Genomic DNA, 55,366 nt, shown 5'->3' on the forward strand with positions numbered 1-55,366 from the left:
GGCGCCCGTCCCCGGCTCGCCGGAGTCGAGCTTCCCGGATTCCCCGAGGCCGGCGGTCGTGGCGCCCGCTGTGTGCTCGGGCTGCGGCTCGGCGCTGTCGTCGATCGCGGTGTACACGAGCTCGGGCTCGGGCTGGCCGGCGTTGTAAGCGGCCGCGCCGAGCGCGACGACGGCTGCCCCGCCGAGCACCACGCCCGTGATCGCGGCGATCGCGGCGATGCGTTGCAGGTTCACGCGATGGTTCCTTCCGTGGGGAGTTCGAGGCGGGGCGAGTCGTCCGCTCGTCGGTGCCGCACGGCCCAGAGACCGCGGTCGGACGGCAGCCACCAGGCGGCCATCGCGACGAAGAAGAGCACGCCCGCCGCGGCCAGCACGCGATTGATGAGGATCGCCTGGCTGAGCGCCGACAGGTAGAAGTCGGTGAGCGTGATGCTCGTGGCGATGAGCGCGTACATGCCGAAGCGGAGCAATACGTAGCTCGCCGCGGCGAGCCAGAGCGCGCCGAGCCAGCGCGACCGGGGCAGCATCGTCAGTACCGCGCCGATGAGCGCGAGGCCGAGGCCGACGACACCGGACGCGACGAGGTCCCATGCCCCGACCCACGAGCCGTCGATGAGGCCGGTGCCGACGCGCACGACGATGAGCGCGCCCCACGCGAGCAGCATCATCGTCGCGAGGTGCGCGAGCGCGGGCATCGCGAGCGGGAACGTGCCCCTCGGCGCGGTGAGCGAAGCGCCCCGCAGTCGGGCGAACCGCCAGGTGAGATCGGCCGGCACGCCGCGGATCGCACGCCAGACGATCGAGCCTCCGACGCCCGCATCGCCGGTCGCCGCTGCGCGCTCCTCGAAGACGTCGGACTCGAGTTCGGCGAGGCGGTCGGCGGCGACGTCCTCGGGCAGGTCGCTGGTGTACCAGCGACCCCAGGCGAGCACGGCGCGGTCGCTGCGGTGCACGGATGCCGCGGTCTCGCGCTCCTCGAGCACCTCGCCGAGGCGCTCGGCGGTCATGCGAACGCCGCCTTGCCGTGCACGACGACGACCCGGCGCGCGTCGAGTTCGGTGCGATAGGCGAGCTCACCGGCGCCGGTGACGCGGTACAGGCGGCGCCGCGGGCGCCCTTCGCCGGCCCCGATCGCGGCGTCCTCCCACGTGGACTCGAGGAGGCCCCGTTCGCTCAGCCGGGCGAGGGCCTTGTAGAGCGTGCCGTGCGCGGTGAGCGCAGCGGCATCCGATCGCTCTGCGATGCGCTTCGCGAGCGCGAAGCCGTAGAACTCGCCGTCGTCACCCTGGAGCTCCATGCCTGCGGCGAGGATGTCGACCTCGAGGTCGAAGAGCCGTCCTTCACGTCTGCGCGCCATGGAAGAAGAATAGGAAGATATCTTCCCGTGAGCAACCCCGCAGCTTCAACCTCGGCGTCGAACGGCACGTCGTGTGGGACTACCCCGACGGCGGCGTGCCCGAGGCCGACGAGGACGAGCTCGTCGCACGCGTCGTCGCGGAGATGGAGCGGGTGCGCCCCGACGTCGTCGTCGGCTTCTGGCCGGAGAGCGGAGCGACCGGGCACGCGGACCACATGCAGATGGGCCGGGTGACCGAGCTCGCGATCGCGGAGCTCGAGGCATCCGGCGGCTCGTATACCGGGCCGGAACACCTCGTCTACACGATCAGCCCGTCGGGTGCACTCTCGGTCTTCGGCGGCGAGGCCGGCGCGTTCGTCGTCGCGAACCAGCCGAAGCCCGAGTACGCGATGAGCGCCGAGGTCGCGAAGAAGCACGAGGGGTGGACGATCCACTCCTCGCAGGCGAACTACATGCAGGAGTCGTACATCCTGCCGACCTGGCTCATCCATGCACTGTGGGACCAGGAGTTCTATCATGTGCGCGATCTCGAGGCCGATCCGCTCGGCTGATTCGGGCGCTTCGGCTCGGCTCGCTTCAGCTCGGCTCGGCGCGACTCGGCTCAGCTCAGCTCAGCTCAGCGCGGCTCGACTCAGGCGAGCACGAGCGCCTTCACCGCCCCGGCCAGCCAGGTCTCGAATTTGGGCTGACTCCAGCCCGCCGTTTCGACGAGCTGTTCGTACGCCTCGGGCGAGGCGAGGAACGAGAGCACGTCGGCGAGCCGATCGCGCTCGGCGTCGCCCGGCGCCTCACCGCGGAGCATCCCCCGCTCGACGAACAGATCGATCGCGGCGCGGAAGTCCGCGTGCCGCCGAACCTGCTGCGCCTCGAGCGCCTCGCGCACGAGCGGGTCGGAGGTGCCGGCGCTCACGACGCTGCGCCAGAGCCGTCCGGCCCGCGCATTCGCCTCGGCGACGAATCGCACCCATGCGGCGAGCATCTCGTCGGGGTCGCGAATCTCCATGATGCGCCGCCCGACCTCGCGCTCACTGACGCCCTCGTGCCCCTCATCGCCGGCGAAGAGCTGCTCGAACGATGCCAGCAGCAGCTCGCGCTTCGGACCGTTGAGCTTCACGGTCTCGACCGAGACGGATGCCTCGCGGGCGATGTCGGCGAGCGAGGTGCCGGCGTATCCGGCCGATGCGAAGCTCGCGCCCGCCGCGGCGAGGATGCGCCGTCGGGTCGCTGCGGCCTGCTCGGCGCGAAGGGTCGAGCGGTAGCTGCGCGATGGCGCGTTCGGCGTGGACATATTGACTATCCTATCGGTGTAGTGAATACTCTGGAAGGCACATCAAGTCTATTGGAGCCCAATGTCTTCCATTCTCATCGCCAGCACGCCCGTGCACGGCCACGTGACGCCGCTGCTCGCCGTCGCCCGCCACCTCGTGATCGGCGACCACCGGGTGCGCTTCCTCACCGGGTCCCGCTTCCGGTCGGCTGTGCGCGAGACCGGCGCCGAGTTCCTGGCGCTGCCGGCCGATGCCGACTACGACGACCGCGACCTCGAGACCGCCTTCCCGGGACGCGCGGGCCGCACCGGCCCCGACGGCATCCGCTACGACATGTCGACGATCTTCCTCGGGCCCGCCGCGAGCCAGTTGCGCGCGGTCGACGACGCCCTCCTCGCGGCCACCACCGACGTCGTGCTCTTCGAAGGCCTGTTCCTCGGCATGCTCGGGCTGCTCTCCCGCCCGGACTACGCGCGCCCGAAGACCGTGAACCTCGGCATCTTCCCGCTCGGGCTCGAGAGCGTCGACACCGCCCCCTTCGGCCTCGGCGTGCTGCCGAAGCCCGGCGTCGCCGGTCGCATCCGCAACGCCGCCCTCGGCTTCGTCGCAAAGCGCGTCATCTTCGGGGGCGTGCAGCGCACGGCCGAGCACTTCGTGCTCGAGTCCACCGGCGAGCGGCTCGAGGAGTTCTTCCTCAACTCTGCGGCCCTCGCCGACGCGGTCGTGCAGTTCACCGTGCCCGGGTTCGAGTACCCGCGGCGCGAGCTCGCGGCATCCGTTCGCTTCGTCGGACCGGTCTCGCGCACGGTCGCATCCGATCACCCGCTGCCCGAGTGGTGGCACGAGCTCGACGGCTCGCGGCCCGTCGTGCACGTCACCCAGGGCACGATCGCCAACACCGACTACGACGAGCTCATCGCCCCGACGATCACCGGACTCGCGGGCTCCGACGCCCTCGTCGTGGTCAGCACGGGCGGTCGGGACGTCGCGAGCCTGCCGCATCCCCTGCCCGCCAATGTGCGCGCAGCCGAGTTCCTTCCATATGACCGGATGCTGCCGCTGACCGACGTGTTCGTGTCGAACGGCGGCTACGGCGGCGTGCACTACGCGCTCGAGCACGGGGTGCCGCTCGTCGTCGCGGGCACCACCGAGGACAAGATCGAGGTCACCGCACGCGTGCAGTGGTCGGGCGCCGGGGTGAACCTGCGCACGAACCGTCCCACGGCCGAACGGATGCGGGAGGCGGTCGATCGCGTGCTGCGCGAGCCCGGGTACCGCGCGGCCAGCGAGCGGCTCGCCGCGGAGATCGCCGCGTCGGACGGGCTCGCAGGCCTCGATCGTGCGATCGGGGAGGTCATCGGGGTTGCGGTGGCGAGCGAGGTCTGAGCGCAGGGCGCGTCGGACAGCACTTGCCCTGTGGAGAACATCCACGCGACCGCCCCTGTGGAGGACAAGTCGGGTGAAAATGGCTGTTCAACTCATATTTCCCGACCCCGGGAATGTCGGTGGGTGGTGGCAATGTGGTGGACATGGCAGGCATCCCCGACGCACTCGAGCAGATCCGCTCGGTGCTCGATGCCGCGCTCGGCTTCGATGCACCGCGTGGCCTGGGTGACGATGAGTTGCTCCTCGCGATGGGCGCACTCGAGGGCGTCGGGCGACTGCTCGACGCGCACCGCGCCGTGTTCGCCGGTGAAGTCGCCGAACGCAGTCGGGTCGAGCTCGACGGTCAACGACTGTCGGCGCGCAAGGGGTGCCGGTCCGCGGCCGAGTTGATCGAGCGCGTCACGCAGGTCTCGGGGGCCGAGGCGCGTCGCCGCATCACCGTCGGGGTGACGACCCGGGGCGGCACCGGCCTGACCGGTCAGACCGTGCCGCCGCAGCATCCACACCTCGCAGCCGCGCTTGCAGACGGGGTTCTGGGCCTCGATGTCGCGCACACCATCATCCGCGAGCTCGGCCGCACCCGCACGGTCGCCGACCCGGCACGACTCGACGCCGCAGAGCATGCCCTCGTCGAGCAGGCGACGGGTAACGGGGAGAGCGCGCCGGTTCGGTGCACGGCCGACGAGGTGGCCGTGCAGGCGCGCGCCTGGGCGGCCTTCCTCGATCAAGACGGCCCCGAACCCGACGACGAGCGGGCGATGCGCCGACGGGGCTTCCGTGTCGGGCGGGCACGAGATGGACTCATCGCCGTGTCGGGCGAACTGCTGCCCGAGGTCGCCGCGAAACTGACCCGCCTCTTCGACGCCCACCTGTCGCCCCGCAGCGGCGGCGGGTTCCTCACCGAATCAGAGCGCGCCGACCTCGCCGTGCAGGCCGAGACCCGCACCACCGAGCAGCAACGACACGACGTCCTCGCCGCGATCATCGACACCGCCGCACGCTCCGGCGAACACCCCAGCATCGGCGGCGCGTCACCCACGGTCCTCGTCAGCGTCCGGGCCGCCGACCTNCTCGCCGCGATCATCGACACCGCCGCACGCTCCGGCGAACACCCCAGCATCGGCGGCGCGTCACCCACGGTCCTCGTCAGCGTCCGGGCCGCCGACCTCGAAGCCGGCCACGGCACGGCACACGCCGACGGCATCGAGCTGCCCATCTCGCTCCGCGCCGCACGGCACATGATCTGCACCGGCGGCATCCAGACCGTCGTCCACGACGACGCGGGCCGCATCCTCAGCCTGGGCTCGCCCGAGCGCTGCTTCACCCCGCACCAACGCCGCGCCATCACCCTCCGCGACGGCGGATGCCTCATCCCCGGCTGCACCGTGCCCGCCGCGTGGTGCGAGATCCACCACGTCACCCCCGACAGACCAACGCCGCGCCATCACCCTCCGCGACGGCGGATGCCTCATCCCCGGCTGCACCGTGCCCGCCGCGTGGTGCGAGATCCACCACGTCACCCCCGACGCGCACGGCGGCCCCACCCACACCGACAACGGCGTGCTGCTCTGCTGGTACCACCACCGCTCGATCGACACCTCAGGATGGGCGATCCGCATGCGCCACGGGGTGCCCGAAATCCGGCCACCATCCTGGCTCGACCCCGGCGGCCGATGGCGCACCACCACCACCTCACCCACCCGACTCGCCGACCGACTCGACCGCCGCTACGCGCCNATCCGGCCACCATCCTGGCTCGACCCCGGCGGCCGATGGCGCACCACCACCACCTCACCCACCCGACTCGCCGACCGACTCGACCGCCGCTACGCGCCACCCGAACGTGCGTCGGCGTGAGCGTTCGCGCCATCGCGGGATCACGCGAACGGCGGGATGACCGGAGAGACGGCACTGCGGGGCATCCGCTCACTCAGGATGATTCGGCACCGCGAGGCATCCGCTCACTCTGGAGAATGCGGCACCGAGAGGCATCCGCTCGCTCAGAACCGCCTCGTGAACGGCTCGGGCCTCCGCATGCGCACGAGCAGCACGATCGGGATCAGCACGTACGGCAGGTTGAACGCCAGGAACTTCACCGGATTCGTCGTCTGCCACTCGGGCTCGCCGAAGAACTCGACGCCGAACACGATGATGCCCGTGATCGTCGAGATCATCGTCGCGTAGATCACGCTCGGCAGCTGGATCCAGTTCCAGCCGCGGATGAGCGAGAGGACGAGCGCGATGTAGAACGGCATGTAGACGAACGCCGAGAGCCCGGTGACGATGCGCATCCACACTGGTGGCTCCATGAAGAGCGGGTCGGTGTCGTGTGCGTACCAGTAGTTCGAGTTCACGAAGAAGTTCGACGATGGCTGCGAGATGTCGACGCCGAGGGTCGGCAGCATGTCGCTGATCAGGCTCGTGATCGTGAACAACGAGAACACCACGATGAAGAACCAGTCGAACGGGCGCTCGCGCAGCGGCAGGTTCGGCACGGGCACGGGCACCGGTTCGGCGGTCATGGGTCGAGAGCGTAGCGCCGAGCCCGGCGTCCGCGCAGCGGCATTCGCGTGACATGATGGTTTCATCAATCCGCAAACCCATGGAGGCGCCGATGCTCTCGGACCCCAACCGCCCGCTGTACGAGATGAAGGCGGGCCTCTTCAAGGGCCTCGCCCATCCGATCCGCATACGCATCCTCGAGGTGCTCTCGGCCGCGCCCGAGGCATCCGTCTCGGAGCTCATCACGGCGACCTCGCTCGAGGCCTCGCACCTGTCGCAGCACCTCGCGGTGCTCCGTCGCAATCGGCTCGTCCTGGCCGATCGACGTGGCAGCCTCGTCTACTACCGGCTGGCGTATCCGCAGGTCGCCGACCTGCTGCGCGTCGCCCGCGCGCTGCTCGGTGAGATCCTCGAGACCACCCAGCGCCAGCTCGTCGACCAGGGCGGGCTGCCCGAGATCCCGCCGGTGAGCGTGTCGTCATGAGCTCGACGCCGTCGGGTCCACCCACGGCCGGGTCGGCCACGGCCGGGTCGGCCACGGCCTCCGTGAGCCCGTGGCGACGGGCCGCGCGCCACCTGCGCAGCCTCGCGCCCGCGGCATCCGACTACCGCGACGTCCGCCGCACGTGGCGGGGCGACCTGGCCGCCGGCGTCACCGTGGGCATCGTCGCGTTGCCGCTCGCGCTCGCGTTCGGCGTGAGCTCCGGCGCGGGCGCCGAGAGCGGGCTCGTGACGGCGATCGTCGCCGGGTTCGTCGCCGCGGTGTTCGGTGGCTCGAACGTGCAGGTGTCCGGTCCGACCGGCGCCATGGTCGTCGTGCTCGGCCCGATCATCGCCGCGCACGGCGCAGGTGTGCTCGCGGTGGTCTGCCTGTTCGCCGGGCTCATCGTGCTCGCCGCCGGCGTCCTGCGCCTCGGTCGGGCGGTGACCTACATCCCGTGGCCGGTGATCGAGGGGTTCACGCTCGGCATCGCGGTGATCATCTTCCTGCAGCAGGTGCCCGCGGCGCTCGGCGTCGCCCCCGGCCCCAGCCCGAACGCCGCGATCGCCGCCGCCGAGGCGATCCCAACGGCCGCGTGGCCGGAACTCGGATGGAGCCTCGGCATCGTCGCCGTGGTGGCGGCGATCATGCTCGTGGCACCGCGCATCCATCCCCGCTTCCCCGGCTCGATCGTCGCGATCGTCGCCGTCAGTGCGATCGCGGCCGGCTTCGGCCTGCCGGTCGACACGATCGGGGAGCTGCCGGCCGGCCTGCCCGCACCGACGCTGCCGAACGCCGACTGGGCGACGCTCGCAGGCCTCGCCGGCCCGGCGTTCGCGGTCGCAGCCCTCGCCGCGATCGAGTCGCTGCTGTCGGCGCGCGTCGCCGCCTCGATCTCCGACACCGGGCCCTACGACGCCGATCGCGAACTCGTCGGTCAGGGCCTCGCGTCGGTCGCTGCCGGCTTCTTCGGCGGCATGCCGGCGACCGGGGCGATCGCCCGCACCGCGGTGAACGTGCGCTCGGGCGGTCGCACCCGGCTCGCGGCGATCACCCACGCGGTGCTGCTGCTCCTCGTCGTCTCGTTCGGCGCGGCGGTCGTCGCCGAGATCCCGTTGGCCGCACTCGCGGGTGTGCTGATGGTCACGGCGTTCCGCATGATCTCGATCGCGACGGTGCGCACCGTCGTCGGATCGACGCGAGCCGACGCGATCGTCTTCGGCGTCACCGCGATCATCACCGTGAGCTTCGACCTCATCTACGCCGTGCTCATCGGCATCGCCGCCGCCGCGTTCTTCGCCCTCCGCTCACTCGCCCGCTCAAGCGGCGTGCACCGCGAGGAGCTGCCCGGCCCGGCCGAGCCCGGCGATGAGCGCATCGCCCTGTTCCGCCTCGAGGGGGCGCTCTTCTTCGGCGCCGCCGAGCGCATGCTCGAGCGTGTCGGCGACATCCGGGGCGTCGAGGTCGTCATCATCCGGATGTCGCAGCTGCAGATCCTCGACGCCACCGGCGCGCAGGTGATCACCGAGCTCATCACGGCACTCGAACGGCGGGGTGTCACCGTGCTCGTGAAGGGCATCCAGACGCGGCACCTGCGTCTCGCCGAGCGGGTCGGCGTGATCGCCTCGCTCCGGCACCAGAACCACCTCTTCGACGAGCTCGCCCCCGCGGTCGAGCACGCGCGGAGTCACGTGCGCCGCGCGCCGCGCTGATTCTCCGTCGCGCGGCGGATCCCGTCGTTCCGCCGCGTCGATAACGTGGACGGATGATCGAGAACACCGCTCCGCCCGTCGTCGAAGGCGTCGAGTGGGTGCGCCCGCGGCCCGGGCGCCGCGCCCTCCGCAACGACGTGATCCTCGCCATCGTGCTCGCCGTCGGCACCGCCGCGACGGTGGTGCTCTACCGGATCGCGGGGTGGGGCGAGAGCGACGGGGAGGGCGATGGCGCCCCATGGTGGGGCTCGGTGCTCTGGGTCGCCGCGATGACCCTGCCGCTCGCAGCACGTCGCCTGCAGCCCGAGATCGTGGCGCTCGTGGCATCCGCCACCTTCATCGTCGGCGGTGTCGTGCCCGTCGGCGACGCGCTCTTCAGCAACATCTGCCTGTTCGTCGCGATCTACACGGTCGGGGCGTGGGGTCGCAGTCGCCGCCGGGCGACGATCGTGCGCGGCATCATCGTGGCCGGCATGTTCGGGTGGCTGTTCTGGGGGCTCATCTACTACACCGCCGTGCAGGACTACCTGCCCGACTTCTCGCGCGAGGGCCTGCTCTCGCCCTACCTCGCCTACGGGCTCATCAACGTGCTCACGAACCTCCTCTACTTCGGCGGCGCGTGGTACTTCGGCGACACCGCCTACCGGTCGGCGAGGTCGCGCGCCGAGCTCGAGCAGCGCACCGCCGAGCTCGCCGCCGAGCGCGAGCGCACGCGCGCCCAGGCCGTCGCCATCGAACGGCTGCGCATCGCACGGGAACTGCACGACGTCGTGGCGCACCACGTCTCGGTGATCGGCGTGCAGGCGGGCGCGGCGCGGCGCGTGCTCGCGAAGGATCCCGCCGCCGCTGCGACGGCGCTGTCCGCGATCGAGTCGAGCGCGCGCGACGCCGTCGACGAGTTGCACGGCCTGCTCGGCACCCTTCGCGGCGACGCGGAGACCGCGCCGGTCGCGGAACTCGACGACGCGCTCGCCGTCGACGGCGACGCAGGGGAACCCGCGACCACGAGCACCTCGACGCGCGGAATCGCCCGCCTCGACGAGCTCGTCGCGGAGAGCGCCGCCGGCGGCCTGCCGACGACGCTCGCGATCGTCGGCGACGCCGTGCCGGTCTCCGCCGTCGTCGATCTCAGTGCCTACCGCATCGTGCAGGAGGCGCTCACGAACGTGCGCAAGCACGCCGGCGCCGCCGCGACCGCCGAGGTCCGGGTGCGCTGGGCCGAGCGGTCGGTCGAGGTCGAGGTGACGAACACGGGAGCGGTGCGGCAGCAGTCGACCGATGCGTCGACGGATGCCTCGAGCCGCCGCCTCGGCCAGGTGGGCATGCGGGAGCGGGTCGCCGCGGCCGGCGGCCGCCTCGAGCTCGGACCGAGGGCGCGCGGCGGCTACCTCGTGCGCGCGGAGTTCCCACTGCGCCGGGCCGAGGGGGTGCCCGCGTGAGCATCCGAGTGCTCGTGGTCGACGACCAGTCGCTCGTGCGAGCCGGGTTCCGCACGATCCTCGACTCCGAAGACGGCATGGAGGTCGTCGGCGAGGCCGCGAACGGCGAGGAGGCGATCGCGGCGGTCGCCGCACTCGCGCCCGACGTCGTCTGCATGGACGTGCAGATGCCCGGCATGGACGGACTCGAGGCCACGCGGCGCATCACCGCCGACGAGGCATCCGCTGCCGCCGTGCTCGTGCTCACGACCTTCAACCGCGAGGACTACCTGTTCGCCGCCCTCGAGGCCGGGGCGAGCGGATTCCTGCTGAAGAATTCGAGCCCCGAACAGCTCATCGAGGCGGTGCAGGTCGTCGCGCGGGGCGACGCCCTGCTGTCGCCGGATGTCACGCGGCGCGTGATCGAGGCGGTCGCGAGCCGGGCGGTCGTCGCCGGAACGGGTGCGAGCGACTCCGCGGCATCCGCAACGCGCGCCGGCTCTCCGCCCGCCGCAGCACCTGCTCGCAGTTCGCCCGAGCTCGACTCGCTCACCGAACGTGAGCGCGAGGTGCTCGAGCAGCTGGCCGCCGGGCTCTCGAACGCCGAGATCGCCGCGCGGCTCTGGGTGGGCGAGGCGACGGTGAAGACGCACGTGTCGAAGGTGCTCATGAAGCTCGCGCTGCGCGACCGCGTGCACGCCGTCGTCTACGCCTACGAGCACGGGGTCGTGCGCGCCAAGCGCTGACGGACCCGTCAGACGACGGATTGCGGGGAGCGCTGCGCTCCGCTCGCTCCCGGCTCTCCGGCGTCGCGCCCGAGCGCGACGACGGCGTTCTCGGCATCGACGTGCACGATGCGCGGCTCGAAGCTGCGTGCCGCCTCGTCGTCGAACTGCGCGTAGGAGATGAGGATGACGAGATCGCCCTCGTGCACGAGATGTGCCGCCGCGCCGTTGATGCCGAGCACGCCGGAGCCGCGTTCGCCCTCGATGACATAGGTCTCGAGTCGGGCGCCGTTCGTCACGTCGACGATCGAGACCTGCTCGCCGGGCAGCAGGTCAGCGGCGTCCATCAGGTCGCGGTCGACCGTGACGGAGCCGACGTAGTGGAGGTCCGCGTGCGTGACGGTGGCGCGGTGGATCTTCGACTTCAGCATGGTCCGGAACACGGCATCCAGCCTACGGACACTCAGCCTCAGCCGAACTCTCGCAGCTGCGCCGTGCGCTCGCTCGGGGTGTCGCCGGTGTTCACCGTGCCGCGCGGCTCGATGAGCATGGCCAAGACCTCTCCGACGGCGCGGGGGCAGTGCTCGACGCCGCGGGGCACCACGTAGACGTCGCCGGCATCGAGCTCGACGTCACCGTCGCGCAACTGGATCACGAGCGTGCCCGAGACGACCATGAAGAACTCGTCGGTGTCGGGATGCGAGTGCCACGTGAACTCGCCCTGCGCCTTGAAGACCTTGACGTCGTAGTCGTTCACGCTCGCGAGCCGATGGGGCTGCCAGTGCTCGGTGAACGAGTCGAGGGCGTCGTGGAGGTTGCGCACATCGTCGGCCATTCCGTCATTCTCCCTTGACGACCGCGCGCGGTCGACGTAATGTAAGCAAATCATTAATTAAGGAGTTGCTTACATGCAGAACGGGCCCGACGAGCTCAGCCTCGTGTTCCAGGCGCTCGCCGATCCGACGCGACGCGAGATCCTCTCGCGACTCCGCGGCGGGCCGACGACCGTCGGCGAACTGGCCGAGCCCTTCGCGATGAGCCGGCCGGCGATCTCGCAGCACCTCAAGGTGCTCGAACGCGCCGGGCTCATCGAGCGCACCGCGTCGGCCCAGTGGCGCACCTGCACCCTCCGCACCGAGCCGCTCGACGAGGCATCCGCCTGGGTCGAGGGCCATCGCGGCGAGTGGAACGCGCGCTTCGACCAGCTCGACGAGCACCTCCGCACGATGAAGGGAACGACCGATGCCTGAGCAGACCGGCACCGCAACGAAGCAGTTCACCATCACGCGCGTCTTCGACGCACCCCGGCGACAAATCTGGCGCGCCTGGACCGACCCCGACGAGGCCGCCGCCTGGTGGCACCCGGAGGGCGTCGTCACGCCGCGCGAGACCGTTGAGCTCGACGTGCGCCCCGGCGGGCGGTACCGCTACACGATGATCGCGCCCGACGGCTCGGAGTACCCGACGGCGGGCGTCTACCGCGAGGTCGTCGAGCCCGAGCGGCTCGTCTTCACGTGGGGCATGCCAGATGACGAGCTCGCCCCGCTCATCACCGTCACGCTGGCCGACCTCGGCGAGCGCACCGAGATGACGTTCCACCTCGTCGGCATCGCCGGCGTGCCGGGCGACGACAATGTCTACGACGGCTGGGCGAGCGCCTTCGACGTGCTGGACGAACGCCTCGCGAGCGACGGCGGGCAGCGCTGATGGGCCGGCTCATCGTCGAGCAGATCGTCAGCGTCGACGGCTATGCGGCCGACCTCGACGGCGGTCTCGACTTCATCGGCGCGGCTCGCGGCGGCGACCCGAACGACCACGACCAACTCGCGTTCCTCGCGGACGTCGATGCGATCCTGCTCGGTGCGAACACGTACCGGATGTTCGCCGAGTACTGGCCGTCCGCCGACCCCGAGGTCGAAGTCGTCGCCGAGCCGATCAATCGCCTGCCGAAATTCGTGATGTCCAACACCCTCGAGTCGGCACCGTGGGGCGACGGGTCGATCGAGATCCTCCGCGGTGTCGCGACCGAGGCGGTCGCCGACCTCACGACCCGGCACGCGAACATCGTCGTGTGGGGCAGCCTCACCCTGACCGACACCCTCTTCAGGGCCGGGCTCGTCGACGTGCTGAGGCTCCGTGTCGTGCCGGTGCTGATCGGCGCCGGGCGTCCATTCACCCCCGCCGATCTCGGCGACCTTCCGCTCGAACTCGACCACGTGGTCAGGCACCCGAGCGGGCACCTCGGCGTGACCTACCTTCTTCGCTGAGCCCTGGAACCCGCTCGCTCGACGGGGGTCAGGCGACGCGGGCTCAGGCGACGCGCGCGACCCGCGAGGCGACGACCTCGGCGGCGAACGCCGTCGCGAGCCGGGCGCAACGATCGGCCGATTCGTCCTCGTACTCGAGTGCAGCGTCGACGAGCTGCTGCTTGTCGAGGCCGGCTGCGGCGAGCGCGGCATCGTCCCACTTCTCGAGATCGCGAGCGCCCGCCTCGGGGTGGAACTGCACCCCGCGCACGTGACGCCCGAGACGGAAGGCCTGGTTGACGCACGCCTCGCTCGAGGCGAGCAGCACGGCCGCATCGGGCAGGCGCGTGATCATGTCCTCGTGGTTCTCGATCACGTGCGCGACCGGGCCGAGCGGCGAGAGCACGGGGTCGTCGCCGCCCTGCTCCGTGACGAAGACGGGGGTCGCGCCGCGTTCGGGGATACCGTAGGCGGCGCGCACCTCGCCGCCCGCGACATGGGCGAGGATCTGCGCGCCGAGGCAGACGCCGAGCGTGGGGATGTCGCCGGCGATCGCCTCGGCCGCGAGCTCGCGCTCCCGGGCGAGCCACGGGGCGCGATCGTCGTCGTCGGGCATGAGGCCCCCGCCCAGCATGATCAGGCCGTCGAACGACCCGAGGCGCTCCGGCAGCCCCTCGTCTCCGTACGCGACGACGAGCTCGAGTCCCGAGTCCTCGAGCCACGGCCGCATACGCCGCAGGCTGCTCGGCCGTGAGTTCACGACCACGAGCACCTTCGGGCCGTCGTCCGCTGTCACCATCTGCGCTCTCCGCTCGCTCGTGTTTCGTCGACCCGACCGGCGCCGGCGCCGGTGAAGTCCAGGTAGTCGTCATCCGATGCCGCGATCACCCGAAGCACGTTCTCGGTGCCGAGCTTGCGGAGCTCGGCCTCCGTCCAGCCGCGACGGGCGAGCTCGGCGAACAGCACCGGGTAGCCCGACACGTCGTCGAGCCCCTCGGGCATGTCGTCGGTGCCGTCGTAGTCGCCGCCGAGTCCGACGCCCTCGATGCCGGCGACGTTGCGCACGTGCTCGACATGGTCGGCGGCGTCCGCGACGGTGACCCGCGGCTTCGGCCCGGTCTCCCCGCCGTTCACCCACGCCCGGCGCTCGGCAGTCAGGAACGAGGGCACGAAGGTGACCATGTAGACCCCGCCGCCGTCTGCAACCCGACGGATGACGCGGTCGGGGAGGTTTCGCGGATGCGGGTTCAGCGCCCACGCGCTCGAGTGGCTGACGATGGCCGGCCGAGTCGACGTGTCGAGCGCCGCGTCGGCGGTGTCCACCGAGACGTGCGCGAGGTCGACGAGCATGCCGATGCGGTTCATCTCGGCCACGACCTCCCGACCGAACTCGGTGAGGCCGCCGTGCCGCGCCTCATCGGTCGCCGAGTCGGCCCAGTCGCTCGTCGCCGTCCAGGTGAGCGTCATGTAGCGCGCACCGAGCCGTGCGTAGTCGCGCAGCACCGCCAGCGAGTTGTCGATCTGGCCGCCGCCCTCGACGCCGATCATCGATGCGATCCTGCCGGCGGCCATCGCCCGCCGCGCCGTCTCCGCCGTCGTCGCGAGCTCGAACGTCTCCGGATAGCGGGCCGCCATGCGGTGCACGAAGTCGACCTGCTCGAGTGTCGCGCGAACGGCGGCGGCCCCGTCGATCGCCGAATCCACCCACACCGACCAGAACTGGCCCGCCACGCCGCCGTCCCGCAGCTTGGGGATGTCGGTGTGCAGCGGAGTCAGCTCGGTGTCGTCGAGCCCCTCGACCGAGTACCCGCGCTCGGTGCGCGCCGTCCATGGCAGGTCGTTGTGCCCGTCGAAGACGGGGATCTCGAATCGCTCGTACTGCATGTCGCCGTCCTCAGTGCTCTCGGGAGATCAGGTGGGTCTGGAGCCGGGCCGTCAGCTCGGCGTCGAAGGCGCGCTGCACGCCGTCGAGCTCCGCGACGGCGACCGCCGAGCGGGTGCTCGAGAGCAGCCAGATGTCGTCGGCCCGGGTGAGCGCTTCGACGCGCACGGGCTCCCGGTGCGTCTCGTGGCCGAGTGCGGCGAGCATCTCGATCGCGCTCGCGAGCGTCGTTCCAGCGAGGATGCCGTCCTCGCTCGGCGGTGAGACGAACCGGTCTCCGAACCGCAGCAGCACCGTCGACGACGGCCCCTCGAGCACGAAGCCGTCGACGCTCGTGAAGATGACGTCGGCGGCACCGCGGCGCGCCGCCTCTCGCAGCACCGACTTGTTGACCGCGTACGACAGCGACTTCGCCCCCTGCAGCAGCCACGGCGAGGTGCGGGTGACGTCGTGCCGGTAGCCGCGGTCGAGCGTGACGACGGCGACGCCCCGTTCGCGCGGCACGGTGAAGTCGTCGGCATCGGCGATGTAGACCCAGCCCACCGGCAGGCCGGTCCCCTCGACGCCGCGGGTCATCACGAACTTGACGAAGCCGTCGGCGGGGCTGTCGTGCGCCGCGATCGCGGCGTGGATGGCATCGCGCCACACGTCGAGCTTCGGCGCGGGCAGGTCGAGCATCGCCGCGGAACGGCGGAACCGCAGCAGGTGATCCTCGATCGCCTGCGGCCGACCGCGGTGCACGCCGAGCGTCTCGAAGATCCCGTCGCCGCGCGTCGCGCTCAGGTCGCGCACGTTCAGCTGCGGCGCGTCGACGTCGGCACGGCGGAACGGGGTCTCCACGACCGGCCCGCCCTCTGCGGCGTCGTCGACCATGATGAGCACGGCAGCGGATGCCCCGGCTCCCGCCGCGGTCGGCGTGTTCCGTGCGGCTGACGCGCGCGGCACGGCATCCGCCACGGCCTCCTCGCGCTCTCCGGAGGAGTCGAATCGACGCTCGAGGTTCTGCTCGATCCAGGCCAGGTCGACGTCGTATCCGATGCCGGGAGCGGTCGGCACGCTCACGACGCCGTCACGGGCGATCACCGCTGGCGTGATCACGTCACGCGCGTAGTACTTGTCGGATCCCGAGACATCCGAGGGGTAGCTGAAGTGCTCGAGCGAGGAGATCGCGAGGTTCGCTGCGCGTCCGATGCCGAACTCGTGCATGCCGCCGCACCAGACCGGGATGCCCTCGGAGCCGGCGAGGTCGTGCGCCGCCTTGGCGACGGTCAGGCCGCCCATGCGGGAGACCTTGATGTTCAGCACCCGGCCGGCGCCGAGCGCGAGCATCGTCTGCAGGTCGTCGAGGCGGACGATGGACTCGTCGAGGCAGACGGGCGTCTCGATGCGCTGCTGCAGGCGGGCGTGACCCACGAAGTCGCCGGGCGCGAAGGGCTGCTCGATCATGCTGAGCGAAGCGGCGTCGAAGCCGGCGAACCGGGTGAGCGTGTCATCGTCGCTCGCGAAGGCGCCGTTCGCGTCGACATGGAGGAGGAGGTCTGGGAACGCACGTCGCACCTCGCGCACGGGATCGAGATCCCAGCCGGGGGCGATCTTGAGCTTCACCCGGCCGTACCCGGCGTCGAGTTGCGCGGCCACCTGCGCGAGCAGTTCGTCGATGGTCGGTTCGATGCCGAGCGAGACGCCGGCCTCGACCTCGGTGCGCGTACCGCCCATCGCATCGGCCAGCGGGATGCCGCTGGAGGTCGCCCAGAGGTCCCACGCAGCCCCGGAGAAGCCCGCCTTCGCGAACTCGTGTCCGCGGATCTTCGCCCAGAGCGTGTCGACCTCGCCCGGGTGCTCCCACTCTGCTTCGAGCACGCGCGGCACGAGGTAGCGGGTCGCGACCGACCACGCGGTCTCCGTAGTCTCGGCCGTGAAGTACGGGTCGCTCGGCGAGGCGATCTCGCCCCACCCGGTTGCGCCGTCGACGTCGGTGAAGCGCACGAGGATGTGCTCGAGCCCGGTCTTGCGATGCGAGCTCGTCTGGAAGCCGTGCACGAGGGGCAGGTTCACCTGGAAGAGTTCGATGCGGGTGACCCTCATGGTGCGTCCTCGTCGTTTCCGTGGTCGAAGTACAGGTCCATCTCGGCGTTGAGCTCGTCGCGGGTCGCCAGCCGTCGACGCGCCCCCTTCGCGCTCGCGGTCGTCAGCGTGCTGAGCAGGTGGCAGACGGCCGCGACGGAGGTCGGCGAGTCGGCGTACGACGCCGAGCCGGTCTGCAGCACGATCAGCGAGGTCGCGAAGGCGGCCAGCGGCGCGTCCTCGCTGTCGGTGAAGACGACGAGCTGGCCCCCTGCCTCGCTGAAGAGTCGGCCGAGCGTGACGGTCTCGCGACGGTAGCGACGCAACGAGAAGAGGATGAGCACGTCGGTCGAGCGGACATCGCTGAGCACGTCGAGCGGGTTCAGCGCGTGCCCGTCGATGAGGTAGACGTTCGGCACGGTCGCCGCGAGATCGGCGTTCAGGAGCGCGGCGTAGGCCGCCGACTTGCCCGCGCCCGCGATGAACTTGCGGCGCGACCCCAGGATGATCGCGGCGGCCTGCGGCACGGCGGCGCTCGCGCGGAGGTGCGCGAAGGTGCTCTCGAGCGACGCCGCCTCGCTCTCCATGACGCGGTCCTGGAGGCCCTCGGCCGAGAGGTTCTTGCGCAGGCGCACGCCGAAGCGAGCCTCGGGCGAGCTCAATGTGCGATTGAGTTCGTGCTCGAACTGCTCGTGCTCGAGCCGCTCGCCGCTGCGATCCAGCATCGTCATCGCTCTCCCCCGCCTGCTGCCGCAGGCACGGCGAGGTACGCAGAGATGTTCGCGTCGACGCGCTTGCAGCTCACGAGCACGAAGCCCTGCTCGTGCAGCTCCAGCATGGTGTCGTGCAGGCGCGCGGTCTCGGCGTCGGGCGCCTCGGCCGCGGCCGTCTCGGGGCCCTGGTCCTCCCCCTTGCCGACCGGGATGACCACCCATCGGCCGGCCCCGTGCGCGATCGGCGCACCCGCTTCGGCACCCGCGAGCGAGGCCGGGGGGTGCTCGCTCCGCATCGACGCGTAGGGATCGGCGCCGGCGGCGAGCGGCCAGTCGACGAGGAGCCGGTCGGAGCCGGGACGCCCGTAGTAGTCGCTCACGAATGCGGCGCTGTGCGCCCCGAGGGTGTCGAAGTTGAAGTGCGCGTTTCGCGCCAGCGCGGGATCGAACGCCCAGCGCATCGTCGAGACGCCGGAGGCGAGCACGACCTCGCGCTGGCGCAGCTTGAGCAGCCTGCCGACGCCGCGGCTCTGGGCGCGTCGTTCGACGACCGCCGCCTGGGAGTAGTGGAAGAGCCCCGACGCGTCCGATCCGAGGAATCCGTAGGCGAAGCCGATGAGCTCGCCCGCGCCGTCGCGCACACCGACCGCCGATCCGCCGTTCCGCACGAGCGCGCTCAGCAGGTTGCTGTTGAGGGCGAGCTCCTCGGACGAGTAGTCGAAGACCCGTCGGTAGAGCGCGCTCGCCTGCCGGAAGTCCTCGTAGCTCGACAGGTCGTGGGTGCTGAGGGATTCGACCCCGTGGTCTCGCGCCTGCTTCTCGGTCACAACGTTCATTATACGATTCATATAATTGTCGAGTCCAGCCGACCGTCCGCGCTTGAATGCGAAATTTGTCGACCATCGCGCGGGTGGGTTGCTAGCATATGGTTCATATCTTCGACAAGGAGCACCATGACGCCAGCAGAGGTCGAGGCGGCGGTGGATGCCGCGTGGCATTCGGTGCCGGGTCGCGTGCAGCAGCTCGTCGCCATCGAGACGCCCTCGTTCGACGCGGCGGCGAGTGCACGCATCGCACAGGTGCTCGCGGGGTGGTTCGAACCACTCGCGAGCGAGCTCCGCACCGTCGTCACCGATGCCGGCACGCACCTCGTCATCGAGGTTCCCGGCACGAGCGATGACGCCCCGATCATGCTGCTCGGCCACTCCGACACCGTGTGGGACCATGGCACACTGCAGAGCACCGTGCCATGGTCGGTCGACGGCGACGTCGTGCGCGGGCCGGGGGTCTTCGACATGAAGAGCGGACTCGTGACGATGCTCACGGCGCTCGAGATCCTGCAGGACCGGCCGAGGCGTCCGGTGCGGATCCTCATCACATGCGACGAGGAGGTCGGGTCCCCGACCTCGCAGGACCTCGTGCGGAGCGAACTCGCCGGAGTCGCGGGCGTCATCGGCTTCGAGTCGCCGCACCCCGACGGGGCCTTCAAGGTCGGTCGCGCGGGCAGCACGCGGGTTCGGCTCGACATCGAGGGACGGGCGGCCCACGCGGCGCTCGATCCCGGGAACGGCGTCTCGGCCATCGATGAGCTCGTCGACCAGCTCCTCGTCGTGCGCGAACTCGTCGCCGAGGCATCCGCGATCTCGCCCGTGCTCTGCAACGTCGGCACCGTCAGCGGCGGCGCGAGGGCGAACGTCGTGCCCGACTCCGCCTCCGCCGAGATCGGACTCCGTTTCGTCGACGGCGAAGCGGAGCGGCACGTGCTCGGCGCACTCGCCCGGCTCGCGCCGATGCGAGCCGGCGCCGTCGTGCGGGCGACGATCCTGACGAGCCGTCCGGCATGGCAGGCGGGCGCCGGCGACGTGGCGCTCCTCGACGAGGTCGGGCGCGCGGCATCCGCCCTCGGACAGTCGGCGGACGGCCGACCCGCTGCCGGCGCCGGCGACACGAACCTCGTCGGCTCCCTCGGCGTCCCGACGATCGACGGCTTCGGCCCCCGCGGCGGCGGCGCCCACGCGGTGACCGAGCACATGCTGCTCTCGTCGCTGCGGGAGCGCATCGAGCTGCTCACCGCGGTGCTCGCGCGCTGAACCCCGCTCACCAGTTGCGCTCCTCGCCGGGGGCGGCCGGCAGCGGCACCTCGGCGGGGCGCATGACGTAGACCACCCCGCCGCTGCCGCCGACGCTGCGCAGCCAGGCCCGCTCGAAGGCCGCTCGCGGATAGCTCCGCCGCACGGCCGCGTTCTCCGGCGCCGCCGGGTCGTTCACGACGACGTCGCCGTTCGCCGCGAATCCCGCGATGACGAGCAGGTGGCCCGCAGTCACATAGCCCGCCTCGGGGAGCTCGTCGCGGGTGAACGACACCGAGGCGATGAGCGGGATGCCGGCGGCGATGAATCGCTCGGCCTCGTCGAGCGAGCGCAACCGGGTGACGAACGCCTCGAGCCCGTGGGCGGCGGCGAACGCCGCGTTGAACGACCAGTTGCCGGTGCCGCCGTAGTCGTGGTCGAAGCACCCGGCCGCCGCCCAGACGACCTGCGGGTCGCCGTTCGGCGCGGCGATGCCGGCGAGGAGGCGGGCGGACGGCAGGCGATCCCAGAAGCCCAGCACCATGGCCGTCGAGGTCGGGGAGCACCAGGCCTCGCCACCGCCCCCGAGTTCGAGGTGGGCGCCGCGGTGCAGCTGCTGTGAGAACCGCGGCACGTCGAGCGCGATGCCACGAGCGCCGGGCGCTTCGGGCGCGTCGAACGTGTCGAACGTGTCGATGCCGCCGCGCCCGCCTGGAGCCGCGCCATCGTCCGGATCCGCGTCGTCGAGCGCCGAGGCCATCGCCCCCAACGTGACGAGCGACGCGTCGGCGTCGCCCGCGTCGCGGGCGAAGGTCGCACGGATCCGGTACGCCATGAAGGCGCGTCCCTCGGCGGCCACGAAGGTGTCGGCGTGCACGGATGCATCGGCGTCGCGCTGCCCGGACACCGTCGTGCGCCGGGCGGCCGCTGCAGCATCGTCGTGCTCCGACCACCGTGCCAGCACGAACCACGCGGTCCACGACCCGTCGGCGCGCCGAGCGCTGAACTCGAGTCGGACCCAGGTGCCCGGCGGGGTGATCGCATGCCACGAGAGGATCGCCTCGGTCGCCGGGAACCCCACCTCGACGGCATCGGAGATCCACCGCGACGACGGTGCCGCCACCGCGACGGACTCGTCCGACCGGGCGGGCCGCAGCCGCCCTGCGTCGTCGACGACGGTGCCCGCATGCGTCCCGCGGGCGAATCCCTCAGCCGAGTGCACCGCGCCGAACTGCACGTGCCGCGCCATCCGTTTCCTCTCTTCAGCCGTGCAGCAGGTGGTCGCGGATGACCGCTCCGGCGTCGCGCATGGTCGCGAGCGCCTCGTCGCGGTGGTCGGAACCCCGCTCCCAGTTCGCGAGCACCGAGTACGCCACGCGACGCTCCGGAGACATCACCACGCCGACGTCGCCACGGACCCGGCTCGTCGTGCCGGTTTTGTTCCACATCCAGATGTCTCGGTCGTAGAAGTAGTGGGCGAGCGGGTCGAGGCCCCACGCCGACGCCACCATCGAGCAGTCCATGCCGGCGCCGAGCCACCGGCGCAGCGTGTCGCAACCGGCTTCGGACAGCACCTCGTTCTTCGCGACGCGCCCGACGAAGTCGGTGAGCTCTCGGGCGCTGCCGGTCGAGAGGTTCGGCGGGAAACCGGTGGGGATCGGCCAGCGCACGATGTCGTCGAGCGAGGAGTCGGTGTAGCCGAGAGCCTCGGTCGACGCGTGCACCGCGTCGAGGCCGACTCGCCGGCACATCGTGTTGGTCGCCGCGTTGTCGCTCACCGCGCCGATGAGGGCGCAGAGGTCGTAGATGCTGAGCGTGTCGGCCTGCAGCAGGTACCAGAGACCCGAGTTGTCCATCCACTCGCTCGGGCGCCGGGTCACCGGCTCGTCGAGGCGCAGCGCTCCGCGCTGCTCCAGTTCGAGCACCGCGTGCAGCAGGAACACCTTGCCGATGCTCGCCGTGTCGAGGGCGAGGTGCTCGCCCTGTTCGAAGAGCACGTCGCCGGAGTCGAGATCGACCGCCTTGGCCGACCAGGTGATGCCGGAGCCTGTCGCGAATTCCATGCCCGCCCCCGTTCCGTCGTCGTTCATACCGGCGCCTCGGCTTCCAGCTCTCGTCCGGCGGCGAAGGCCGAGAGCCCCATGGTCGCCGGGGCGTCCCGCCCCTGCACGACGATCCGGTCGTTCCCCAGGTCCGCGACCGTCGTCGCGAAGGTCCAGAGCCCGCTCGAGCGGTTCAGCACGCCATCGGACCGGAGCGCGTCGAACACCGACGACGCGTCGAGCACGGCGTCGCGCCGCCCGTCGAGGTGCCCGCGCAGGCGGTCGCCTCGCGTGCGGCTCTCGACGAGCGACTCGTCGCTCGGCGCGGGCTGCATGCCGGGCCGCGGCTCGCCGACGAACCGGAGGTGGTTCGTGTGCCAGAGACAGGGCGCCGCCTCCGAGGCGTCCCGGACCACCACGACTCCCGCGGCGTTCTCGATCATGACGGCTCGGCCGCTCTCGCGGTCGCCGACGTTGAACGAGAACCCGCCGGCGCATGGCACCGACATGGCGCGCTCGATCGCCTCACGGCCCGAGTGGCTCCGCTGCGCATGACGGGCGACGAAGTGGCGCCCTGCACCGTTCGTGTCGGGGTCGACGACCGGTAGGTGGTCGAGCCCCCACACGGTGCCCGCCCCGGTCGCGACGAACGAGTTGGCCGGCAGGAAGCCCGGATACCACACGACCGTGACGCTCGGGTCGCCGTCGATCACGAGGGTGACCAGGCAGACATCGGCAGCGGAGTCGCCGGCTCCGTCCTCGTTGTGGCCGACGACGAGGGTGCCGGATGTCGCGAGCGACACGTCGCTGCAACCGGTGCCGTCCCGTCCGAGGTCGCCACGCAGGTTGTAGACCCAGAGGTCGAACGCGGGCACGCCTGCGCCCTCGGCGAGGAGGTCGAGTTCACGCGACTCGACGGGGCAGAGCCGGCGCGTGGACGCCTCGATGCGCCGCATCCGCTCGCCGACGACCTCCTGCTCGACGCGGGTCATGAGGCTCGCCCACTGCGCGTCGGAGCGGGCTCGGATGTCGCGGATGCGCTCGGCGAAGTGCGCACCGAGCTCGCGGAAGACCGTCTCGCGGTCGCCCGCCACGACGACCCAGGGCAGGCCGGAGACGGGAGGATTCTCGTGGACGGTCACGTGCGGATCACTGGGCCGCCGCGAGCACGCCCTCGCGGCCCACGATTTTCGGGGCCGCGGCGAGCAGCTTCTTCGTGTACTCGTGCTGCGGGTCGAGGAGCACGGTCTCGGTCGCACCGCGCTCGACGATCTCGCCGTGGTACATCACGGCGACCGTGTCGGCGATGTTCCAGGCGAGCCCGAGGTCGTGCGTGATGACGAGTGCGGAGAGACCGAGCTCGTCGCGGAGCCGGAGCATGAGCGCGAGGATCTCCCCGCGCGCGGAGGCATCGAGCGAGGCGACGGGCTCATCGGCGATGAGCATCTGCGGAGTCATCGCGAGGGCGCCGGCGATCACGACGCGCTGGCGCTGCCCGCCCGAGAGCTCGTGCGGGATGGCCTCGAAGTAGTGCTCGGGCGGCGTGAGCTCGGCGTTCTCGAGGCTCACGGCGACCCGCTCGCGCTCGTCGCCGGGGAAGCGCTGGATCCGCAGCCCTTCCGCCACCGATTCGTAGACGCTGAGCTTCGGGTTCAGCGCCGCCGACGGGTCCTGCAGGATGAGCTGCACCTGACGACGGAACTCGCGGAGCCGCTTCGTCGAGCGCCCGAGGGGCTTGCCGCGGAAGAGCACCTGCCCGCCGTGGTCGGGCGCCTCGAGACCGAGGAGCGTGCGGGCGAGCGTGGTCTTGCCCGATCCGGACTGGCCGACGAGCGCCACGATCTCGCCGCGACGGCACGAGAGGTCGACCCCTCGCACGGCTCGAACGGTCTTGCCGCGGGAACGGAACGTCACGCTGAGGTTGCGCGCCTCGAGCAGCACCTCGTCGGTCGCCCCCGCGCCACCCTTCGTCGGCTCGTGCACGGGTGCCGAGGCATCCGCTGCGCCGATCGCGTCGATCGAGCCCGTCACGACCGACTCGGTGCGCCGCGTGACCGGCTTCAGCCGCGAGGCCGGGTCGCCGATCGTCGGGAAGGCGTCGGCGAGCTGCTTCGTATAGGCCTCGCGCGGCTCGGTGCAGACCTGCTGCGATTCGCCGACCTCGACGAGCTCGCCGTTCCGCATCACGGCGATGCGCTCGCACGCGGTGGCGAGCACCGACAGGTCGTGGCTGATCATCAGGAGCGAGATGCCCCGACGGGTCACGAGGTCCTTCACGACCTCGAGGATCTGGCCCTGCACGATGACGTCGAGTGCGGTGGTCGGTTCGTCGGCGACGATAATGTCGGGCTCGCACGCGAGCGCCATCGCGATCATGATGCGCTGCTTCTGGCCGCCCGAGAGCTCGTGCGGATAGGCGGCCGCCTTCGCGATCGGCAGGTCGACCTGGTTCATCAGCTCCGCGAGGCGCGCCTTGCGGGCCTCGGCGGTGCGCCAGCCGTCCTTCACGTGCAGCTCGAGGGCCTCGATGATCTGCTGGCCGACGGTGCGCACGGGGTTGAGCGAGTGCATCGCCCCCTGGAAGACGATCGCGACCTCCGACCAGCGCAGGGCGCGCAGCTCTCCGAAGCTCAGCTCGGCGACGCTGCGGTCGCCGACGCGCACCTGGCCGTCGATCACGGCGTTGTCGGGCAGCAGCCGCAGCGCGCTCATCGCGAGCGTCGACTTGCCGGAGCCCGACTCGCCGGCGATGCCGAGTGTGCCGCCGGCCGGCAGCGAGAGACTCACGTTGCGCACGGCGGCGATGTCGCCGCGGCCTCGCGCTGCTGCAGTGCGGTACGTGATGGAAACGTCGTCGAAAACGAGATCCGGCATGCTCAACGGCTCCTCAGGGTGGGGTTCACGATGGCTTCGAACGCACGCCCGACGAGGGTGAATGCGAGCACCACGAGCACGATCGCGAGACCGGGGATGACGACGTACCACCAGTAGCCGCTCGTCGCGGCCGAGACGTCCATCGAGTCCTTCAGGATCGTGCCCCATGACTGCTGGGTGGGATCGCCGAGGCCGAGGAAGGCGAGCGTCGATTCGGCGATGATCGCCGAGCCGACGGTGAGCGTCGTGTTGGCGAGCACGAGCGGCAGCACGGCGGGGAAGAGGTGCTTGCCGATGATGTGCCAGTGCCCCGCGCCGAGCACCTGGGAGCGCTCGACGTAGGGACGGGCCTCGACCGCGAGCGTCTGGGCTCTCACGAGTCGGGCGGTGGCCGCCCACGACGTCACGCCGATGGCGATCACGATCGTAAGCACGCCCCGGCTCAGCACCGATGACAGCACGATGGCGAGCACGAGCGAGGGCAGCACGAGGAAGAAGTCGACGAATCGCATGATGATGCCGCCGGTGACCCCGGTGAAGTGGCCGGCGGCCATGCCCACGAGGGTGCCGATGACCATCGACATCGCCGTGGCGGCGACGCCGACGAGGAGCGAGGTGCGAGCACCCCAGATCATGCGCACCCACAGTTCGCGACCCTGGTGGTCGGTGCCCATCGGGTGCTCCCACGACGGCGGCGCGAAGCGCGGCTGGTCGGTGAGCTGGGTGACGTCGAGCAGCGAGCGGTCGGCGATGACCGGGGCGAGGATCGCGAGGAGGATCACGACGCCGAGGAAGACCAGCCCCGACATGCCCGAGGCGCTCGACCGGAACTCGCGCCACAGCTTCGCGGCGGACGCTCGGCGCCGGCGGCTCGCGACCTGCCGGGTCGTCATCTGGGCGACGGGCCGCGCCTGTTCGGTGGTGCTCATGCGCGCCTCACTCTCGGGTCGAGCTGCCGATAGATGAGGTCGGCGATGAGATTCATGACGATGATGATCGTCGAGAAGACGACGAAGGTGCCCTGCAGCAGGGGCATGTCGGGGCCGCTGATGGCCTCGTAGGTGAGCTTGCCGAGACCGGGCCAGGAGAAGACCGTCTCGACCGTGACGGCGCCGGCCACGAGACCGCCGATGTGCATGAAGACGAGGGTGACCGTGGGCAGCAGCGCGTTCGGCACCGCGTGCCGGCGACGCACGAGGTCGTCGCGCAGGCCCTTGGCGCGCGCGGTCGTCAGGTAGTCGGACGACTTCTCCTCGAGGAGCGACGCGCGCATGACCATGAGGTATTGGGCGAAGACCACCGCGACCATCGTGACCACGGGGAGCACCATGTGGCGGGCGACGTCGACGACGTAGGCGAAGGTGCCCGGCTCGACGCCGGGGCTGACCATGCCGCCCGTCGGGAACCAGCGCAGGGTGCCGCCGAAGATCATGAGCAGGATCAGCGCGAGCCAGAACGTCGGCACCGACCACAGCGTGAGCGAGGTGCCGGTCGCGATCTTGTCGAAGAGCGAGCCGTTCCGCCAGGCGGCGCGCTGGCCGAGCCAGAGCCCGAGCGCGATCGCGATGATCGCAGAGGTACCGGTGAGGAGGAGGGTCGGGCCGAGGTACTGCCCGATGAGCTCGCTCACCGGGGTGCGGTACACGTAGCTCTCGCCGAGGTTGCCGGTGAAGATGTTGACGAGGTAGTCGAGGAACTGCTGGGTGACGGGCTTGTCGAGGCCGTACTGCCGACGGAGCTCCGCGATCTGCTCCGGGCTCATCGGTCGTTCCTGCGCGATGCGCCGCACGGGGTCGCCCGGCAGCACCCGGAAGGCGAAGAAGCCGAGCAGCACGACCATGACGAGGCTGATGAGCGCCCCGCCGAGCTTGGTGCCGAAGTAGCTCAGGAACGACGAACGTGTCGGCGACTCCTCAGCGAGCTTCTCGTCGTGCACCTCCGCGTTCACGGGGGTGATCGTGTCTGTCATTGCGCTCCGTCCTCCTTCTTCCTGCGCCGACCGGGATGCCCGGTCGGGTCCCGCGGATCGCGGCACCCGACCGGGCAGTGCGTCGAACGCTACTCGCGGTCGCCCGCGGTCTTGCGGCGTCGCACGATCACGATCGCGACGACACCGGCGGCGACCACGAGCACCCCGAGGCCGATCCAGAGGCCGGCGCCCGGACCGGAGTCGCCCGTCGAGGACGAGGCCTCGTCGGAGACGGGCTCCACCGTGTAGTAGCCCCAGTAGCCGGCCTGGTTCGCGATGATGCCGTTGTCAGCGGGCTGCGTGGTGAAGCCCGTGAAGCGGTCGGAGCGGTAGGCCTCGAGCGACTGGCCGTACCAGAGGTTGATCTGCGCGACGTCCTCGTAGTTCATGCGCAGCATGTCGTGCACGAGCTCGGCGCGCTTGGCCTCGTCGAGCTCCGAGTGCTGCTCGGCGTAGAGGGCGTCGAACTCGGGGTTGCAGTAGCCGTCCTGGCTCGTGGCGCCGTTGCCCTCGGCGTCGGGCCGCGAGGAGCACAGGTTGATGCCGAGCTGGTAGTCGGGGTCGGGGTTGACGCTCCACCCGGAGAAGTAGAGGTCGTAGTCGCTGACGGCCGTACGGTCCGAGATCGTGTCGCTGTCGGTGGTCTCGAGCTTCAGCTCGATGCCGATGTCCGCCATCCAGGGCACGAGATACTCGGACGCCGACATCTCGACGATGTCCTCGGCGTCGGCGAGCAGGCGGACCGAGAGCCGGTTGCCGTCCTTCTCGCGGATGCCGTCGGCGCCGGCGACCCAGCCGGCCTCATCGAGCTTGGCCATGGCCGCGTCGGGGTCGAACGAGACGATGGCGGCGTCGTCGTCGGGCAGGTGCCACTTCTCGAACGCGATCGGGATGAAGCTCGTCGCGAGAGCGCCGTATCCGCCGAGCACGTTCTTCAGCAGCGACTCCTGGTCGATGCCGAGACGAATCGCCTCGCGCACCGCCAGATCCTTCAGGACGGGGCTGCCCGTGCCGTACGGGACGCCCTCGGGCGTCTCAGCTCCGGCGTTCACGCTGATCGAGGTGAAGCGTCGGCCGGTACCGGCGTGGGTCGTGATGCCCTCTTCGCCCTCGAGTGCTCCCATCTGGGTGTCGGTGAGCCCCGTGACGAGGTCGACCTCGCCGGCCCGCAGCGCCTGGATCTGCGCATCGGAGTTCGTGTAGTAGATGTACTGGATGCCGTCGATCTTCGGCGCACCCCGCCAGAAGTTCGGGTTCGCCTTCAGCGAGATCGACTGGTTCGCCGAGTAGCTCTCGAGCGTGTACGGCCCGGACCCGACGACGTCGGCGTCGTTCATGAAGGTCGTGGGGTCGTCGACCTCCGACCAGATGTGCTCGGGGACCACGGGGATCTCCGTGCCGGGGTTCGGCGCCTGCGGCGTCTTGAGGTTGATGACGACGGTGAGGTCGTCGGGCGTCTCGACGCTCTCGAAGTTCGCCACGAGGTTGCCGTTGGCGGTGCCGAGCATCGGGTCGTTCATCATCGACTCGTACGTGTACTTGACGTCGGCCGAGGTGATGGGCTCGTCGTCGGACCACTTCATGCCCTCGTGCAGCGTGAAGGTCCAGGTCATGCCGTCGGGGCTCGCCTCCCACTTCTCCGCGAGGCCCTCGGTCGGCGAACCGTCTTCGGCATCGTTCTGCACGAGGCTCTCGTAGACGTAGCGGATGATGTTCGTCGGCGTCAGGTAGATCGAGATGAACGGGTTGAAGGTGTCGACGAAGCCGGCGGTCGCGATGCGGAGGGTCTTCGCGTCGGCGCTCGCCGACGCTGCGGGGCTCGCCTCGGCGACGACCGGTGCCGCGAACGAGGTCGCGGCCGGGCCGATCGCGAGACACGCCGCGAGGGAAACGGCGACGGCGGTGGACAACCCTCGTCGCGCCGCTCCGTTTCTGGGGGCTGATGTAGCACGCATACGTTTCATATTCCTTCGCTGATGGAGTCGGACATGTGATGCAGAACTCGGATCTCTAGCAAGAGAACATGATGAGGAGATGAATAGTCAACAACGAAGATACGATTCGTATCGGAATTTACCGAACGGCAACAATCCGCATGATCCCTTCTGGGCACGGCGAAAATCCGAGAGATAGGCGCTCTCATCGGAAAATTGCCACACGGATGGCATCACAATCAACCCGGAGCACATCTGCCGCGCATCGCGGAGGGGGTCGCTCGATCCTCAGGTCGGTCGAGCCGGGCTCCATTGCTCCAGGCTGAACATCTGAACCCTATCTCATGCATCGGGCGAGACGAACCGTGCACGAGGACCGTGGGGTCGCGCGCACTATCGTGGAGCGCATGAGCGAGCCGACCTCGACACCACGTCTCGACAACGACATCGACCTGCGCATCGTCACGGCGCTCGCCGCCGACGGCCGGACGACGCTCGCGACCCTGTCGACGCTCACGGGGCTCTCGACCTCCGCGGTGCAGTCGCGGGTGCAGCGGCTCGAGCAGCGCGGCGCGATCACCGGCTACCGCGCCCTCATCGACCCCGGGGCCGTCGGGCTCCCGGTGTCGGCCTTCCTCGAGATCACCGTCCTCGACCCCGCCGCGGTCTTCGACCTCGGCGCACGACTCGGTTCCCACCCCGAGATCGAGTCCTGCTACGCGATCTCGGGCGATGCCGGCCACCTCGCCGTCGCCCGCGTGGCGACGACCGCCGACCTCGCCGCGCTCCTCGTGCGCCTGCGCACCTCGCTTCCCGCACAGGTTCGCGCGACGATCGTGCTGAGCACGCTCTTCGAGGCCCGCCCGCTCCCCGCCCCGGCCTGAGCGCGCCGGCTCGACCCCGGCTGCCGCCTGATCCCGTCCGGCCTCCCCCTCATGGTGGAGGCGCACCTGCGCAGGCGTCCGAGAACCCGCCGCACGACGGATGCCGCGAGCCCGCGACATCCGTAGCGTGAGGGCATGCTCGAACTCCACGACGTCACCAAGCGCTACGGCGAGCGCCTCGCCCTCGACCACGTGAGCTTCACCGTCGGCGACGGCCGGCTCACCGGATTCGTCGGCGGCAACGGCGCCGGCAAGACCACGACGATGCGCATCGTCCTCGGCGTGCTCGCCTCCGACGGCGGCACCGTCACTCTCGATGGCGAGGCCCTGACGAGCGCCGACCGGCGCCGCTTCGGCTACATGCCCGAGGAGCGCGGGCTCTACCCCAAGATGCGCGTGCTCGAGCAGACCGTCTACCTGGCACGGCTGCACGGCTGGAGCGCGGCCGCCGCGCACCGCAACGCGCTCGAGCTGCTCGAGCGCCTCGGCCTCGGCGAGCGCACGAACGACACCATCGAGTCGCTCTCGCTCGGCAACCAGCAGCGGGCGCAGATCGCGGCGGCGCTCGTGCACCGCCCCGAGGTGCTCGTGCTCGACGAGCCGTTCTCCGGCCTCGACCCGATGGCCGTCGAGACGGTGCAGGGCGTGCTGGCGGATGCCGCGGCATCCGGTGCTCCCGTGCTCTTCTCCTCGCACCAGCTCGACATCGTCGAGCGCCTCTGCGACGACCTCGTCATCATCGCCGGCGGGCGCATCGCCGCGGCCGGCAGCGGCGACGCGCTGCGCACCGAGCACGGCTCCGAGCGGTGGGAGCTGCTCACCTCCGGAGACGCCGGCTGGCTGCGGCAGCAGCCCGGCATCCGGGTCGCCGACTTCGACGGCGGCTGGGCCGTCTTCGAGGCCGAGACGGATGCCGCCCGGCAGGCCGCCCTCGCCGAGGCGGTCGCCCGGGGCGACGTCATCAGCTTCACCCGCGAGCACACCACGCTCGCCCAGATCTTCAAGGAGGTCGTGCTGTGAGCCTCGACACGAGCACATCGCGCACCGTCGACCGGGCGGGCGGCGAGCGCCGCACACCGAGCTTCGTCGACAACGTCACCCTCATCGCGGGCCGCGAGATCACGATGCGCATGCGCAGCAAGGCGTTCCTCATCTCGACCGGCGTGCTCATGCTCGCCGTGCTCGCCTCGGTCCTGCTCGGCGGCATCCTCGGATCCCAGTCCGAGCTGCCGAAGGTGGCCGTGGTCGGCGGGGCAACGGAGGTCGTCGCGGGCAACCCGGCCCTCGAGGCGGTGCCCGTCGCCGATCAGGACGCCGCGGTGCAGCTGCTGCGCGACGGCGACGTCGAGGCGATCGTGGCCCCCGCGGCATCCGAACCGCTCGGCATCATCGTCTTCGGCCTCGAGTCGGCACCGAACTCGGTCGTCTCGGCCCTCTCGGTGAGCCCGACGGTCGAACTGCTCGACCCGGCGGCGGTCGACCCCATGCTCGCCTACTTCGTGGCCTTCGGCTTCGGCATCGTGTTTCTCATGTCGGCGCTCACCTTCGGCACGACGATCTCGCAGTCCGTCGTCGAAGAGAAGCAGACGCGGGTCGTCGAGATCCTGCTGTCGACCGTGTCGGCGCGGGCGTTGCTCACTGGCAAGGTGATCGGCAACAGCGTGCTCGCGTTCGGGCAGATCCTCGCGATCGCGGTGCTCGCGATCCTCGGGCTCATGCTCACCGGGCAGCGCGTGCTGCTCGGCGGTCTCGGCAGCTCGGTCGTGTGGTTCATCGTGTTCTTCGCGATCGGCTTCGTCATGCTCGCCGCCCTCTTCGCGGCGAGCGCGGCGCTCGTCTCGCGCGCCGAGGACATCGGCACGGTCACGACGCCCGTGACGATGCTCGTGATGATCCCGTACTTCCTCGTCATCTTCTTCAACGACAACCCGACCGTGCTCGCGATCATGAGCTACGTGCCGTTCTCGGCACCCATCGGAATGCCGATGCGGGTCTTCCTCGGCAGCGCCGAGTGGTGGGAGCCGTTCGTCTCGCTCGCGATCCTGCTGGCCACGGCGGCGCTCGCGGTCGTGATCGGCGAGCGGATCTACCGCAACTCGCTGCTGAAGACCGGCGCCCGCGTGCCGTGGGGCGAGGCGCTGAAGGGCTGAGTCACGGCTGAGTCGAATGAGCGGATGCCGCGGGCGCACGTCGCCCGCGGCATCCGCTCGTTCTGCGGCGAGACGCGTGAGCATGCCCGGCAGTGCGAGGATGGTTCAGTGACTGAACAGCTCCACGACACCACCGTCCGCGGCTTCGCCTCCGACAACTACTCGGGTGTGCACCCCGAGGTGCTCGCGGCGATCGCCGCAGCCAACGACGGCCACCAGGTCGCCTACGGCGAAGACGTCTACACCGAGCGCCTGCAGCAGGTCTTCGCACGGCACTTCGGCGAGGGCATCGAGGCGTTCCCCGTCTTCAACGGCACGGGCGCGAACGTCACGGGCCTGCAGTCGATGCTGCCTCGCTGGGGCGCCGTGATCTCGGCGAGCACCGCGCACATCAACTCGGACGAGGGCGGCGCCCCCGAGCGCGTCGGCGGCATGAAGCTGCTCACCGTGCCCGCAGCCGACGGCAAGCTCACGACCGAACTCATCGACCGCGAGGCCTGGGGCTGGGGCGACGAGCACCGCGCCCAGCCGCTCGTCGTGTCGATCACGCAGACCACCGAGCTCGGCACGGCGTACACCGCCGACGAGGTGCGCGCGATCGCCGACCACGTGCACGAGCGCGACATGATGCTCCACATGGACGGCGCACGCCTCTCGAACGCTGCGGCCTCGCTCGACCTCCCGCTCCGCGCCTTCACGCGCGACGCCGGCGTCGACGTCGTCAGCGTCGGCGGCACCAAGAACGGCGCGCTCGGCGCCGAGGCGATCGTGGTGCTGAACCCCGAGGCATCCGTGGGCCTGAAGTACCTGCGCAAGCTCAACATGCAGCTCGCCTCGAAGATGCGCTTCACCTCGGCGCAGCTCATCGCGCTCTACGAGGGCGACCTCTGGCTCGAGAGCGCGCGCCACGCGAACGGGATGGCCCGGCGCCTGCGCGACGCACTCGACGCCGGCATCGCGGCCGGCGAGCTGCCCGGACTCTGCTTCACGCAGGAGACCCAGTCGAACGGCGTCTTCGCGACGCTGCCGGCGGGCGTCGCCGACCGGCTGCGCGAGCGATTCCGCTTCTACGACTGGGATGCCGCGCGCGGCGAGGTGCGCTGGATGTGCTCGTTCGACACGAGCGAGGCCGACATCGACGCGTTCGTCGCGGGCATCCGCGAGGAGCTCGCCGCGGCATAGCGCGGATCGGGTCGCGCCGGGCACTCGCCCGGCCGGCGGGCACTCGCCCGGGTCGCCCGGGCGGCGGGCACTCGCCCGGACCTACTCGGGCGCGAGCACCTCGGTGTCGCGGTTGAGCGAGCGCTTCTGGAAGTAGTCGCGCGAGCCCGGAAACAGCGCCCAGACGAACATCAGCACGACGCCGAGCAGGAGCGAGCCGATGCCGACGATGAAGGCGCCGCCGACGCCGGCGAGCTGCGAGTAGCCGTAGTCGGGGTCGAGCATGTCGATCGCCGACTGCACGAACGCCCACGCCATGAACAATCCGCCGAGCAGCGGGAAGACGAGACGGTAGAACACGTTCCGCCGGCTGGCGAAGAGGGTACTGCGGAAGTACCAGACGCACGCGAAGCTCGCGATGGCGTAGAAGAAGGCGATGGCGAGGCCCATCGAGAGCAGCGAGTCGGCGAGCACATCGGTCGAGACGAGGTTCATCCCCGCGTAGTAGACGATCGCGATGACGCCGACGAGGGTCGTCGAGAAGGTCGGCGTCTTCGACGCCTCGCTCACCTTCGCGAAGCGGGCGGGCAGCGCCTGGTAGACGCCCATGGCGAAGGTGCCGCGGGCGGTCGGGAGGATCGTGGTCTGCGAGGAGGAGAGCGCCGAGATCGCGACCGCGATCACGAGGAACCAACCCATCGGCCCCATCGCCATCGCGGCGAGACCCGAGAACACGTCGTCGGCGTTCGCCTCGTTCGCGAGGCCCGTGCCGGTGTCGCCGAGGCCGGCGTACATCATCGCGACGACGGTGATGCCGACGTACGTGATCAGCAGGATCACCGTGGTGAGCGTGGCTGCGCGACCCGGAGTGCGACGCGGGTCCTTGGTCTCCTCGGTCAGGGCGAGGCAGGTGTCCCAGCCCCAGTAGATGAAGAGCGCGAGCAGGATCGCCTGCACCATGCCGGTGCCGTCGGCGAGGAACGGGTTGAACCAGTCGAGCGACACCGGAGTCGCGTCGGGGGCGTTGCCGCTGAAGTAGCCGATGAGGCATCCGACGACGAACGCGGCCATCGCGAGGTACTGGATCACGAGGAGCACCTGCTGCATGCGCTCGCCGATCTCGACACCGCGCAGGGAGACCCACGTCATGGCGGCGATGATGAGGCATCCGAACGCCGTCACGATGACGCGGTCCTCGGCGAGCGAGCCGTCGCCGATGAGGCTGAGCAGGTACACCGAGGCGATCTCGGCGAGGTTGGCCATGACGAGCACGCCGGCGACGGCGATGCTCCAGCCGGCCATCCATCCGGTGCGCGGGCCGAAGGCCTTCGCCGCCCAGGTGAACACGGTGCCGCAGTCGGGCACGTCGTTGTTGAGCTCACGGTAGGCGAAGGCCGTGAACAGCATCGGCACGAAGGCCAGGATGAACGCGACGGGCGCCTGGGCGCCCACGGCGAGGATCACGTAGCCGAGGGTCGCGGCGAGCGAGAACAGGGGCGCGGTCGAGGCGATGCCGATGACGGTCGAGCCCCAGAGTCCGAGCTTGCCGATCGCGAGGCCCTTCGTGGGCGCGGGATCGGTGGCGTGTGCGGCGCCGGCCGTTGGAGTGCTCATCAGGTACCTTCTCGCCCTCGAGTGTCGGAACGCATGCGGGCGGGGCCGGCAGGCGCGATGCCCAACATTACACCGGGCCGACCGACTAGACGGTCGGTCGGATTCGCCGCGGTCGCCTCGAACGCGCGGGACCTTCTCAGGCCCCGGCGCCGGCGGACTGCATCGCCTCGAACGCGACGATCAGCGCCTCGACGTGCTCGGCGGTGAGCACGTCCTCGCCGGCCGGCAGGTCCATGAGCGCGTTGTGGTTCATGCCGTCGCCCGCGAACAGCACCATGCGCGCGAGGCGCTCGTCACCCGTCGCGGCGGCGAGCACCTCGAGCCACTCGCGCCGGCACTCGCGGAGCACCTCGAGGGCCGCGTCATCGCCGGTCTGCGCGATGCGATAGGCCGCCTCGATGAGGAGTTCGAGCTCGCTGTCGCGGTCGAGCGACGACACGATGTAGTACCGCACCGCGCCCTCGGGCGCGGTGCGCATCACGTCGGCGTCGCGACGGGCCTGCGCCCGCAGCTCGACGAACAGGGCCGCCTGCAGCGCGCTCACGGAGGCGAAGTGGTGCAACGCGCCCGACTTCGACAGCCCGGCCCGTCTCGCAACGCCCTCGAGGGTCGCGCCGCGGATGCCGCGTTCGACCATGAGATGCGTGTACGCCGAGAGGACTCGGGCGGCCGGGCCCTCGAGGGTGATCATCAGCCCATCGTACGAGGGCGGCGACCGGCCGCGTCGCGTGACCGAAGGCGCGCTGGGGACCGCTCGTATCGCACGGGACCGCCGACATCCGCGGTCCTGAGCGAGACGAGCGGTCCCGAACCCGCGAGCTCGCTGAGAATCATGCATGTGCATGGAATAGCGGATGCCGCGACGCGTTGCACCCCTCGGGTCGACGATGCCCCGGCACTTGTCCCCCTCGTGAAAGCCGAACGCGCATGACCCTCATCACCGACATCACCTCCCGCCGCGCCGAGACCGACGCGCCCCTGATCGCACCCCTCGTCGAGCGCTTCAGCCCGCGCGCGTACGACCCCGCGGCGGTGATCGAGCCCGACGTCATCCGCACGATCCTCGAGGCCGCCCGCTGGGCGCCGTCGGCGAACAACGTGCAGCCCTGGCGCTTCATCGTCGCCCGCCGCGGCACCGACGCCTTCGCGAAGGTGCACGGCGCGATGCTCGGCTTCAACCAGGCCTGGGCCGACTCCGCCGCCGTGCTCATCGCGAACATCGCCGAGACGGTCGACGCCGAGGGCAAGCCCCGCCCGTGGGCGCGCTACGACCTCGGCCAGGCGGTCGCGCACCTCACCGTGCAGGCCCAGCACGAAGGGCTGCACACTCACCAGATGGGCGGCTTCGAGGCCGAGACGATCCGTGCGGCCTTCGGCCTCCCCGACGGACTCGAGGTCGTCTCGATCACGGCGATCGGCGTGCTCGGCGACGTGAACGCCCTGCCCGACGCGCTCCGCGAGCGCGAGAGCGCCCCGCGCCTGCGCAAGCCCCTCTCGGAGCTCGTGCTCGTCGGCGAGTAGTCGCCAGCACGCACGCGGCGAGACGAGACGAGCGCCGCGAGTCGGGCTCCCGACTCGCGGCGCTCGTCTCATGCGGCGCTCACCTCACGCGTCGACCGGGTCGACGACCGAGATCGGCCGTGTCGGCGGCTCGTACCGCACGGGCATCGCTGCGATCACCCGCTTCAGGCGCCACGCGGCGAAGACCGCGAGCACGCTCAGCGCGAGGTGCATGCCGAGGAACGCGTCGCCGAGCCCGGCGCCGAGCAGCACGCCCGCGACGAGCGGGCCGGCCGCGGTGAACGCCGTCTGCAGGGCCGACATCGCGCCGAGCGTGCTGCCGACCATGCCCTTGCGTGCGAGCGAGGCGATGAGCGGGTTCAGCACCGGACTGTAGATCGTCTCGCCGACCGCGAAGATGCCGTACGTCATGACGAACATCGCCGATGCGACGCCGGGCGCGAGCTGCGCACTCGCGAGCACCAGCCACGCCGCCACCCAGATGCCGCCGACGGCCATGAGCAGGACCGGCGCACTGACCTTCGCGGTGAGGCGCACCACGACGACCTGCAGGGCGACGATGACGATGCAGTTCACGGCCGCCGCCGTGCCGACCGCGACCGGGTCCACCTCGAGCACCGTGATGCCGTACGCGGGCAGGCCCGCCTCGAACTGCGCGTAGAACCCGAGCGCGAGCGCGATCATGACGACCGCGCTCCAGCGGAGCGCCGGGTTCGCGAACACCAGGCGGAAGGCACCCGGCCGTCGCTCGTCGGCAAGGCCGGAGACCGTCTCGGCCGCGAACTCGGCGTTCCGCCGGGCCCCGCGGCCGGCGGTCGCGATGATCGCCGACGAGACGACGAAGCCCGCGGCTGCCATGAGGAAGCCGACGTCGAGTCCGTCGTGCCGACCGAGGTCGATGATCTGCCCCGCGAGGAACGCACCGGCCGCCATGCCGAGCGCCTCTCCGGTGAACTTGTACGCGAAGACCTTGCGCCGATCGCCGGTCGACGACCACTCGAGCGCGAGCACCTGCTTGGCGGGAACGGCGGCGGCGAGGCCGAGGCCGAACACGAGCATGCCGGCGAGGAAGACGGCGGGGTCGTCGGCGAAGACGAGTGAGGCCGCCCCGGCCGCCCCGAGCAGCTGCGCGGCGACGGCGACGTGCACCGGGTTGAATCGGTCGCTCAGCCGCCCGGCGATCGGCGCGGCGACGAGCGCGCCCACAGAGAAGAGGGACGACGCCGCCGCCGCGATGAGCGCGCCCCAGCCGCGGGTGTCGGCTGCGTACGCGTACTGGTACGGGAGCACGGCGCCCCAGCCGAGCATGCCGATGCTCGATGCGAGAATGAGCAGCTTCGCGCGCATGGGCACGCCACCTTTCCGGGAGTCGATGGTCTCGAACGAGACGGATGCCTCACCCGGACGACGGTGGAGGGGAGACGATGATTCGAATACGAACTATTCGATATCGAAATATTAGCAACCGAACTTCGCATGCGACAATTCCCGTATGGCCAAACGCACCCCGTCAGCGCAGGAACTGCACCGCCGCGCCGTCGCGACCTACGTCGCCGCGGGCGGCGAGGAGTCCGTGCAGCGGGTGATCACCGCCGTGCAGGGCCTCACGAAGAAGCTCGACCAGTGGTACGTCAGGCAGCTCACCGACCTCGACGTGAGCTCGGGCGAATGGGCCGTCGTCACCTCGCTCGCCAAGGCGGGCGAGGCGCTCACGCCGAGCCAGCTCGCCGAGCTCACGAACGTGGCGCCGTCGTCGATGACGCATCGCCTCGACAAGCTCGCCGAGCGCGGCCTCGTCGAACGCGCGGCCGACCCCGACAACCGCACCCGCATCCTCGTGAGCCTCACCGAGGAGGGCTGGGGGCTGTTCAGTCAGGCCATCCGCGACTCCGACGTCGTCGAGTCCGACGTGCTGCAGGATCTCGGCGACACCGAGCGCGCGGAGCTCGCCCGCCTCCTCGAAGTCGTCATCGCGCGCCTCGACGACATCGACGCCTGACCGCATACGACGGCCCCGCGAACTGAGATGCGAGATGCCGTCGCCGGCATCACCGACTCGTCAGCCGGCGCCCTGCCCCCGCAGGTGCGCACGCAGCTGCTCGACGACGAGTTCGTGATCGGCGAGCTCGGGCAGCCCCGACACGCCGACGGCCCCGATGACCCCGACCCCGCGGATCCGGATCGGCACGACTCCGCCGTGCGCCGCGAACTCCCGCGGGTCGAGGCGGGCGTGCACGTCGAAGTCCTCGCCCTTCGCGCGGAACTCCTCGCCGACGAGCATCGAGGCCCGTCCGTACCGTTCGACGACGCGGTGCTTGCGATCGAGCCACGCGTCGTTGTCGGCGGTCGCGCCGGGCAGGGCGGCATGGAACACCCGCTGCGAGCCGAACCAGATCGCGATCGCGACCGGATGCCCCGCCTCTGCGGCGGCGGCTCGGAGCCGCCCTCCGAGCGCCCAGGCGTCGTCGAGGGTGAACCGGTCGAACTGCAGTTCGGATGCTTCGGCGACGAGCCGTTCGAGGAGTTCGCTCATGGGCGCAGCAGCACCTTCGTCGCGCGCCGCTCGTCCATCGCGGCGTAGGCCGCTGCGGCGTCGGCGAGCGGGAGCTCGAGGTCGAACACGAGCCCGGGCTCGATCGCGCCCGAGCGCACGTCGGGCAGCAGCTCCTCGATGTAGCCGCGCACCGGGGCCACACCGCCGTTCACGCCGACGTTCCGGTTGAAGAGCGGGCGCACCGGCAGCTCGGGCCCGCCGTTCGGCACGCCGACGTAGCCGACCATGCCGCCGGGGCGGGCGCTGCGGATCGCCTGGTCCATCGACTCCTTCGTGCCGACGCACTCGAGCACGCGATCTGCGCCGATCCCCCCGGTGAGCTCCTGCACCCGGGCGACGCCCTCGTCACCGCGCTCGGCCACCACGTGAGTGGCACCGAACCGGCGAGCCAGCGCCTGCCGCTCGGGATGCCGCGACATCGCGATGATCGTCGTCGCCCCGAGCCGCTTCGCCGCGATGATCGCGCAGAGGCCGACGGCGCCGTCGCCCACGACGGCGACGGAGTCGCCCGTGGAGACGCCTGCGGAGACGGCGGCGTGGTGGCCGGTGCCCATCACGTCGGCGAGCGTGAGGAGGCCCGGCACCTCGTCGTCGCGCACCGGGCCGGGCACGACCACGAGCGTGCCGTCGGCGAGCGGCACCCGCACGCGCTCGCCCTGACCGCCGTCGGCGAACGAGCCGACCCGGTCGTCGGAGCCCCACCATCCGCCGTTCAGGCACGAGGTCGAGACGCCGTTGCGGCAGTTCACGCACGTGTTGTCGCACACGTAGAAGGGGGCGATCACGAAGTCGCCGACCGCGATCGCCGTGACATCCTCGCCGATCGCCTCGACGACGCCGATGAACTCGTGCCCGATGCGGTGCGGCTCGGCGGTGGGCGTCACTCCGCGGTACGGCCAGAGGTCGGAGCCGCAGACGCACGACGCGACGACCTTCACGATGGCGTCGCCGCCGGTGGAGAGCACCGGGTCCGGAACGGTTTCGACACGGATGTCACGGGGCGCGTGGATGACGGTGGCGAGCATGCACCGAGCCTACGCGGCACGCGCGGCGCCTCACACGTGCGGCACGAACTCCTGCCACGCGAGCCGCTTCTCGCTGCGCGGGTCGAGCTCGACGCGGTCGCCCCGGTCGAAGACGAGCGTGCGCCTCGCCACCTCGTCGTAGCGGGGCCAGTCGTCGAGCGGCCGAGCGGATGCCGCGAAGCCCGCCCAGTGCGCCTGCATGCGCCGTCCGACCGCACGGAACATGCGCCGCCCGCCGAGCATGGTGAGCCCGGCGCCCGTCAGGGTGTCGAACTTCTCGAAGAGCGCGAAGAGTTCGAGGCCGTGCGTGGCGTCGAGGCCGAGGAGCCGCGGCATCCGCGGGGCCGCATCGAACCGGTACATGTGGGTCGGCGCGTACCGTGAATGCCGTTCGGCCAGCTTCACGGTCGGGAACCAGAACGTGAAGTCGCCGGCGAAGTCGGCAGCGGGCCGCCGCTCGGGCAACCCAGGATACTGGCGCTTGATCGCCTTGCGCGAGCGCTTCCGCGTGTTCGCGAAGATCGCACGGATGCGCGGCTTCGTCGTCGGCAGGATGCTGATGCGCCCCTCGAAGAGCGAGCCCTCGCGGTCGTTGGTGCCGATGATGAGCGGCACCCGGTGCGCGAGCCCGTCGCGGAATGCGTCGAGCGGGCGGTGCGGCAGGAACTCCCCGTCGACGACCGGGGCGAGGCTGATGGTCCCGGGATCCTCGTCGGGGGTGCGGATCGTGAGGGCCGTCGTCGCCTCGGCGAGCAGCATCGCGTCGGCGGTGCACAGCATCGCCGCGGCATCCTCGACCGACTCGCTCTCGAGGTCGTCGTCGTCGACCACGCGGCTGAGCAGTTGCACGTACTCGCCGGCCCATCGCGCCGTCGTCTCGGGAAGGTACACGGCGTTCGCGGGCGAGCTCTGCGCGATCGCGCGGGAGAACAGGCCCTCGGCGGCGGGCACCGTGAGCAGCGTCGTCACCGAGTTCGCGCCGGCGGACTCGCCGAAGAGCGTCACGCGGTCGGGATCACCGCCGAACGAGCGGATGTTGCGGCGCACCCATTCGAGTGCGGCGACCTGGTCGCGCAGGCCGAGGTTCGCCTCGATCGGGCGCTCTGGCCGCGAGTACGCGCGGAAGTCGAGCCAACCGAGCGCCCCGAGGCGGTAGTTCAGGCTGACGTAGACGATCCCGTGCGCGCGCGCGAGCCGCTCCCCCTGCCTCGGGTACTCCCCCGACGAGCCCACGCTGTAGGCGCCCCCGTGGATGAACACCATGACCGGTCGTCCCGCCGGCCCCACCGCCCCGATCGCATCGTCGGGCGCGATCACGTTGACACTCAGGCAGTCCTCGCTGCGCGCGAGGCCCGGCGCAGCGCCGATGAACTGCCCCTTCCGCTTCTGCGGCGCCACGGGGCCGAACTCGGCGGCATCGCGCACGCCGTCCCACCCCGCCGCCGCGCGCGGTGCCCGGAAGCGGAGCTCGCCCCCGGTCGATGCCGCGTACGGGATGCCCCGCCAGCAGCGCACACCGTGACGGCGCACCCCGCGCACCGCGCCCGTCTCCGTCTCGACGACGAGAGCGCGTTCGGCTCCCACTCCAGCCCCCACCAGCATGTGCCGGAGCCTACGCCCGTCGAGTGAACACCCGCCGCCGTTCGTCGAACCGCGCGTGAACGCGACGGGGCCGGGCTGCTCCAGCACAGCCCGGCCCCGTCGTGTCATCGAGCGATCAGTGTCCGATCGCCGTGCGGGCGTTCACCACGCCGGTTCCGAAGAAGCCGTTGTTCGTGGTGCTCCCCTCGCAGGTGTGCGTGGCGGTCACGGTCGAACCGCTCGGCAGGTTCCGCGTGTAGGTGAACTCGGCCGGCACGGGGCACGCCGTGTCGACCGCGCTCTTCGTGAGCACCGTCTCGACGACGGCCGGCGGCAGGTACCTGCCGCCGCGGATGACGTCGGGCAGGCCGTACTTGCTCACGATGAGCGCCGCGACGCCGGCCGCGTGCGGCGAGGCCATCGACGTTCCCTGCAGGTACTGGTAGTACCCGCAGGTGGTGCCCGCCGCGTCGCAGCTCTTCACGACGTACTCCACCGTCGGGTTGCCGTCGGCGTCGATCTCGCCGTTCGCCTCGGCGAGGGCCTTCGGGTACGCCGCGAGCGTCGCCTTGGTGATGTCGCGCGTGTTCGCGGGCGTGTCGTAGACGTCGCCACCCGGGGCCGCGACATCCACGTAGCCGTTGCCGTAGTCGGAGTAGTACGCCTTGCGGCCCGACTGGCCGATGCTCGACACCGAGATGACGCCGTCGCCCTCGGAGGGCGTCGAGACGCAGCTCGCGGGGTCGAGCAGGTCGCGCGTGTACGCGACCTCGCCTTCCACATCGGCGAAGTCGGGGCTCGACGCGTCGGTCATGACCTTCGTGTAGTCGGTCGCGCCGTTGCCGGCGGCCGAGACGAGCGTCACCCCGCGGTTGCGGGCGAAGTCGAGCGCGCGCTGCATGGCCTCGACGATCGTGCGCTGCTCGGCCTGGTCCTCGGCGGAATCGGCGGGGTGGCTCGAGCAGTTGAAGAGCCACGGGTCGATGTAGTAGCTCATGTTGACGACGTCGACGCCGACCTTGCCGGCGTACGTCAGCGCGTCGAGCGACGGCTGAAGGAAGAAGTATCCCGAGTCCTGCCCGGCGCGGAGGTTCACGAGCGAGACCTCGGGTGCCACGCCCGCGATGCCGATGCCGTTGATGGGGGCGCCGATGGTCGAGGCGACGTGCGTGCCGTGACCGTCTTCGTCGACGTCGGCGGCGTCCTCGCAGGACTGGTCGGCTTCCTCTTCGCACGGCCCGTCGATCGGGTCGCCGTTCGCGTCGAACGGGATGTCGACGGTGAAGTTGCGGCTGAGCTCGGCGTTGAAGTTGGGGGCGATGTCGGGGTGCGAGCCGTCGACGCCGGTGTCGATGACGCCGACGAGCACGCCCTTGCGCCCCTTCTCCCACTTGTAGGAGCCGTCGACGGTCGCGCCGATCGCCTGCATGTCCCACTGCAGCGATGCGAGCGGCTCCGCGGCGGGCTTGCCCTTGCCGTTGCCGTTGCCGTTGCCGCCCGCGTTCTGCTTCGCGGCGGATGCCCCGGCCCCCGCGGCGCGCACCTCGGATTCGGCGGCGTCGAACTTCTTGGCGTCACCGGCGGCGGTGCGTGCCGCGGGCACATCGGCGATGACACGGTTCTGCGCGGTGCCCTCGATCACCCCCTGTCCGGCGGCGACCTCGGAGAAGTCCGAGGCGGTCGTGACCACGGTGGCGACGCCGACATCCGTGTTCTCACTGACGATGGTGCCGCCCGCCGCGGCGACCGCGGCGTGCGCGGCCTCACTCGGGGTGCCTTCGGCGAAGAGCACCACGTACTCCTGTTCCCCGGTCACCTCGCCTCCGGTCGAGGTCGCGGCACCGGCCGACGTGGCGGCGAGGGCCGTCATGGTCAAAGCGAGTGCGGATGTTGCGGCGATCGTTCGAAACCTGCGCATGACGCTCCATTCACGAGACATGTTGAGCGCGATCCTGCCACGGCGCGACGAGCGTGGACAAGGGGGTGATTTCGATCGTGCGAAGACCGGCGCGCACGCCGATCAGCGCGCAGGATGTGCGCGCGCTGATGGCGATTCCGACCGCATGTGCGAGCCCACGGCGCCGATCGCGGCGCGGGCCCGCAAGCCGTCTCAGCCTGCCGTGGCTCTCGCCGACGTTCGTGCCGGTGACGGCACGAGCATGCGCAGCGCCCAACCGAAGAGCACGAAGATCACGCCGACCCCCGCCGCGAACAGGGCGACGCCGAACGAGACGACCGAGGTGAAGAGCGAGGCCCGCAGGAACGACGCGTTCATCACGGTCTCGCGCACGGGGTCGTCCTGGTCGAGCTCGGCGTACGTCTTGCCGCCGCTCGCCTCGAGCGCGTGGGCGTTGATGACGCCGGCCTGGATGAAGGCGTCGATCGGTCCGTCGACGGTCTTGCCCGCGAAGTACGGCGAGTCGTCGGGGATCGTGATGTTCTCGGCCCTGAGCTGGTTCGAGACCCCGATCCAGGCGAGGATGGCCACGACGATCAACAGGATGCCGCCGACGACGCCGGCCAATCCGATGAGCCGGATGCCGCGTCGCTGTCCGTGCGTCAGCACGACCTCGCCGATCTCGTCTCCGTTTGCTGCAGACATGTCGCCTCCCCCGGGATCATCACTGCTGTCGCCACACTAGCCCCGCGAGCCGCAGCGGCGGAAGACCTCGTCGGGGCGTCGTGCGGACCTCGTGGTGCTGCGCTGTCGGTCGGGTGCAACAGAATACTGAAGTGATCAGCGCGAGGACGTTCTGGAGTGCCCTTCCCACCGAAGGACGGTGGCTGCTCTCGACGGTCGCCATCCAGACGCTCGGCCGCGGGCTGACCCTGCCGTTCACGATCATCTACCTGCACGAGGTGCGGGGATTCGACCTCGGGCTCTCCGGCGCACTGATGAGCCTCATCGCGATCGTCGGACTCATCGTGACCGGCCCGGGCGGCACGCTCATCGACCGCTTCGGCGCGAAGGCCGTGCTCCTCGTCGGGCTCGTCGCGATGATCGCCGGCTGCACCCTGCTCGCGTTCGCCACCAGCCCCGCGGTCGCGGCCGTCGGCCTCGTGCTGATCGGCGTGAACTTCGGCGTCTCCTGGCCGGGGTTCAACGCGCTCATCGCCGCGGTGGTCTCCGGCGACCTCCGACAGCAGTACTTCGGCGTGAACTTCGCGCTCGTGAACCTCGGCATCGGCGTCGGCGGCATCATCGGCGGGTTCTACATCGACGTCGATTCGCCCGAGACGTTCACCGTGATCTTCCTCATCGACGCGGCGAGCAGCCTCATCCCCATGGCGCTGCTGCTCGGGCCGCTGCGCAATGTGCGCTCGCATTCCGAGCCGACCGAGGAGTCCGCTGCGGCCGGCGGCTATCGCGAGATCCTCCGGCAGCCGGCCGTGCTGTGGCTCACGCTCCTCACGTTCATCGCCATGTTCATCGGCTACGGCCAGATGGAGGCCGGCTTCCCGGCCTACGCGCGGCAGGTGGCCGAGGTCTCGACGCGCGTCATCGGCTTCGCGTTCGCCGTGAACACGGCGGTCATCGTGCTGCTGCAGTTCACCGTGCTGGCGAAGATCAGCGGCAGGCGCCGCACCCGCGTGATGTGGGTCATGGCCGGGGTCTGGGCGCTCTCGTGGCTCATCCTCGGCGCCGCCGGGCTGCTGCCCGATTCGCTCGCGGCGGCGATCGGCGTGATCGCCTTCATGGGCGTCTTCGCGTTCGGCGAGACCCTGCTGCAGCCGACGGTGCCCGCGATCTACAACGACCTCGCCTCCGATCACAACCGCGGCCGCTACAACGCGATCAACTCGGCAGCGTTCCAGGGCGGAGCCATCGCCGGGCCGATCGCCGCGGGCCTGCTGCTCGGCCACGATCTCGACGCCGTGTACATCGCCATCATGGTCCTCGGCTGTCTCGGCATCGGCGCGCTCGCCCTCGCCCTCGAGCGCCGCATCCCGGCGAGCGCGAACGGCGTGCGCGCCCCCGAATCCGAGAGCGGCGTCGCCGTCGACTGACGGTCGACGCGTCGCTCCGCGGGCGCACAGCGCGGCGCGGCATCCGCTCGAATCACTGAGCGGATGCCGCGTCGACGGCGCCTATTCGACCGGGACGTCAGCTCGCGCCACCGAGAGCGAGTCACCATCGTCGGCGAGCCCGACCACGACGGTGTCGCCGTCGCGCACCTCGCCCGTGAGCAGCGCCCGGGCGAGCCGGTCGTCGATCTCGTGCTGCATGAGCCGGCGCAGCGGGCGCGCGCCGTACAGCGGGTCGTACCCGCGTTCGGCGAGCCACGCCCGGGCGTCGGGGGTGACGCCGAGCTGGAGCCGCCGCTCGTGCAGCCGCGCCGAGAGCCGGTCGATGTAGAGGTTGACGATCTCGCCGAGCTCCTCCTCGCTGAGCGCGGAGAAGACGACGATGTCGTCGAGCCGGTTCACGAACTCGGGTTTGAACGACTGCCGCACGGCCTGCAGCACGGCCTGCTCCTTCTCGTCCCAGCTGAGGCTCGGGTCGACGAGGTACTGCGAGCCGAGGTTCGACGTGAGGATCAGGATGGTGTTCCTGAAGTCGACCGTGCGGCCCTGGCCGTCGGTGAGCCGACCGTCGTCGAGCACCTGCAGCAGCACGTCGAACACCTCGGGGTGCGCCTTCTCGACCTCGTCGAAGAGGATCACCGAGTACGGGCGCCGACGCACGGCTTCCGTGAGCTGACCGCCCTGGTCGTAGCCGACGTACCCGGGGGGCGCGCCGACGAGCCGGGAGACCGAGAACTTCTCGCCGTACTCCGACATGTCGATGCGCACCATGGCGTGCTCGTCATCGAAGAGGAACTCGGCGAGCGCCTTCGCGAGCTCGGTCTTGCCGACGCCCGTCGGGCCGAGGAACAGGAAGGATCCGGTCGGCCGGTTCGGGTCGCTGATACCGGCGCGCGAACGGCGAACCGAGTCGGCGACCGCCGCGACGGCGCGCTTCTGGCCGATGAGGCGCTTGCCGAGCTCCTGCTCGAGGTGCAGCAGCTTCTCGGTCTCGCCCTGCAGCAGTCGGCCGACGGGGATGCCGGTCCAGGCCGCGATGACCTGCGCGATGTCCTCCTCGGTGACCTGCTCGTTGACCATGCGCGGCTCGTCGGGAGCCTGCTCGGCCTGTTCGGCCTCGACGAGGTCGCGCTGCAGCCGGGCGATCGTCTCGTACTCGAGCTTGGAGGCCTTCGCGTAGTCGGCCTCGCGCATGGCGCGGTCGCGCTGCGTGACCGCGTCGTCGAGCTGCTTCTTCAGGTCGCCGACCCGGTTCAGCGACATCCGCTCGCGCGCCCAGCGGGCCTCGAGCCCGGCGAGTTCGCGTTCGTGCTCGACGAGCGTCTCGCGCAGCTTCGCGAGCCGCTCCTTCGACGCGTCGTCCTTCTCCTTCTTGAGGGCGAGCTCCTCGAGCTTCATGCGGTCGACCTGGCGCTTCAGCTGGTCGATCTCGACGGGACTCGAATCGATCTCCATCTTGAGGCGCGACATGGCCTCGTCGACGAGGTCGATCGCCTTGTCGGGCAGCTGCCGAGCCGAGATGTACCGGTTCGACAGGGACGCCGCGGCGACGAGGGCCGCATCGGAGATCGTGACCCCGTGGTGCGCTTCGTAGCGCCCCTTGAGGCCGCGGAGGATCGCGATCGTGTCTTCGACGCTCGGTTCGCCGACGTACACCTGCTGGAAGCGGCGTTCGAGCGCGGCATCCTTCTCGATGTATTCGCGGTACTCGTTGAGCGTGGTCGCGCCGATGAGCCGCAGCTCGCCGCGGGCGAGCATGGGTTTCAGCATGTTGGATGCCGCGACGGATCCCTCGCCACCACCGGCGCCCATGAGCAGGTGCAGCTCGTCGACGAAGGTGATGATCTCGCCCTCGGCGTCGTTGATCTCCTTGAGCACGGCCTTCAGCCGCTCCTCGAACTGGCCGCGGTACATCGCACCGGCGACGAGCGCGGAGATGTCGAGCGAGATGAGCTGCTTGCCCTTCAGCGACTCGGCGACGTCGCCCGCGACGATGCGCTGGGCGAGCCCTTCGACCACGGCGGTCTTGCCGACGCCGGGTTCGCCGATGAGCACAGGGTTGTTCTTCGTGCGCCGCGTGAGCACCTGGCTGACGCGGCGGATCTCGGAGTCCCGCCCGATCACGGGGTCGAGCTTGCCCGCCTTCGCGATCTCGGTGAGGTTGACGCCGTACTGTTCGAGCGCCGACTTCTGCTCTTCCTGCGTGCTCGGCGCACCCTGCATGTTGGCCACAGGCTCTCCCTTCGTTCAAAACTTGAGTGTACTTGACTCAACTTTGGCGAGAGGGCTGGTATTCCGGCTCGTCGACCGAATCTCCCCCGAGCTTCACGGTAGACGGATGCCCCGTGCCGCGCCAGCGATCGGCGGGTACTGCGACCGTCCTCAGCCGACGACCTCGACGGCGATCATCGTGGTGCGCTGCACCCCCGCGGGGGTCGGCCAGTGCTCGACCGTCGCACCCTCGTCGTCGCAGTCGATGAGGTGGTTGATCCGTTCGAACGTCTCGCCGTCGGGCTGCTCGACGAGGATGCGGATCAGCTTGCCCGAACCGCTCGCCGCGCGGATCTCGTCGGCGGTGAACGGCGTCGGCAGGAGGCCCGGCCCGAGCACGTGGGGGTCGCTCATGCACGACAGTCTGCGACATCCGCCGTCATCTCGACAGGTTCGCAGCGCGTTCGATGCGTTCTCATACGTTGATCCGTCATGCTCGAAGCCCGACCCCTGGGAGCCGCATTGCAGAAGCGCACGAAGATCATCACCGCATCGATCGTCGCCGGCGGGCTCGTGCTCGGCGCGACCGTCGCCATCGCCGCGCCCATCGTCTACCGCGACCCCATCGTCGGCGAGGCGGAGTCCGCTCCGTCGGTGACGTTCGCTCCGACGGCGACGGCCGAACCGGGCACCGCGGCGCCCGACCTCAGTGGAACCTGGGCCGTGGTCGACGGGTCGTTCGCCGGCTACCGCGTCGAGGCGCCCAACCTCGGCTTCGTCTCGGTCGAGCCCGACGGCGTCATCGAATTCTCGCTGGTGCTCGCGCGGGGCTGAGGTCACGTACGGCGTCGCTCGAAACGGGCGCGGGCCGCGGCATGCGCCTCGGTGAGCAGCCGGACGACGAGCTCCAGCGTCGCGGCACCCGGGTTCACCACAGCGACCCAGCCGAGTTCGCCGTAGACCGGGTGGGGCATCACCACATCGACAGCCGCGAAGTCACGGCTTCGGCTCAGGCGCCGCGGCTCCTCGCCCGTGAGTTCGACGAACGTCGTGCGGCCGACGTGGACGTTCACCCGCCAACGGCCCGCTCCGAGCTTCGAAGCGGTGTCATCGGGGTAGTCCTTGGTGACGATGGTGCCGTACGGCTGTACGTTCGCAGGCATCCGTCCGTCTGGTGCGCAGTAGAAGAACGCGTCACCCCACGCCAGCTCCGGGAGCCCGCTGCCCGGCGCCGGTTCGACGACGAGCACGCCGTCGAACGTCCGCACCTTCTCGATGATCTGCTGCATACTCATGGTTCAAGCATCACCTTCAACTGCTTGTGTGGGGTTCAGTCTTGAACGATTCAGAGGACGACACGGGTCCCGTGCTCCGGACCACCGATGTCGCTCGCGAATCGGGCTACTCCGTGCAGCAGGTCCGCGACCTGGAGCGCCTCGGCGTCATCCCGCCTGCCGCCCGCTCGGCGAACGGCTACCGCTCCTACACGCCGATCCACGTCCACGCTCTCCGCGGGTACCGGGCACTCGCCGAAGCCGTCGGACCGGTGAACGCCCGAGTCACGATGTCGGCGTTTCGATCGCAGAGCATCGCTGAACGCGTATCGGCGATCGACGCCGCGCACGCGAGCCTGGCACGCGAACGGGCGGAGGCGTTGCGCGCCGGGCAGGCGATCATGGCGATCAGCGGCGAACCGGAAGCGCTGGAGCGCGATCCGGATCGTGATGCGATGACGATCACGGAGCTCGCCGGCGCGCTCGGCGTTCGCACATCGACCCTTCGGTTCTGGGAACAGGAAGGACTCGTCCGGCCGGATCGAGTGACATCGCTTCGAGCACGTCGGTACGAGGTCCCGGCGATTCGTGCAGCCCGGATCGTGGTGGCGCTTCGCAACGCCGGCACCGGCATCCCGGCCGTCCGGGAGCTGCTCGTCGCGCTCGAATCATTCGACGATGCCGACGGTACGGCGCGAGTCCTGCGACAGCGCCTCGATCGAATCGCGACGCGATCACTCGCGCTCGTCGACGCGGGCTCGGACCTCGCCGCCGTCATCAGGTTGCACGACGGGCCGACGCGGCCGGAGACGATCGGCTGAGCCCGGCGACCGGGAGGGTGTGGGAGTCTCGTCCCATGGATGCATCCGCCGATCACCCGCAGATAGGACGCATCACCGTCGACCGCGCGGCGTTGAGCGGACCCGGAACGGAACTGGCAGCAGCGCTCGGCGCCCTCGAGTTCGACGTGTCGATGGAGGGCGTACCGAGCGACACTCCGGCGTCCGGGTGGAGGGTGCTCGCCCACCCGGCGTACGCGGTCGTGCTCGGAGCCCCGGTCGACGACGGATCGAGATGGTGGCGCATCGCGCAGGTCATCCCGGCCCGCGATGGTTCGCGTACGGCCGAGATGCACGTCCATCCCGAACCGCAACCGTTGCGGCCCAGCCCCGCCGAGCGCAGTCGCGGTCTCGTGCTGCGCTGGCCGGAGACCACCCGCACCGAGCCCGACTTCGACCGGCTCGCTCTCGATGTCGTCAACACCGGCGAGTATCGCTGGCGGCCCGATGGCGACTCGTTCACCGCGATCGGCTTCATCACTCGGCCGGGCGGAGGTCCGGGGTCCGGCTCATTCGCCTTCGTCGGCGGTGGACCGCCGGCGTTCGCGCTGGACCCGGGCGAGTACGCTCGCGTGCAGGTGAGTCTCAACCCGAATCAGTGGGAGGGTCGGGAACCCGGTCGCCACGAGATCTCCGCAGTGCTCATGGACCTTGGTCTGCGCACCGTTGCATCGCTCGAAGTGCAACTCACCGCTGAACTCATCGACCAGTACCAGCCGCGCCACGATCGAGCACGCCCACCCCGACCATCACGGAGCATCCATACACAGGAATAGACTCCCGCGACGCATCGTTCCACCAGTCGTGCAACGCTTCGGAACGCTCTCATTCGGACACTACGGCCCGCTCGGCGGCGGCCGCGAACTCTCGGCCGGCGACTCCATGCTGCAGGCGATCGACCTCGCCCAGGGCATGGACGAACTCGGCGTGAACGGCGCGTACTTCCGTGTGCACCACTTCGCCCGCCAGCAGGCGTCGCCGATGCCGCTCCTCGCGGCGATCGCGGCGCGCACCCGGCACATCGAGGTCGGCACGGGCGTCGTCGACATGCGCTACGAGAACCCGCTGCATCTCGCCGAGGAGGCGGCGGCGGTCGACCTCATCTCGGGCGGCCGACTGGCGCTCGGCGTCAGCCGGGGATCACCCGAGACGGTCGTGCGCGGCTACGAGGCGTTCGGCTACACGGGCTCCGAAGACCCGCGCGGCGCCGACATCGCCCGCGCACACTTCGACCGCTTCCTCTCGGCCGTCGAGGGCCAGGGCATCGCGGAACCGGATGCCTCGTCGCCGTTCGGCGGGGGCGCGAGCGGCCTGCAGCGCATCGAGCCCTACTCTCCCGGCCTGCGTTCGCGCATCTGGTGGGGCGCCGGCAACAGCGACTCGGCCGAGTGGGCCGGGCGCCGCGGCGTGAACCTCATGTCGTCGACCCTGCTCACCGAAGACCGCGGCATGCCGTTCGACGAGCTGCAGGCGCAGCAGATCCAGACGTTCCGTGCGGCGTGGCGCGAGGCCGGCCACCCGGGCGAGCCGCGCACCTCGGTGAGCCGTTCGATCTTCCCGATCACCACCGCCGAAGACGAGCTCTACTTCGGCGGCCGGCAGGACGGCGACGGAGTCGGCTACATCGACGGCATGCGCTCGACGTTCGGCAAGACGTATGCGGGCACGCCCGACAAGCTCGTCGAGCAGCTGCTGCGTGACGCGGCGATCCGCGAGGCCGACACGCTCATGCTCACGATCCCGAGCCAGCTCGGCGTCGAGTTCAACCTGCGGATGATTGCGGCCTTCGCCGAGCACGTCGCGCCGAGCCTCGGCTGGGAGTCCGCGAACCGCTGAGCAGGATTCAGGATGCCTGCGGGTCGATGCGCGCCCGCACCGCCGCATCCGGGTCCTCACCGGCGAGGGCTCGCGACCCCATCGGGAGCAGCACGATGTGGTGGTACGCCTCCGAGCCGCGTGAGAGTCGCCCCGCGATGAGTCCGCGCTCCCACAGCAGCACGCACTGGAGGAAGACCGGGTCGAGTGCGTATCGCGCTCTCGGGGTGGTGAGGGTGCCGCGCACGGTCATGCCGGGCACCTCATCGACCCCGGCGAGCTGCTGCAGCACGCCCAGCACCGCCTCAGGCCGAACATGTGGCGACTGCTGATCCGCGAACACGCGCACGAAGACGTTCGATGCGAGTTCGATCGGGTCCGCCGCCTCCAGACCCGAGAGCCCCGAGTAGCGCGGCGGTTCGGTCGGCTTCGCATCGGTGCGCGTGAAGATCCCCATGTGCAGACCCTAGCCAACGACCGCAGCGATCGACCAGCGCGAACATGCCCGCGCCTCCCTGATGGCTTGTAGGGAGCCATGAGAGGCGCGGGGTCTGGAGCTCGAGACAGCTCCCCTCCCGAACACGGCGTCGATCGGCGTCACTCCGACTCGGATCCCTCACGGCATGGGCGGTGCCGGCATCGTGCCGGAGAGCGACCAGCCGTTCTCGTCCACGCCGGAATGCGCCGGATCGGCGGCGTCCGCCTCTGCGGCGGCGCGATCCGCATAGACCAGCCTCACCAGTCCTCGGTTTTCCCACATCTGCTCCGGCAGGTATGCGTCTTCCCACATCACGAACCAGCCGCCCGCCGTGCGGCGCCGCAGCTCGGTGAGCCAGGCGGCGTACTGCGGGTCCGGCCGCACGGCCGATGGAACCTCCTGAGCCGCTCGGGCGAGCCGGTCGGCGAGAGCGACGACGTCCCAGTCGGTGCGGCCATCCCCGAAGACATCCCGACCCGAGCCATTCGTGTACGCCAGGAGGATGTTCCGCTCGTCGGCCCAGCCGATCCTGTCGCCCGGCTCCGGCACCAGAACGCGACACCGCCAGTGCCCGGTGGCGTAGTAGTTCGCCGCCGCACGCACCCCCTGGAAACCGAGCTCGTGCAGCCGCGACACGGCAGCGATGATGGCGGCCTCGGGACGTACGGATGCGTCGAGCGACATGCTCGAAGCCTAGGCGACGCCGCCCTGCGCTCATCACGATCTTCACCGGGCGCGCGGCGCCGCGCCTCGGTCGAGTCTCCGCCGGCGAACCGCCGAATCACGCCGTCGAAACAGGCCCGCGCCTCCCTGATGGCTTGTAGGGGAGCCCAGGGAGGCGCGGGGTCTGCACCGGAACCTCGCCGCCGGGCTTGAGGCGGCGACGAGGCCCGGGGTCCGGGCGGCGACCTAGCCGACGCCCTCGAGCGCGTCGGTCTCGGTGTTGCCGATGTTCGCGAGCACCTCGGGGCGACGCCTGGCGAGGTGCAGGTACCAGGCGAGCGCGACGATCATGGTGATCAGGAACAGGTACGGGATGACGTTGAGCGGCCACGCCGGCACCGGCCACACGTTCGCGAAGAACACGTAGACCATGGCGACGACGGCGATCGTCGCGCAGACCCAGACCAGGCCGTTGCGCATCTTCTCGCGGCGCGTGTAGACGACGCACGCGATCGCGACGAGGGCGTAGGCGACCATGTAGCCGTAGGTGCCGTAGGTGTCGACCCACACGACGATGTCCATCGCGTTCACGCCGATCGCGAGGAGCACGACGTCGAGCGCGATCGCGGCCGGGCCGGCGACGAGCAGCACGCGGTGCGGGGTCAGGTGGCGCTCGTGGGTGCGGCCGAAGCGCTCGGCGACGACGCCCTCCTTGCCCATCACGTAGATGATGCGGCCGACGACGTTGAGCGGCGCCACGACGACGGCGAAGAACGAGGCGCCGACGCCGAAGGTGAGCACCGGGCCGAACCAGGCGGGCATGCCGATCTTCGCCGAGATCGCCTCGAGCGGGCTCGCGACCGTGGCGAGGTCGTCGCCGAGGATCGCGATCTGCGTGTACGCCGAGAAGACGTAGAGCACGCCGACGCCGAGGGCGCTCCACATGATCGCCCGCGGGATCGCCTTGTACGGGTTCTTCGCCTCACGGCCGAGGGCATCGGCCGACGAGAAGCCGACGAAGCCCAGGATGCCGAGCACCATGCCGGCGGCGACGCCCTGGAACGGCACACCCTCGAGCGAAAACTGCGCGGGATCCCACGCGTTCGGGCCGGCCCACACGAGTGCGAGCACGAGCAGCACGAGGATGATCGCGACCGAGACGAGCTCCAGCACGAGCGAGACGCGGGCCGAGAGACGGATGCCCCGGATCGTGAAGAGCGTCGCGAGCCCGCCGAGCACGATCGCGAGGGTGATCTGCGCGAACACGCCCTCGAACGGCACGCCGATCAGCAGCAGGAACTGGTTGAAGTAGGAGACCGAGCCGCCGAGCGAGCCCGCGGCGATGCCCCAGCAGCCGATGAGCAGGGCGACGCCCGCGAGGTACGCGCCGAAGGGGCCGAGCCCCTTGGCGACGTAGGTGTAGAGCGAGCCCGCCGACGCGTGCTTCTTCGCGAACACGGCGACGCAGTAGCCGACCGAGAGGATCACGATCGTGGCGAGCACGAACGAGAGCATCGTGCCGTTGCCCGCGCCGATGAAGATGCCGGCTGCGGTGAACGCGATGACCGCGCTCGGCGCGATGTTGGCGATCGCCTGGGCCGCGAGCTCGGGGCCGCTCATGACGCCGCGGCGGAGGCCGGCGTCGGTGGGGGCGCCGGCTCGGGCCGCCGGCGCTTCGGAGGTGGTGGTCATGGGGGAACTCTCCAGTGAGTCGGGTGCTGCAGCGGTCAGGGGATGAGGAGCGTGCGGAGCGCTTCGCCGGATTCGAGGTCGTCGAACGCCTCGGCGGCCTCGGCGAGCGGGCGGCGGGCCGAGATCAGCGGGTCGAGCTTCAGCTGGCCGTCCATGTAGCGGTCGACGAGCGCGGGGATGTCGATGGAGGGACGCACGGAGCCGTAGTTCGAGCCGAGGATCCGCTGGTCGGCCTCGGCGAGCACGAGCGGCTCGAACGAGGCCGTGGCGCCGGTCGGCGGCAGCCCGACGATCACGGCGGCGCCGCCGAGGCCCAGCATGCGGATCGCCTGCTCGGTCGTCGAGGTGCGCCCGATCGCGTCGAAGGCGTAGTCGACGCCGTCGGGGATGAGCTCGAAGAGCGTCTCGACGGCGTCGACCTGGGAGGCGTCGATCTGGTCGGTGGCGCCGAACTGCACGGCGAGCGCGGTCTTGTCGGCCCGCACGTCGACGGCGACGATGCGCTCAGCTCCGGCGAGCCGGGCGCCCTGCACGACGTTCAGGCCGACCCCGCCGCATCCGATGACGACGACGGTCGAGCCGGGCTCGACGGCGGCGGTGTTGAGCACCGCGCCCACGCCGGTCGCGACGGCGCAGCCGACGACGGCGACGACGTCGAGCGGGGCGTCGTCGCGCACCTTCACGGCGCCGGATGCCGGTACGACGACCTCTTCGGCGAACGACGAGACGCCGAGGTAGTGGTGCAGCGACTCCTCGCCCTGCGAGAGGCGCGAGGTGCCGTCGAAGAGCACGCCCTTCGGGGCGACGACCGTGGCGACCTTCTGGCAGCGGGCCTCGTGGCCCGAGCGGCAGTAGCGGCACTCGCCGCACGGCGGCACCCACGAGAGCACCACGTGGTCGCCGACGGCGAGCGATGTGACGCCCTCCCCGAGCTCGACGACCACGCCGGACCCCTCATGACCCATGACGAGCGGAGCCGGGGCGTCCCATTCCCCTCGCTTCACGTGCAGGTCGGAGTGGCAGACGCCCGCCGCCGCGATCTTGACGCGGACCTCGCCGGCCTTGGGCGCGGCGAGCTCGACGTCGCCGACCTCGATCGGCGTCTCCGGTGCGCGGAAGACGATGGCTTTCATGATGCTCCCTTGGATCAGTGCTGGGGTACGCCCGATGCTAGGCAGGCTCGCCGCCTCGAGTCACTGCGAAGAATGTTGAACAGCAAGCGGATGCCGCGGCATT

58 protein-coding genes (1 of these 58 only partly in view) are annotated in these 55,366 nt (G+C 70.5%); 23 read left to right on the plus strand and 35 right to left on the minus strand.

The genetic code is table 11. The annotated features are described in order from the left end of the window. The 3 genes in view from ASE14_RS10810 to ASE14_RS10820 are tightly spaced (each overlapping or abutting the next) and all read right to left on the minus strand, a layout consistent with a single transcriptional unit that may run on beyond the window. Positions 1-234, minus strand: the start of a protein-coding gene (locus ASE14_RS10810; protein ID WP_056654536.1) for a hypothetical protein. It extends 639 nt beyond the left edge of the window; only the first 234 of its 873 coding nucleotides appear in the window; it begins with the start codon at positions 232-234; its stop codon lies beyond the left edge, outside the window. Beyond that, on the minus strand, positions 231-1,007 hold the full coding sequence (locus ASE14_RS10815; protein ID WP_056654539.1) for a hypothetical protein: 777 nt from the start codon (positions 1,005-1,007) through the stop codon (positions 231-233). The genes ASE14_RS10810 and ASE14_RS10815 overlap by 4 nt, the downstream gene beginning before the upstream one ends. Further along, positions 1,004-1,357 carry a PadR family transcriptional regulator gene (locus ASE14_RS10820; protein WP_056654541.1) on the minus strand — a complete coding sequence of 118 codons (354 nt, stop codon included), beginning with the start codon at positions 1,355-1,357 and terminating at the stop codon, positions 1,004-1,006. The genes ASE14_RS10815 and ASE14_RS10820 overlap by 4 nt, the downstream gene beginning before the upstream one ends. Before the next feature lie 17 nt (positions 1,358-1,374). Here ASE14_RS10820 and ASE14_RS10825 point away from each other — a divergent pair, with 17 nt between their 5' ends. Further along, positions 1,375-1,908: a PIG-L deacetylase family protein gene (locus tag ASE14_RS10825; RefSeq protein ID WP_255356094.1), complete on the plus strand. Its 534-nt coding sequence runs from the start codon at positions 1,375-1,377 to the stop codon at positions 1,906-1,908. 80 nt (positions 1,909-1,988) lie between these two features. Here the strand turns inward: ASE14_RS10825 and ASE14_RS10830 are convergent, their stop codons facing one another. Next, a complete protein-coding gene (locus ASE14_RS10830) occupies positions 1,989-2,645 on the minus strand; it encodes a TetR/AcrR family transcriptional regulator (protein ID WP_056654546.1) in 657 nt (218 codons plus the stop codon). Between the two features lie 61 nt (positions 2,646-2,706). Here ASE14_RS10830 and ASE14_RS10835 point away from each other — a divergent pair, with 61 nt between their 5' ends. Both ASE14_RS10835 and ASE14_RS21425 read left to right on the plus strand, forming a co-directional pair. Continuing rightward, entirely contained in the window at positions 2,707-4,011 is a 1,305-nt protein-coding gene (locus tag ASE14_RS10835; protein WP_056654547.1) for a glycosyltransferase, read from the plus strand. Between the two features lie 248 nt (positions 4,012-4,259). After that, on the plus strand, positions 4,260-5,080 hold an 821-nt coding region (locus ASE14_RS21425; protein ID WP_369816495.1), incomplete at its 3' end, for a DUF222 domain-containing protein. A 61-nt stretch (positions 5,081-5,141) separates the two neighbouring features. Here ASE14_RS21425 and ASE14_RS21210 read toward each other — a convergent pair. Beyond that, entirely contained in the window at positions 5,142-5,426 is a 285-nt protein-coding gene (locus tag ASE14_RS21210) for a hypothetical protein (protein WP_235511225.1), read from the minus strand. A 70-nt stretch (positions 5,427-5,496) separates the two neighbouring features. On the opposite strand from ASE14_RS21210, the gene ASE14_RS21430 reads away from it, so the two are divergent. After that, on the plus strand, positions 5,497-5,747 hold a 251-nt coding region (locus ASE14_RS21430), incomplete at its 3' end, for an HNH endonuclease signature motif containing protein (RefSeq protein ID WP_369816480.1). 264 nt (positions 5,748-6,011) lie between these two features. Here the strand turns inward: ASE14_RS21430 and ASE14_RS10855 are convergent. Next, entirely contained in the window at positions 6,012-6,533 is a 522-nt protein-coding gene (locus ASE14_RS10855) for an emopamil-binding family protein (RefSeq protein WP_157372940.1), read from the minus strand. 92 nt (positions 6,534-6,625) lie between these two features. On the opposite strand from ASE14_RS10855, the gene ASE14_RS10860 reads away from it, so the two are divergent. Genes ASE14_RS10860 through ASE14_RS20980 form a run of 4 tightly spaced genes read left to right on the plus strand, consistent with a single transcriptional unit; the run spans position 6,626 to position 10,870 of the window. After that, on the plus strand, positions 6,626-6,997 hold the full coding sequence (locus tag ASE14_RS10860) for a metalloregulator ArsR/SmtB family transcription factor (RefSeq protein ID WP_056656207.1): 372 nt from the start codon (positions 6,626-6,628) through the stop codon (positions 6,995-6,997). After that, positions 6,994-8,706, plus strand: a complete 1,713-nt coding sequence (locus ASE14_RS10865) for a SulP family inorganic anion transporter (protein WP_082600543.1) — start codon at positions 6,994-6,996, stop codon at positions 8,704-8,706. The genes ASE14_RS10860 and ASE14_RS10865 overlap by 4 nt, the downstream gene beginning before the upstream one ends. A 53-nt stretch (positions 8,707-8,759) precedes the next feature. Next, complete coding sequence (locus tag ASE14_RS20975) at positions 8,760-10,145, plus strand: sensor histidine kinase (protein WP_056654555.1); 1,386 nt, start codon at positions 8,760-8,762, stop codon at positions 10,143-10,145. Beyond that, a complete protein-coding gene (locus tag ASE14_RS20980) occupies positions 10,142-10,870 on the plus strand; it encodes a response regulator transcription factor (RefSeq protein WP_056654556.1) in 729 nt (242 codons plus the stop codon). Before ASE14_RS20975 ends, ASE14_RS20980 begins: the two co-directional genes overlap by 4 nt. An 8-nt stretch (positions 10,871-10,878) precedes the next feature. Here the strand turns inward: ASE14_RS20980 and panD are convergent, their stop codons facing one another. Together panD and ASE14_RS10885 are read right to left on the minus strand one after the other, a co-directional pair. After that, the gene (panD, locus tag ASE14_RS10880) at positions 10,879-11,292 is read right to left on the minus strand and encodes an aspartate 1-decarboxylase (protein ID WP_056654558.1); all 414 of its coding nucleotides are present in this window, start codon (positions 11,290-11,292) and stop codon (positions 10,879-10,881) included. A gap of 26 nt (positions 11,293-11,318) precedes the next feature. Then, entirely contained in the window at positions 11,319-11,684 is a 366-nt protein-coding gene (locus ASE14_RS10885; RefSeq protein WP_056654564.1) for a cupin domain-containing protein, read from the minus strand. 73 nt (positions 11,685-11,757) lie between these two features. Between ASE14_RS10885 and ASE14_RS10890 the strand changes: the two genes are divergently transcribed. Genes ASE14_RS10890 through ASE14_RS10900 form a run of 3 tightly spaced genes read left to right on the plus strand, consistent with a single transcriptional unit; the run spans position 11,758 to position 13,116 of the window. Continuing rightward, positions 11,758-12,099 (plus strand): helix-turn-helix transcriptional regulator, encoded by a 342-nt coding sequence (locus tag ASE14_RS10890; protein ID WP_056654566.1) that lies wholly within the window; start codon positions 11,758-11,760, stop codon positions 12,097-12,099. Continuing rightward, positions 12,092-12,556, plus strand: coding sequence for an SRPBCC domain-containing protein (locus ASE14_RS10895; RefSeq protein ID WP_056654568.1), 465 nt, complete (start codon positions 12,092-12,094; stop codon positions 12,554-12,556). The genes ASE14_RS10890 and ASE14_RS10895 overlap by 8 nt, the downstream gene beginning before the upstream one ends. After that, positions 12,556-13,116, plus strand: coding sequence for a dihydrofolate reductase family protein (locus tag ASE14_RS10900; RefSeq protein WP_056654570.1), 561 nt, complete (start codon positions 12,556-12,558; stop codon positions 13,114-13,116). Before ASE14_RS10895 ends, ASE14_RS10900 begins: the two co-directional genes overlap by 1 nt. A gap of 43 nt (positions 13,117-13,159) precedes the next feature. On the opposite strand, the gene ASE14_RS10905 is transcribed toward ASE14_RS10900, so the two are convergent. The 5 genes from ASE14_RS10905 to ASE14_RS10925 are packed head-to-tail and all read right to left on the minus strand — an operon-like array spanning position 13,160 to position 18,581. Next, positions 13,160-13,894, minus strand: coding sequence for a type 1 glutamine amidotransferase (locus ASE14_RS10905; RefSeq protein ID WP_056654605.1), 735 nt, complete (start codon positions 13,892-13,894; stop codon positions 13,160-13,162). Continuing rightward, the gene (locus ASE14_RS10910; RefSeq protein ID WP_056654606.1) at positions 13,888-14,979 is read right to left on the minus strand and encodes a dipeptidase; all 1,092 of its coding nucleotides are present in this window, start codon (positions 14,977-14,979) and stop codon (positions 13,888-13,890) included. Before ASE14_RS10910 ends, ASE14_RS10905 begins: the two co-directional genes overlap by 7 nt. Positions 14,980-14,989: 10 nt before the next feature. Further along, positions 14,990-17,062, minus strand: a complete 2,073-nt coding sequence (gene menC, locus ASE14_RS21215; RefSeq protein ID WP_082600546.1) for an o-succinylbenzoate synthase — start codon at positions 17,060-17,062, stop codon at positions 14,990-14,992. Further along, complete coding sequence (locus ASE14_RS10920; RefSeq protein ID WP_235511229.1) at positions 17,059-17,772, minus strand: MurR/RpiR family transcriptional regulator; 714 nt, start codon at positions 17,770-17,772, stop codon at positions 17,059-17,061. The genes menC and ASE14_RS10920 overlap by 4 nt, the downstream gene beginning before the upstream one ends. Next, on the minus strand, positions 17,769-18,581 hold the full coding sequence (locus ASE14_RS10925) for a hypothetical protein (RefSeq protein ID WP_157372941.1): 813 nt from the start codon (positions 18,579-18,581) through the stop codon (positions 17,769-17,771). The genes ASE14_RS10920 and ASE14_RS10925 overlap by 4 nt, the downstream gene beginning before the upstream one ends. A 126-nt stretch (positions 18,582-18,707) precedes the next feature. Here ASE14_RS10925 and ASE14_RS10930 point away from each other — a divergent pair, with 126 nt between their 5' ends. Beyond that, complete coding sequence (locus tag ASE14_RS10930) at positions 18,708-19,844, plus strand: M20/M25/M40 family metallo-hydrolase (RefSeq protein ID WP_056654609.1); 1,137 nt, start codon at positions 18,708-18,710, stop codon at positions 19,842-19,844. Positions 19,845-19,851: 7 nt separating this feature from the next. Here ASE14_RS10930 and ASE14_RS10935 read toward each other — a convergent pair whose 3' ends face one another. From ASE14_RS10935 to ASE14_RS10965, 7 genes are all read right to left on the minus strand, one after another. Continuing rightward, entirely contained in the window at positions 19,852-21,072 is a 1,221-nt protein-coding gene (locus ASE14_RS10935) for a peptidase C39 family protein (RefSeq protein WP_056654610.1), read from the minus strand. A 13-nt stretch (positions 21,073-21,085) separates the two neighbouring features. Further along, a complete protein-coding gene (locus ASE14_RS10940; RefSeq protein WP_235511231.1) occupies positions 21,086-21,913 on the minus strand; it encodes a serine hydrolase in 828 nt (275 codons plus the stop codon). Further along, entirely contained in the window at positions 21,910-23,007 is a 1,098-nt protein-coding gene (locus ASE14_RS10945; protein WP_056654611.1) for a C45 family peptidase, read from the minus strand. Before ASE14_RS10945 ends, ASE14_RS10940 begins: the two co-directional genes overlap by 4 nt. 7 nt (positions 23,008-23,014) lie before the next feature. After that, positions 23,015-24,739 (minus strand): ABC transporter ATP-binding protein, encoded by a 1,725-nt coding sequence (locus tag ASE14_RS10950; RefSeq protein ID WP_056654612.1) that lies wholly within the window; start codon positions 24,737-24,739, stop codon positions 23,015-23,017. Between the two features lie 2 nt (positions 24,740-24,741). Further along, entirely contained in the window at positions 24,742-25,668 is a 927-nt protein-coding gene (locus ASE14_RS10955) for an ABC transporter permease (protein ID WP_235511234.1), read from the minus strand. Beyond that, positions 25,665-26,708 (minus strand): ABC transporter permease, encoded by a 1,044-nt coding sequence (locus ASE14_RS10960; RefSeq protein ID WP_082600548.1) that lies wholly within the window; start codon positions 26,706-26,708, stop codon positions 25,665-25,667. Before ASE14_RS10960 ends, ASE14_RS10955 begins: the two co-directional genes overlap by 4 nt. 89 nt (positions 26,709-26,797) lie before the next feature. Beyond that, the gene (locus ASE14_RS10965; RefSeq protein ID WP_235511239.1) at positions 26,798-28,618 is read right to left on the minus strand and encodes an ABC transporter substrate-binding protein; all 1,821 of its coding nucleotides are present in this window, start codon (positions 28,616-28,618) and stop codon (positions 26,798-26,800) included. A 431-nt stretch (positions 28,619-29,049) separates the two neighbouring features. Between ASE14_RS10965 and ASE14_RS10970 the strand changes: the two genes are divergently transcribed. The 4 genes from ASE14_RS10970 to ASE14_RS10985 all read left to right on the plus strand — a co-directional run bounded on the left by ASE14_RS10970 (position 29,050) and on the right by ASE14_RS10985 (position 32,858). After that, complete coding sequence (locus ASE14_RS10970) at positions 29,050-29,526, plus strand: Lrp/AsnC family transcriptional regulator (RefSeq protein ID WP_056656226.1); 477 nt, start codon at positions 29,050-29,052, stop codon at positions 29,524-29,526. 135 nt (positions 29,527-29,661) lie between these two features. Beyond that, entirely contained in the window at positions 29,662-30,546 is an 885-nt protein-coding gene (locus ASE14_RS10975) for an ABC transporter ATP-binding protein (protein ID WP_056654613.1), read from the plus strand. Positions 30,547-30,650: 104 nt separating this feature from the next. After that, on the plus strand, positions 30,651-31,676 hold the full coding sequence (locus ASE14_RS10980) for an ABC transporter permease (protein ID WP_369816496.1): 1,026 nt from the start codon (positions 30,651-30,653) through the stop codon (positions 31,674-31,676). Between the two features lie 108 nt (positions 31,677-31,784). Beyond that, positions 31,785-32,858 carry a low specificity L-threonine aldolase gene (locus ASE14_RS10985; protein ID WP_056656229.1) on the plus strand — a complete coding sequence of 358 codons (1,074 nt, stop codon included), beginning with the start codon at positions 31,785-31,787 and terminating at the stop codon, positions 32,856-32,858. 81 nt (positions 32,859-32,939) lie between these two features. Here ASE14_RS10985 and ASE14_RS10990 read toward each other — a convergent pair whose 3' ends face one another. Both ASE14_RS10990 and ASE14_RS10995 read right to left on the minus strand, forming a co-directional pair. Then, positions 32,940-34,451, minus strand: a complete 1,512-nt coding sequence (locus ASE14_RS10990) for an APC family permease (RefSeq protein ID WP_056654615.1) — start codon at positions 34,449-34,451, stop codon at positions 32,940-32,942. 136 nt (positions 34,452-34,587) lie between these two features. Further along, a complete protein-coding gene (locus tag ASE14_RS10995; RefSeq protein WP_056654616.1) occupies positions 34,588-35,142 on the minus strand; it encodes a TetR/AcrR family transcriptional regulator in 555 nt (184 codons plus the stop codon). 236 nt (positions 35,143-35,378) lie between these two features. Between ASE14_RS10995 and ASE14_RS11000 the strand changes: the two genes are divergently transcribed. Continuing rightward, on the plus strand, positions 35,379-35,972 hold the full coding sequence (locus ASE14_RS11000; protein ID WP_056654617.1) for a nitroreductase family protein: 594 nt from the start codon (positions 35,379-35,381) through the stop codon (positions 35,970-35,972). Positions 35,973-36,056: 84 nt separating this feature from the next. Here the strand turns inward: ASE14_RS11000 and ASE14_RS11005 are convergent, their stop codons facing one another. Next, on the minus strand, positions 36,057-37,319 hold the full coding sequence (locus ASE14_RS11005) for an MFS transporter (RefSeq protein ID WP_056654618.1): 1,263 nt from the start codon (positions 37,317-37,319) through the stop codon (positions 36,057-36,059). 145 nt (positions 37,320-37,464) lie between these two features. Between ASE14_RS11005 and ASE14_RS11010 the strand changes: the two genes are divergently transcribed. Then, a complete protein-coding gene (locus ASE14_RS11010) occupies positions 37,465-37,971 on the plus strand; it encodes a MarR family winged helix-turn-helix transcriptional regulator (RefSeq protein WP_056654619.1) in 507 nt (168 codons plus the stop codon). Between the two features lie 60 nt (positions 37,972-38,031). On the opposite strand, the gene ASE14_RS11015 is transcribed toward ASE14_RS11010, so the two are convergent. From ASE14_RS11015 to ASE14_RS11035, 5 genes are all read right to left on the minus strand, one after another. Continuing rightward, positions 38,032-38,505: a heme-degrading domain-containing protein gene (locus tag ASE14_RS11015; RefSeq protein ID WP_056654620.1), complete on the minus strand. Its 474-nt coding sequence runs from the start codon at positions 38,503-38,505 to the stop codon at positions 38,032-38,034. Beyond that, on the minus strand, positions 38,502-39,551 hold the full coding sequence (locus ASE14_RS11020) for a zinc-dependent alcohol dehydrogenase family protein (RefSeq protein WP_056654621.1): 1,050 nt from the start codon (positions 39,549-39,551) through the stop codon (positions 38,502-38,504). The genes ASE14_RS11015 and ASE14_RS11020 overlap by 4 nt, the downstream gene beginning before the upstream one ends. Positions 39,552-39,581: 30 nt before the next feature. After that, on the minus strand, positions 39,582-41,153 hold the full coding sequence (locus ASE14_RS11025) for a carboxylesterase/lipase family protein (protein ID WP_056654622.1): 1,572 nt from the start codon (positions 41,151-41,153) through the stop codon (positions 39,582-39,584). Between the two features lie 115 nt (positions 41,154-41,268). Further along, positions 41,269-43,002: a S8 family serine peptidase gene (locus ASE14_RS11030; protein WP_235511241.1), complete on the minus strand. Its 1,734-nt coding sequence runs from the start codon at positions 43,000-43,002 to the stop codon at positions 41,269-41,271. A 240-nt stretch (positions 43,003-43,242) separates the two neighbouring features. Then, positions 43,243-43,734, minus strand: coding sequence for a hypothetical protein (locus ASE14_RS11035; RefSeq protein ID WP_056654624.1), 492 nt, complete (start codon positions 43,732-43,734; stop codon positions 43,243-43,245). A 131-nt stretch (positions 43,735-43,865) separates the two neighbouring features. Here ASE14_RS11035 and ASE14_RS11040 point away from each other — a divergent pair, with 131 nt between their 5' ends. Beyond that, positions 43,866-45,140 carry an MFS transporter gene (locus tag ASE14_RS11040; RefSeq protein ID WP_235511246.1) on the plus strand — a complete coding sequence of 425 codons (1,275 nt, stop codon included), beginning with the start codon at positions 43,866-43,868 and terminating at the stop codon, positions 45,138-45,140. Between the two features lie 81 nt (positions 45,141-45,221). Here the strand turns inward: ASE14_RS11040 and ASE14_RS11045 are convergent, their stop codons facing one another. Further along, the gene (locus tag ASE14_RS11045; protein ID WP_200953307.1) at positions 45,222-47,390 is read right to left on the minus strand and encodes an ATP-dependent Clp protease ATP-binding subunit; all 2,169 of its coding nucleotides are present in this window, start codon (positions 47,388-47,390) and stop codon (positions 45,222-45,224) included. A gap of 150 nt (positions 47,391-47,540) precedes the next feature. Then, positions 47,541-47,783: a hypothetical protein gene (locus ASE14_RS11050; protein ID WP_056654626.1), complete on the minus strand. Its 243-nt coding sequence runs from the start codon at positions 47,781-47,783 to the stop codon at positions 47,541-47,543. Between the two features lie 78 nt (positions 47,784-47,861). Here ASE14_RS11050 and ASE14_RS11055 point away from each other — a divergent pair, with 78 nt between their 5' ends. Beyond that, positions 47,862-48,203: a hypothetical protein gene (locus ASE14_RS11055; protein WP_056654627.1), complete on the plus strand. Its 342-nt coding sequence runs from the start codon at positions 47,862-47,864 to the stop codon at positions 48,201-48,203. A gap of 2 nt (positions 48,204-48,205) precedes the next feature. Here the strand turns inward: ASE14_RS11055 and ASE14_RS11060 are convergent, their stop codons facing one another. Further along, the gene (locus tag ASE14_RS11060) at positions 48,206-48,664 is read right to left on the minus strand and encodes a DUF6194 family protein (RefSeq protein WP_200953308.1); all 459 of its coding nucleotides are present in this window, start codon (positions 48,662-48,664) and stop codon (positions 48,206-48,208) included. Between the two features lie 41 nt (positions 48,665-48,705). On the opposite strand from ASE14_RS11060, the gene ASE14_RS11065 reads away from it, so the two are divergent. The 3 genes from ASE14_RS11065 to ASE14_RS11075 are packed head-to-tail and all read left to right on the plus strand — an operon-like array spanning position 48,706 to position 51,318. After that, a complete protein-coding gene (locus tag ASE14_RS11065) occupies positions 48,706-49,464 on the plus strand; it encodes a MerR family transcriptional regulator (RefSeq protein WP_056654629.1) in 759 nt (252 codons plus the stop codon). Between the two features lie 35 nt (positions 49,465-49,499). Further along, entirely contained in the window at positions 49,500-50,258 is a 759-nt protein-coding gene (locus ASE14_RS11070; protein WP_056654630.1) for a hypothetical protein, read from the plus strand. Positions 50,259-50,286: 28 nt separating this feature from the next. Beyond that, complete coding sequence (locus ASE14_RS11075) at positions 50,287-51,318, plus strand: LLM class flavin-dependent oxidoreductase (protein ID WP_056654631.1); 1,032 nt, start codon at positions 50,287-50,289, stop codon at positions 51,316-51,318. Positions 51,319-51,325: 7 nt separating this feature from the next. On the opposite strand, the gene ASE14_RS11080 is transcribed toward ASE14_RS11075, so the two are convergent. The 4 genes from ASE14_RS11080 to ASE14_RS11095 form a co-directional block, all read right to left on the minus strand. Continuing rightward, entirely contained in the window at positions 51,326-51,754 is a 429-nt protein-coding gene (locus tag ASE14_RS11080; RefSeq protein WP_056654632.1) for a hypothetical protein, read from the minus strand. 159 nt (positions 51,755-51,913) lie between these two features. Next, the gene (locus ASE14_RS11085; protein ID WP_056654633.1) at positions 51,914-52,459 is read right to left on the minus strand and encodes a hypothetical protein; all 546 of its coding nucleotides are present in this window, start codon (positions 52,457-52,459) and stop codon (positions 51,914-51,916) included. Between the two features lie 225 nt (positions 52,460-52,684). Beyond that, positions 52,685-54,058, minus strand: coding sequence for an APC family permease (locus ASE14_RS11090; protein WP_369816497.1), 1,374 nt, complete (start codon positions 54,056-54,058; stop codon positions 52,685-52,687). Between the two features lie 107 nt (positions 54,059-54,165). Further along, on the minus strand, positions 54,166-55,263 hold the full coding sequence (locus ASE14_RS11095) for an alcohol dehydrogenase catalytic domain-containing protein (RefSeq protein ID WP_056654635.1): 1,098 nt from the start codon (positions 55,261-55,263) through the stop codon (positions 54,166-54,168). Between the last annotated feature and the right edge of the window lie 103 nt (positions 55,264-55,366).

It is taken from the genome of Agromyces sp. Root81 (genome assembly GCF_001429165.1).
Classification (GTDB): Bacteria; Actinomycetota; Actinomycetes; order Actinomycetales; family Microbacteriaceae; genus Agromyces.

Coding starts and splice junctions, on each gene's coding strand:
- ASE14_RS10905 (WP_056654605.1), bottom strand. CDS start 13,894: ATGGTGACAGCGGACGACGGCCCGAAGGTGCTCGTGGTCGTGAACTCA.
- ASE14_RS11095 (WP_056654635.1), bottom strand. CDS start 55,263: ATGAAAGCCATCGTCTTCCGCGCACCGGAGACGCCGATCGAGGTCGGC.
- ASE14_RS11025 (WP_056654622.1), bottom strand. CDS start 41,153: ATGCTGGTGGGGGCTGGAGTGGGAGCCGAACGCGCTCTCGTCGTCGAG.
- ASE14_RS11030 (WP_235511241.1), bottom strand. CDS start 43,002: ATGACGGCCCTCGCCGCCACGTCGGCCGGTGCCGCGACCTCGACCGGA.
- ASE14_RS10995 (WP_056654616.1), bottom strand. CDS start 35,142: ATGATCACCCTCGAGGGCCCGGCCGCCCGAGTCCTCTCGGCGTACACG.
- ASE14_RS10835 (WP_056654547.1), top strand. CDS start 2,707: ATGTCTTCCATTCTCATCGCCAGCACGCCCGTGCACGGCCACGTGACG.
- ASE14_RS10885 (WP_056654564.1), bottom strand. CDS start 11,684: ATGGCCGACGATGTGCGCAACCTCCACGACGCCCTCGACTCGTTCACC.
- ASE14_RS11015 (WP_056654620.1), bottom strand. CDS start 38,505: ATGAGCGAACTCCTCGAACGGCTCGTCGCCGAAGCATCCGAACTGCAG.
- ASE14_RS11010 (WP_056654619.1), top strand. CDS start 37,465: ATGGCCAAACGCACCCCGTCAGCGCAGGAACTGCACCGCCGCGCCGTC.
- ASE14_RS10980 (WP_369816496.1), top strand. CDS start 30,651: ATGCGCATGCGCAGCAAGGCGTTCCTCATCTCGACCGGCGTGCTCATG.
- ASE14_RS10955 (WP_235511234.1), bottom strand. CDS start 25,668: ATGAGCACCACCGAACAGGCGCGGCCCGTCGCCCAGATGACGACCCGG.
- ASE14_RS11070 (WP_056654630.1), top strand. CDS start 49,500: ATGGATGCATCCGCCGATCACCCGCAGATAGGACGCATCACCGTCGAC.
- ASE14_RS10860 (WP_056656207.1), top strand. CDS start 6,626: ATGCTCTCGGACCCCAACCGCCCGCTGTACGAGATGAAGGCGGGCCTC.
- ASE14_RS10990 (WP_056654615.1), bottom strand. CDS start 34,451: ATGAGCACTCCAACGGCCGGCGCCGCACACGCCACCGATCCCGCGCCC.
- ASE14_RS10910 (WP_056654606.1), bottom strand. CDS start 14,979: ATGCAGTACGAGCGATTCGAGATCCCCGTCTTCGACGGGCACAACGAC.
- ASE14_RS10815 (WP_056654539.1), bottom strand. CDS start 1,007: ATGACCGCCGAGCGCCTCGGCGAGGTGCTCGAGGAGCGCGAGACCGCG.
- ASE14_RS10920 (WP_235511229.1), bottom strand. CDS start 17,772: ATGACGATGCTGGATCGCAGCGGCGAGCGGCTCGAGCACGAGCAGTTC.
- ASE14_RS11085 (WP_056654633.1), bottom strand. CDS start 52,459: ATGTCGCTCGACGCATCCGTACGTCCCGAGGCCGCCATCATCGCTGCC.
- ASE14_RS10855 (WP_157372940.1), bottom strand. CDS start 6,533: ATGACCGCCGAACCGGTGCCCGTGCCCGTGCCGAACCTGCCGCTGCGC.
- ASE14_RS11005 (WP_056654618.1), bottom strand. CDS start 37,319: ATGCGCGCGAAGCTGCTCATTCTCGCATCGAGCATCGGCATGCTCGGC.
- ASE14_RS10975 (WP_056654613.1), top strand. CDS start 29,662: ATGCTCGAACTCCACGACGTCACCAAGCGCTACGGCGAGCGCCTCGCC.
- ASE14_RS10900 (WP_056654570.1), top strand. CDS start 12,556: ATGGGCCGGCTCATCGTCGAGCAGATCGTCAGCGTCGACGGCTATGCG.
- ASE14_RS11060 (WP_200953308.1), bottom strand. CDS start 48,664: ATGAGTATGCAGCAGATCATCGAGAAGGTGCGGACGTTCGACGGCGTG.
- ASE14_RS10970 (WP_056656226.1), top strand. CDS start 29,050: ATGAGCGAGCCGACCTCGACACCACGTCTCGACAACGACATCGACCTG.
- ASE14_RS11090 (WP_369816497.1), bottom strand. CDS start 54,058: ATGAGCGGCCCCGAGCTCGCGGCCCAGGCGATCGCCAACATCGCGCCG.
- ASE14_RS11000 (WP_056654617.1), top strand. CDS start 35,379: ATGACCCTCATCACCGACATCACCTCCCGCCGCGCCGAGACCGACGCG.
- ASE14_RS10940 (WP_235511231.1), bottom strand. CDS start 21,913: ATGAACGACGACGGAACGGGGGCGGGCATGGAATTCGCGACAGGCTCC.
- ASE14_RS10830 (WP_056654546.1), bottom strand. CDS start 2,645: ATGTCCACGCCGAACGCGCCATCGCGCAGCTACCGCTCGACCCTTCGC.
- ASE14_RS10930 (WP_056654609.1), top strand. CDS start 18,708: ATGACGCCAGCAGAGGTCGAGGCGGCGGTGGATGCCGCGTGGCATTCG.
- ASE14_RS11080 (WP_056654632.1), bottom strand. CDS start 51,754: ATGGGGATCTTCACGCGCACCGATGCGAAGCCGACCGAACCGCCGCGC.
- ASE14_RS10960 (WP_082600548.1), bottom strand. CDS start 26,708: ATGACAGACACGATCACCCCCGTGAACGCGGAGGTGCACGACGAGAAG.
- ASE14_RS11050 (WP_056654626.1), bottom strand. CDS start 47,783: ATGAGCGACCCCCACGTGCTCGGGCCGGGCCTCCTGCCGACGCCGTTC.
- ASE14_RS10890 (WP_056654566.1), top strand. CDS start 11,758: ATGCAGAACGGGCCCGACGAGCTCAGCCTCGTGTTCCAGGCGCTCGCC.
- ASE14_RS20975 (WP_056654555.1), top strand. CDS start 8,760: ATGATCGAGAACACCGCTCCGCCCGTCGTCGAAGGCGTCGAGTGGGTG.
- ASE14_RS11020 (WP_056654621.1), bottom strand. CDS start 39,551: ATGCTCGCCACCGTCATCCACGCGCCCCGTGACATCCGTGTCGAAACC.
- ASE14_RS10820 (WP_056654541.1), bottom strand. CDS start 1,357: ATGGCGCGCAGACGTGAAGGACGGCTCTTCGACCTCGAGGTCGACATC.
- ASE14_RS11055 (WP_056654627.1), top strand. CDS start 47,862: ATGCTCGAAGCCCGACCCCTGGGAGCCGCATTGCAGAAGCGCACGAAG.
- menC (WP_082600546.1), bottom strand. CDS start 17,062: ATGAGGGTCACCCGCATCGAACTCTTCCAGGTGAACCTGCCCCTCGTG.
- ASE14_RS10935 (WP_056654610.1), bottom strand. CDS start 21,072: ATGGCGCGGCACGTGCAGTTCGGCGCGGTGCACTCGGCTGAGGGATTC.
- ASE14_RS11035 (WP_056654624.1), bottom strand. CDS start 43,734: ATGTCTGCAGCAAACGGAGACGAGATCGGCGAGGTCGTGCTGACGCAC.
- ASE14_RS10865 (WP_082600543.1), top strand. CDS start 6,994: ATGAGCTCGACGCCGTCGGGTCCACCCACGGCCGGGTCGGCCACGGCC.
- ASE14_RS10895 (WP_056654568.1), top strand. CDS start 12,092: ATGCCTGAGCAGACCGGCACCGCAACGAAGCAGTTCACCATCACGCGC.
- ASE14_RS10950 (WP_056654612.1), bottom strand. CDS start 24,739: ATGCCGGATCTCGTTTTCGACGACGTTTCCATCACGTACCGCACTGCA.